The sequence below is a fragment of the Celeribacter baekdonensis genome (genome assembly GCF_003047105.1).
GTDB classification, from domain to species: Bacteria; Pseudomonadota; Alphaproteobacteria; order Rhodobacterales; family Rhodobacteraceae; genus Celeribacter; species Celeribacter baekdonensis_B.
The window spans coordinates 55,742-111,015 of record NZ_CP028474.1; the positions used below are offsets into that span (position 1 = coordinate 55,742).

A 55,274-nucleotide genomic window follows, 5' to 3' on the forward strand; every position below is an offset into this window, starting at 1 on the left:
AGGGTCGATTGTTATGAAAATCGGCTGGACCTTGGCGGCATCGTCGCCCAGACCGTCCATCACCGCCGCGACCTCGGATAGGGTCGTCGGGCAGACGTCGGGGCAGTTGGTAAAGCCGAAAAAAACCAGCATCCAGCGCCCCGCAAAGTCCTCCTCGGTTCGAACCATACCCTGGTGGTCCGTCAGTTCGAACTCAGCGAAAAAAGGCGGTTCGGCGACGGTTCGGGCGCTATCGGCACGATAATCGGACCATAGCAAAAGCCATACGAAGGCAAGCGCTGCCACGCCTGCCAAAACCCAAAGAAACTTCTGTGCCGATGTAAGGGACAATCCTGTTCGCCTGATTTTGATTCTTATTGCCTGTGCGGATACATCCTCTAGCTGCTAGAGGTTCAAGCACGAAATCATGGTATAGCTTGAACTCACGCGTCTGTGAATCCGACACTTGTTTATTCCGACGGCAAAACCTACACAAACTGTATCTTTTTCATGGAGGCGAAAATGCTCACGATCGGTACTCTGTCAAAGAAGACTGGCACAAAAGTGCAGACCATCCGGTACTACGAACAGATCGGACTCATGCCCGAACCTGGCAGGACCGAAGGCGGACAGAGGCGCTACGACAATGCACAGCTTGATCGACTGTCCTTCATCCGCCACTCGCGGCAACTCGGCTTCTCGCTCGATGCGATCCGCGAGCTGCTCGACCTCAGCGACCATCCCAATCGGCCCTGTGATGAAGCTGATGCCATCGCGCGTCGCCAGCTCAAACAGGTGGAGCAGCGCATGGCCCGCCTGAAGGCGCTGCGCACGGAACTGAAACGCATGGTTCACGAATGCAGCGGCGGGCGGACGGGAGATTGCAAGGTGCTTGAGGTGTTGCGGGACCATTCGGAATGCTTGACCGAACACGAGGAAATCGGGGCCTGAAGGAATTCAGCCAACATTCCGGCTGGAACGCAGATCAGCCGCAGAAGTTAATGTGTCGTACAACACAAGCTGGAACCACAAAATGGCCGCTAGACAAGATTCAATGGAGAGACGGACGCTTTGGATCGTTCTGGCGCTCAATATCGGTTTGGCCGTGGCCTTTTTCGCAACAGGCGCCTTCGGCGACTCAAGTGCCCTGATCGCCAACGGGCTCGATAACCTCTCCGACAGCTTCGTCTACGCGATCAGCCTTTTCGCTTTGTCCCGATCCGCCAAATGGAAACGCGGGGCGGCGAACGTTTCCGGCGGGCTGCTGATCCTGTTCGCTGCAGGCATCCTCTACGATGCGTGGCGCCGCTACATCGGTGGGTCAGATCCGCTCGAGACGATCATGATTGCAATGGCCCTGATCGCGGCGGCTATCAACGCAGTCTGCGTTTGGCTGCTCGCTAAGCTCAAAAATCCAAACGTCAATATCCGCGCGGCCAACACCTTCAGTTACAACGATTTCGCCGCGAACCTCGGGATCGTCGTGGCCGGTGGCCTCGTCGCTTGGCTAGGAACCAACTGGCCGGATCTTGTCGTCGGTGTGATCGTCGCCGGGATCGCGGCCTGGGGCGGTATCGACATCCTGCGCGACGCACACGGCGAACACCACAAAGCGGTTCACACGGACAAATAGTTGCGGGAGATTCATTCTGAAAGAAAGGATTGAAGCTATAGTGACTATAGCAATTAGTCTTGTTCCAAGACGATTCGAGGAGCGACCCGTTGCAGATGACCGACCCCCTACTTGTACCCACCAAACTACTGGATTTTGATGCCGCGCCTCTTGCGCGTCTAATTGAGAACCGCAGCTGGCGCGGCTTATCCGAATACGATCGGATCGGAGCTGCCTATGATTTCGTTCGGAATGAAATCGCGTTCGGATACAATCGAGCTGACGACATCCCCGCATCCGAAGTGCTTTCCGACGGCTATGGGCAGTGCAATACCAAAGGCACGCTCTTGATGGCGCTGCTGCGTGGTGTCGGCATTCGTTGCCGGTTGCATGGGTTTACGATCCACAAAGGCTTGCAGCGCGGTGTTGTCCCTGAGCTGGTGTATCCGCTTGCTCCGCAGGAAATTCTCCACTCATGGGTCGAGATCGAATTTCAAGGTGCCTGGATCAACCTTGAAGGCTTCATCCTGGATGACGCTTTCCTCGATGTCCTGCAAACGTCATTCTCGGACACAGAAAGTCTCTGCGGTTATGGCGCGGGCACGGATTGCCTTGGCGCGCCTCCCGTCGCCTGGAACGGAGAAGATACCTACATTCAGAGAACCGGCATTGTGCAAGATTTTGGCGTGTACGATACGCCGGACGCCTTCTATTTGTCCCATGAGCAATCCTTTGGGTGGCTGCGTGGTACCCTTTACCGTCATATCACCCGCCACTGGATGAATGCGCGCGTACGTGGTTTCCGCAGCGGCCGCCTCAAGACTGACCGACGCGCGACACACGCGCATGAGGAGCCTGCCAATGCCGCATGATCATGGGCACGCGCATATCGAACCGGATTCTGGCGATCGGCGGGTTGCCATCGCGATCTGGGCGAACGGGCTTCTTACCGTTGCGCAGATCGTCGGGGCATATTCTCGGGTAGTTTGGCACTGATCGCCGATGCGCTGCACAACTTTTCCGATATGGCCTCGCTTGTCATTGCCTTTGCCGCACGCAAGATCGCGCGCCGCCCGGCCGATGAGCGCATGACCTTCGGCTATGGCCGGGTCGAAATCGTCGCGGCCCTGATCAACTACACCACCCTCATCGTGATCGGCTTCTATCTGATCTACGAAGGTGGCATGCGCATGATTGATCCACCCGAAGTCATGGGGTGGACCGTCGTCATTCTCGGTGGAATCGCGCTTGTGGTCGACACGCTGACCGCAATGCTGACCTATTCGATGCAGAAGGGGAGCGTGAACATCCGTGCGCTTTTTCTCCACAACCTTTCGGATGCGCTTGCTTCGGTCGCGGTTATCGTCGCTGGGTCGCTGATCATCCTTTACGACATGCTTTGGGTCGATCCTGCCATCACCATCGGCATCGCGATCTACATCCTGTATCTGTCTTTCACTGAAATAGGCGGCCCAATCCGAACCCTGATGCTCGGGAGCCCGCCGGACATCGACAACGAGGCCGTCGTCGAAGCGATGCGGAAAGTCGAAGGCGTCGCCGACGTCCACCACGTCCATCTCTGGCAAATGCAAGAGCACGAGGCTGCGCTCGACTGTCATGTCGTCGTGGCAGCCGAAGGATGGTCGAAGATCGAAGAGATCAAGAGCGCGATCAAGGAGCGGCTGAAGAAAGAATTCGGCATCAGCCATTCCAGCCTCGAATTCGAGCACGAGGATCGCGCTCATCAGAACGCCGATCTCTACGGTCACGGCAACGCAAGTGAAAAGGAGAAGACCAATGTTCAAGGAAACGCTGACCGAGCGTGATGATGTCATCGGGCTCGTCTGCGAAGGCAAGTTGACGGAGACAGAATTCAAGCAAATGCACGCGCTGCTTCATGAGCGTCTTGGAACAACCGATAATCCGGGTCTGGTTCTCGACCTTACAAGTTTCGAGGGCTACGAAGAGCCTTCGGCGATGCTGGAAGATCTGAAGGTCGACACCGCCCACGTGAACGATTTCGGTCGCATAGCGGTTGTCGGAGAACGCAGATGGATGGAATGGGGCGCACGGGTGGTCAACCTACTGACGGGCTCCGAGATGCAGTGGTTCGAATCAAGCGATACCGAGTCCGCAATTGCGTGGGCGCGTGACGGGTAGCCAGCGATTCTGCAAGAAAAGGATTCTGGCCTGGAAATTGACATCACATCAGATGCTTCACGATTAATGGAGGATCGGAACGATCTAAATGTAGTCAGCAACATTTGTCTGCTCGGATGAAACAATCCGATGAAGTTTGATGTCGACTTTAGGCTGCAAAATAAGTCCCTACGCGCTGAATTCTTCGAAATTTAACATAAACTTCATTATCTGCCGATTTTCTGTACGCGGGGCAGAGCCTTCCCGGATCCAAAGCTTGGCAGGTGAATCTACCTGGATATCTCCCCTGCCAGCACCGCTCGTCCGTGCACCGCCAACGTCGCTGAAAACCTCTGGCACCCAAACTCGTGGATCACATCGAGTACACGCGCTTCGTAGGCAGTGTGTCCGATCAAGCGACACAAGTCGGACGCGTGGAACTGGCGGTTCGAAGTTGGTGCGGCTTGCATCTGTCTCAGCAATTCGCGCTCTTTGGGGTCCGTTATTGGTCTCGCGGGCGGCTTGACCGCGGGACGAGTTGGAGTTCCCGACGAATTTCGCCATCGGCGCATGAAGCCAAGCAGGAAGCCGGCCGGCACCCTGCCATTGCCTCTGGACCGGTTGAAGGCGAGGAAGCGATCCCAGATGACCTGGGTGTCGATGTTCCAGCAGGGCAACGTGGCCTTCGCCGCTTTGATGAGCTCTGCCCAACTGGTCTGGAAAACGCTCGAACTCGCGGTGATATCGATCAGCCCTGAGAAGAGAGTTTTGTTATTACTATCTCTAGATAGTGATGTGTCGCCTTCACCTGACACGAGATCATGGGTTTCACTCTCCTCGTCGAAAGCGGAAAACCGAAAGATCCAGGGCGCGAACTTGCCATTCGGCTTCGCCCGCTCGAGCTGCAACTCCGAAGCCTCAAGTTCGTTCAGAAGAACCGCAAGATACTGCCGTGAGACACCCATCTTCTCTGCCAGGGCCGAGAGGGTGAAGGCTGCCGTTCCCCGCGACAAACCGTTGTAGCCATCCTTCCAGGCGATGGCGTCGAGGATGAGGGTGGCAAGCTTGTGCGCTGCAACAGAGAGATTTGTCTGCGTAATCCGCCGCAGGATCAAGCCGGTCGTAGGTTCCATGGTCGAGGTCTCCTTGGAGATCCGACGCCATGTCGTGAGACAACAACATTCTTGCCAGCAAAACAACTTTGCTGGTTGCAGGTGTTTTAGCGGTGCGCTAGGAAACTCTTGTTCACGGAGTTTTCTAGCACGGCGTCAGGCTTCACGGTCTGGCGTCGTCTCCTTTTTGGGGGTTTTGCACAGCCTTCCGTGCAGGGTTGTGAGGACGCGCGCAGCAGAACCGCGCGCAGATTTTGTCAGTAGCGAACCTCTTCAGAGCCATAGTTCCCGGCGTGATCGCGCCAGTCGACGAAGACGGAACGGTAGAAGTAGCTGCCGCATCCGTTCGGGATGCTCAGTCCGGATGCGGTCGGCACTTGGCCCACGTTGGACCTTGTCCATCGGTAATCGCCCTGCACGCCGTAGGACCCCAATCGTGTCGAGTCGCTGCGATTGCAGTCGCCATCTCGGTTTTCATGCTGGCGGTACTGGATGTGATAAACGCGAATGCTACGCACGAAATCAAAGGCGTCGCCTGAGATGTCGATGTCGGCTTGCTCATCTGCTTGGACGCGAACAAGGGGGATCGGAGACGATTCCTGCGGTTCGGGCGGATCGCGGAACGTGATGTCATAAAGGCGTTCCATAGGCGACATCGGACTGGGATCGTTGAACGACACACCCATCGGACACCGCCAGATTTGTAAGGGCGGCTCGATCGGCCATGGCGTGATCCGCCGAATGAAGACCGCTCTGGCATGCGCGCAGGGCGCAGAGTCAGGCCAACCGCCCGCAAGGCAGAGGAGGATCGCACAATCCACCTGATAGGCCTGAGCCGGAGCTGACGAGGCCATTAGTCCGGATATGCTTATTGCCGTGGCTGTTGCCACGCCGTGGATCACGTGCTTCATGATGCCGACTCCATCTATAATGGTGCAGCGATACGAAACAACATTAATGATAGCAAGGAGATTTGATTGATGGTTGCTTGCGACTGTTCGCTTGTGTCGCTTGACCGCTTCCAAGATCTGACGCCGGTTCTGGCTGCTTCTGCGTCTTGAAAGTGGCCAAAATTGCGGACCCCTTTCATGTTAGCTGCTAAACAAACGTCTGTTACAAAGGGGAAATTGGGTGTTCCAATGTGGCCGCGAAAGTGGTCACGGAAGGACAGATCGAATGAGCCCTCCAAACCGCGTGGCGCAGCGCTCCTGGCCTCGGGAAGGGCTGTATCGGGAAACTGCCCGGCCCGGCTCTCCGCATGGAATCCGGGAGCAGAAGGGCGGGAGCAGCCAGCGAGCCGATTTGGGGCCCAAGTTGGGATCGAGCATGAGCTTGAATATCTATGTCAGTATCTGATACGATTGAGCATGGATAGGAGAGTCTGATGCCAAACGTCCACCTGACCGAACCGATGCAGAAATATGTGCAGGCGCAGATCGAGTCCGGCGCCTACGCCAATCTGAGCGAAGTCGTGCGCGCCGGCGTAAGGATGCTGATGGAGAAGGATGGCGCCCGGCAGTTCTATGCCCTCAAGGCCGACCTAGAGGAAGCAGCCTCCCTGGCCGAAAATGGGGATTTCGCCGAGTTCGATGCTCATGCCTTCGAACCGGATGCATTTGATCGCTGACCCATATGATTATTCGACTTTCCGGTCGGGCCAGGGCCGACCTTGAAGAGATCCGTGCCTACACCGTCGAAACTTGGGGTAGGGACCAATGGCTCGTCTATTACCGCCAGTTGGTCAACGCCTTCGAGCAGATCACCGGGGATCCCGACCGGGGTCGGGACAGGAGTCTCTTCGTTCCGGGGTTGCGGTCCGTCAACTGCCAACGTCACGTGATCTTCTACAAGCGGCTAGATGCGGCGGATGGGGCGGCAGTCATCCTGCGCATCGTGCATCAGCGCCGCAACATGCCCGCGCTCGTCTACTACGAGGATCTCGACGGCGGTTAAGCCCTTGCGTTTCCTCATTTCAATGGCTCGACCAGTCTTCCATAGTCTTCACTGACCTCGTGAAACGCGCGTTGGCGCCCGCCATCGAGGCAACGAAAGTAGTCCTACACATCGGCAAAGTGGGTCTCAAAATCGCTCAAACCCGACCAATTTGAATGTTGGAAGCGCTAAGAATTACTGCTTCGATACCTGGTCATCACGCGAGCACTCAATGCCCATTGTGATCATGTTGATGTGGCTCGGTTTTTGTGCGCTGAAGAAACCAATGCTCAAAGATCAATACACAAGCCATGATCGCGAATGCGACCACTACAATCATTGGATCGCTCTGCCACTTTAGTGAAGCGAATACGGCAAGCACGATCGCGTCGAGACCGATTGCAGTCAACATGATCCATCCATGCGCAGAAAGCTCGGCCCTAAGGTTTCGGTACACTCCCCAGTGAATAACCATATCCATTACAAGGTAAAAGAAGGCCCCCATCGACGCTATTCGGCTAACGTCGAAGAGAATGGTCAGCAGGCTCGCAATCACTACTGTGTAGATCAGTGTATGGTCGCGGACTCCGCCTGACATCCCAAAATGACTGTGCGGGATCAATTTCATCTCTGTCAGCATTGCCAACATACGAGATACCGCAAAGATGCTGGCAATCACGCCTGATGCAGTTGCGATCAAAGCGAGCGCGACGGTCAGATAGAAGCCCGTTTCCCCAAGGGACGGTGCTGCCGCTTCCGCGAGCGCATAGTCTTTTGCTTCGACGATCTTGCCAAGCGGCAAGCTGCTTCCCACCGCAAATGCTACCAAGAGATACACCACTACGCAGACCGCCAATGAAATGATGATCGCGCGTCCGATGTTGCGGTGTGGGTCCACTATCTCGGCGCCGCTGTTGGTGATTGTCGTGAACCCTTTGAATGCCAGAATTGCCAACGCTGTGGCACCAACAAATCCGCTGAGACCCTGTGAAGCTGTTCCATCTCCTGTTGTGCCAAAAGTAAACCCGCCGGCCCAAAGCGCAGAGATCCCAAACAGAGTGATACCGCCAACCTTCAGTACCGCGAGCAACTGGGAAATCCAGCCTACAGAGCGGTTGCCCGAGATGTTGACGACATAGGCTGCGATAATGAGAGCAACGCCTATTGCCGGAACCAGTAAGCCATCTGGTGCAATGCCCAGTCCACGGAGCAAATAGTTTGCGAAGGTCCGTGCGACTAGGCTTTCGTTAATGACCATTGACAGAGCCATAAGCAAAGCCGCTGCAGCGGCTACGGCGGTTGGTCCATAGGCCTTTTGCAGGATCATTCCAATTCCGCCAGCTGACGGGTAGGCATTGGACATTCTTATGTAAGTGTAAGCGCTGAAGGCTGTAACGATGGCTCCAACGATGAACACAAGTGGAAAGGTAGGGCCGGCCAGTTCCGCAATTTGGCCTGTGAGTGCCAGAATTCCGGCGCCAATCATGACACCAGTCCCCATGGCGACGGCATCCCAAAGAGAAATGCTGCCCGCTTTATAGTCGCTATTCATCGTCGATCTGCTTTCTATTTTTGAGGGTCAAAAAGACAAAAGGCAGTGCTGTCACAACCCCAAGTCCTATCGTGATCCATTCAGCCGTTCCCCAATCCCCTGACATGGCCACAGCTCCAAAATGGGCAAGAACAAAACTCGCCGGCAAAATCCCGGCAAAAGTTGCCAGCATGAAGCGCCATAGATGAAGTTGGCTCAAGCCCGCAACATAGCTGATTGCATCGAAAGAAACGAATGGAAGCAGGCGGGACGCAAACACTGATAACATCAGAGCCTTTTGCGACCCCAACAGCCCGAACTCTGAATACTTACCCAAAAAACGCCGAACTGTGCTTCGACCGAGTTTTCGCGCGAAGACAAATGCGATTGTAGCACCGAGCTCCGAGCCTATGGCTACGTAGGCGGCTCCGAGATAGTGACCAAATGCAGCCCCGGCGGCAAGTGCGATTGGTGCGCTCGGTATGGGGCTTGCGACAATCGCGAGGGCCATGAGTGCAATAACCGCGAGGGGGCCAACGGCTCCGGCATTTTCAATATGGCGCTGCACTTCAGCCTGTGAAAAGGCGACCCCAAGATTGCTCAGAGAAACCGTGCCCGAAAAAAAACCGAAAGCTGCAAGAGACAGAACTGTTGCTATCGCCAAACAACCAATCAGGCGACCATATCCCCATGCTTGCACGATCATGTGACCGTGAACTGCGCCATCATTCCTCCATCTTCGTGTTCAAGGATGTGACAGTGATACATGAAGGGATTGGCGCGATCTGCCGTCTGCTCAAAGCTGACCAGGATATCGACTCGGCCATTTACGAGCACGGTATCCTTCCAGCCAGAATTTTGTATGCTTGGTTTCTTTCCGTTTTCGGCGAGCACCTGAAACCTCACGCCATGAACATGAAACGGGTGCATCATCATGTTTGAGGAGACTTGCCAAATCTCGGTCGCCCCCTTCGAAAGAGACAAGTCTATCCTCCCCATGTCGAAGGACTGCCCATTGATCGCAAACCGATCATTCGACCTACGCATCATCATGCCCATCCCCATTGGCATATCGAGTGTGATCTGACGTGTATTGACTGATCGGGCCTCACCGTCAGGCAGGACGCCGCCCAAGTCGGCGGGTATTTCCAGAATGCGGGCAGGAAGTCTCGCATCCACACCAAAGGGTACAACTACGAAGCTCCCCCAGCAGTGCTCGCGCCGCCCATCATCCCACCCATCATCTGATTGGGATTTGCAGAGGATACCAGCGTGCCAGCCTCTCCTCCCGAAAAATCGACGAGGACTTCGTATCGTTCGCCGGGAGCGATCACGAGGGACTCAATGGCGACAGGTTGATTGAGATAGCCACTGTCCGTCGCGATGAGGTGCATCTCGCGACGGTCAGAAAACGATAGGGGATAAATCCTCGCGTTCGAGCCGTTGAGCAAGCGCAAACGGACAATACCGCGAGGGACGACAGCCTGGGTGCCTAGCTGACCGTTAACAAGAATGACATTGCCCATGAAACCCATCATCTGATCTGGCATAGACAGGCCATAATCGATGCGGCCCTGCCGGTCGAACCGGCGGTCTTGCAGAACCAAGGTCAAATCATCGACGCCGTATGAGATCGGGAGACCCCGAGCATCGTCCCGACCGTCATCAACGTGGATCACACCGGCCAATCCCCTTTGAACTTGTCGTCCGGTGTCACCATGAACGTGCGAGTGGTACCAAAGAGTAGCGGGTGGTTGTGTCAGATCCAGTTCGGGAAACCAAGTCGTGCCCGGTTCAATGGTCTGGTGTGGGCCGCCGTCAACTTCGCCGGGTATCAGCATACCGTGCCAGTGCACCGAGATTTTCTCTGACAGCGTATTGTCGATCTGTGCTTGCGTCGAAGCTCCTGCGGGAAGACGTAGCGTAGGCCCCAAAAAGGATTGGTTGAACCCCCAGGTCTCACCGCCGCCCAGTCCTGTAAAATCGGTCTTGCCCTTTTGGGCAGTCAGACGGAAATGCCGATCGCGGGTTGCGTCGAGCAATGGTGGCATAGCCAACGCCCTGACACTCCCCTGTGCGATGGCCGCCAGCGGACCTGTGGCGAACGGCAGGCCAGCCAAGCCGGCGATGAAGGCTCTACGATTTGTCATGGTATAGCTTGTGTCTCACGCTAGCTCACTTGGGAGGGCGGCCAGTGCGGCTTCTCTTGTTACTGTCGGCAGACCTTGCTCGATCCAGCCGGATCTCCCCGGGGCGCCAAGCATCCCGCCTACGGCGTCAACAAAGCCGGCAGCTTTCGCTTCACGCAACTTGCTCATTACGAGACCTGAGCGATGGCCGGTCCGACAAATCAGGGCGACCGGGCGTCCCGCAGCAAGATCGCGGGCGTCGAAGAGGCGCTCCCCGAACCGCGGATGGGTCATGTCGATTGGCCACGCCCCCTCCGCGACGCCGGTATCTTGCCATTCCTCGGGTCTGCGGATGTCCACAAGCCTTGCCAAATCGCTTTTCAGCGCATCATGGAGAGTATCGAGCGCCCATACGTCATGGTTGTCAGCCCAAGCTGGCGAATAGGCAAGCAAGGTGCTCGATGCGAACAGGCCAAAAGTTTGACGGCGGCTCAGCATGGTCTGCCTCCTCAGTTTAGTTTATGCATTATCAACCGCAGATCGCAGCATATCGCGCACCTGCGCGGCGACTTCGTGCAGCTTCTCATTCTCGACAGCGGCCATCGAAGCCACTGGATCAACAGCGCTGATTTCAGTGCCGTTTTCGACCGTCCGCAAGATCACATTGCAAGGCAGCATCGATCCTATACGGGGCTCCAGCCCAATGGCCTCCCATGCCATATGAGGGTTGCACGCACCCAGAATGCGGTATCCATCCATGTCGCGGTCAATCTTTTTCTTCATTGTTGCCTGTACGTCGATTTCGGTCAGTACACCAAATCCCTTTTCTTTCAGGGCTTCGCGCAGGCGCATCTCCGCATCATCAATCGCCGTATTGGGCAGATGTCTGTTGTAGGTATAACTCATTTTGAGCCCTCTCGATCTTGTTCAGGCAAACCCAAAGCACCGAACCGTTGACGGGCTTACCTGAATGGGGAATTTCTGAACGACGGGGTTCAGTTGTCTTCGTCCGTCATCATTCCGGGATTTGCGGCCATACCCTGTGCCATGTTGTCGGCAGGGGCGACCATTTCGCCTTGAGAAATCTGGCCGTCGCCATCAGCATCAAGCATCTGGAAACGATCGACCATGGTCTCGCGCATCGCCTTGGCGTGAAGCGACGCGAATTCGTCAATCGAGAGCGTGCCATTACCGTCGGCGTCATAGTCCGACAGCATCGACTGAAGGCCCTCATGCGCCTCTTCGGGAGACACCGCGCCGTTTCCATCCATATCGAACATTGACATCATGTTGCCCCCCATCATCGGGAACATACCTTGACCGGTTGTGCTTGGTCCCATCATGCTGCCGTTTCCGCTCATCATGCCCGAATGCATTTGCATCATCATGCGCATCATGCCGTGCATCATCTGAAGATGCTCGGCCATCTGACTGGGATCCATCATGCCGCCACCCATCATCATTCCGGGCCCGCCCGTCCCTGCCATCGGTTGAGCAAGTACATTGGGAGAGACGCTTTCAGCGCCCGCAGCTTGGTGATGGCTGTCATCGGCGAGCGCAGCACCTGCTGTGAGAACGGCAACCAGAAGACCGGTAGAAACTTTTGTTGAGTAGGACATTTTGAAGCCTTTCCTTCTTTTGACCTCATACAACTTGGCATCAAACATTTGAATGTAAGGACGTACACCCGTGGATTTGTATCCGTCTGTCGCAATGGACAGGGGCTGATACAATTGGCGACAAAAAGGAACCTGACCGTCTGATTTCCAATGCTTTAGAAGGGCCCCATGCAACACGCGCCACATATTCTCGTCGTGGATGACCATGAACAGATCCGGAAAAGTGTAACCCGCTATCTGGAAAAGAATGGCATGCGAGCAACCGCTGCCAAGGATGCGGCGGAGATGGACGCGAAGCTGGCTGTCGGAAGCTTCGACCTACTGGTCCTGGATATCATGATGCCTGGCGAGGATGGCCTTTCCGTTTGCCAACGTCTGTCAAGCGAAGGGCGACTGCCGATCATCATGTTAACCGCGCTCGGTGAAGATGCGGACCGTATTGTCGGTTTGGAGATCGGTGCGGACGATTATCTTCCCAAGCCGTTTAATCCACGCGAACTCCTTGCGAGGATCAAAGCCGTCCTGCGAAGAAGCGAGCACAAAGAGGCCTTCACCGGATCTCTGAGCGGCCGCAAAGTCCGCTTTGCACACCTTACCTTGGATGTAGACCGGCAGGTGCTTCTCGACGACGCGGGACAAGAGACCGCTCTTACGGTCGCAGAATTCAAACTGCTGACGGTCCTTCTGGAGCGCCCTCGGATGGTGTTGAGCCGCGATCAGTTGCTAGATCTTTCTCAGGGCATTTCCGCTGGTCCGTTGGACAGGAAAATTGACAACCAGATTTCGCGCCTTCGGCGAAAGCTCGAGCCCGACATTCTCCGTCCACGTATTATCAAGACGATCAGAAGCGGCGGCTACTGCCTGTCGGTCGACGTCGAGGTGTCCGAATGATCTGGCGGCTCCTACGATCTCTCCGGGTCCAACTCGTTCTTCTCATCATTATCGCGTTGGGGATCGCACAGTTTGTCAGCCTGTGGCTCTTCGCCGATGAACGAAGCCTCGCCATACGGGCTGCTCTTGGGTTTGAGGCAGCTGGACGAGCGGCAAATGTTGCGCGCTTGATTGAAGAGGCACCCGCTGACCTGCGCCCATCAATTATCCGCGCGGCGAACTCGCCCCTTGTTCGCTTTGACCTCGGGACGAAGCCGCTTGTGCAACATAGCGACCATTCGGATGGCGGGTTGGTTGAAACCCGCGTCCGCGCACTCCTGAACGACAGCTACAGTCGCGACATTCGTGTGGAGCTTCACCAGATCCAAGGCGCGATCCTGCCGCTACCGAACCTTTCGCACGAAATGACCGAGATGCACTTGGCCATGATGCGAGGTGAACTGTCCGCAATCGAGATGAACCTTTCAATTTCGATCGCCGGCGGCCAGTGGTTGAACGTAAGTACGCGCTTTGAGCGTCCGCCGATCCAGTGGCCGCTTTATTCCATGCTGACATTTGGTCTGACGGCAATGGCCCTGTTGGTCGCAGTGAGCTGGTTTGTCATGACCGGACTGCTGGGCCCTCTGCGGCGATTGGCCTGGGCGTCGGAACGATTGGGGCGTGGAGAAGACATAGACGCGTTGCCAGAACGGGGACCCCAGGAGGTTCGGGAGCTGACCGCTGGTTTCAACCGTATGCAGGACAGGCTGACACGGTTCGTTGCCGACAGAACGAGGGTTCTGGCGGCCCTTGGACATGATCTTCGATCTCCGCTCACCGCAATGAGAGTACATTCAGAAATGGTAGAGGAAGACGAAACCCGAGAGAGTCTCGTCGCAACCGTCGAAGAAATGCAGTCGATGGTGGAAGCAACCCTTACCTTCGCGAAAGGTCTCTCAGGGAACGAACCAATGCAGGATGTTGACCTGCAATCGTTCCTAGAAGCTCTGCGGGGGGATATGGTCGTACCGTTTGTGCTCTCTGACGGCCCCGAAGTCACGGTTCGATTGCGCCCCAATGCCATTCGACGCGCATTGCGAAACGTGATCGAGAACGCGGTGCGCTACGGCGGGTCCGCAACCCTGGGCTGGATATCAGCCGAGGGGGAAATAGAAATTTCCGTCACTGACAGAGGGCCGGGGATTCCAACCGCAGAATTGGAACGCATATTTGACCCATTCTTCAGGCTTGAAGAAAGCCGATCTCTGGAAACCGGCGGGCATGGGCTGGGCCTGTCGATCGCAAGGTCCATTCTTCGTGCGCAGGGTGGGGAGATCAGTCTGGCGAACCACCCGGACGGGGGGCTTATCGCGACAATTCGATTGCCAGTTGCTGAAACATGAAATGACAGAAAAGGAAACCGACATGCTTAGACTTACCAACACAACCGCAGCATTCACACTGTTCGCGACGACCGCCATGGCGGACCCCGGCGGAGATTATTACGGCCACATGTGGGGCGGTGGATTTGGAATGCTGGGAGGGCTGATGATGATCGTGTTCTGGGGCGTGATTATTGCGCTGATATTCTTCGCCGTTCGCTGGTTCAGCGAAAAGGGCCGTGCCTCCGGGTCGAGCGCGCATGACATTCTCAGGGATCGCTTCGCGCGCGGTGAGATTGATGAAGACGAGTATCGCAAGCGCAAAGCCGCTCTAGACGACTGAGAAAGTGATCACCAGTCGACCCCACTGCTAAAGATCGTGAGGCTCCTATGACCCCGGAACTCGGCCATTTTGTGCTGGCCCTCGCATTGGCGTTGGCCCTCGTCCAATCGACTATTCCTCTTTTCGGCGCGGCCCGGGGCAATCTTCTCTGGATGCGTTCGGCCCGGTCGACTGCTTTTGGGCAGGTCGTCTTCGTCGGACTTGCCTTTGCAGCCTTGATGCGCGCTTTTGTTGTCTCTGATTTCACTGTTTTGAACGTTGCGAACAATTCGCATTCGCTGAAACCAATGATCTTCAAAGTCGCGGCGACTTGGGGAAGTCATGAAGGATCGTTGCTTCTCTGGGTCTTCATTCTGACCATCTTCGGTGCTGCGGTTGCTGCTTTCGGCTCAAACCTACCGGAAACACTTCGAGCGCGAACTTTGGCAATGCAGGCATGGATCAGCGTCGGGTTCCTGTCCTTCCTTCTCTTCACATCCAATCCGTTCGAGCGCGTCTTTCCTCCGCCGCTTGATGGCGCTGACCTCAATCCTCTGCTCCAGGATATCGGCCTCGCGATGCACCCGCCTCTGCTGTATTTTGGATATGTCGGTTTCTCGATCGTCTTTTCGTTTGCAGCCGCAGCCTTGATCGAGGGACGGATCGACACAGCCTGGGCAAGATGGGTTCGACCCTGGACACTGGCCGCGTGGATCAGCCTGACTGCGGGGATAGCTCTGGGATCGTGGTGGGCATATTACGAACTGGGTTGGGGTGGATGGTGGTTCTGGGACCCGGTTGAAAATGTCAGTTTTATGCCCTGGCTTCTCGGGACAGCACTTCTCCATTCGGCGATTGTCACTGAAAAGCGTGACGCGTTCAAAAGCTGGACAATCCTACTCGCGATCTTGACGTTTTCGCTGTCACTCCTCGGCACATTTGTGGTTCGGTCTGGCTTGCTGACCTCTGTGCATGCTTTTGCCGTGGATCCGGAGCGAGGCCTATACATTCTTGGCCTGCTTGCGATTTCAATTGGTGGCTCACTTGCACTCTATGCGTGGCGGGCGCCAATGATGGAAGGTGGCGGGTTGTTTAAGCCGATTAGTCGAGAGGCAGGGTTGTTGCTAAACAACCTGATCCTGGCTACAGCGACTGGCACGGTTCTGTTCGGTACGCTTTATCCGCTGTTTCTCGAAGCCGTTTCTGGTGACAAGATTTCCGTCGGTCCGCCGTTCTTCAATGGCGCGTTCGTACCAATGATGCTCCCCTTGGTTTTTGTCATGGGTCTGGGGCCGTTTTTGTCCTGGAAACGAGCCGATCTCGTCGGAGTGCTTCAACGTGTCCGCTTCGTGGTGGTGCTGGCGGTGCTGGCAACGCTCGCAATTTGGTATTTCGCCAAAGGCGGGCCCGTGTTGGCATATCTTTCGATCCTCATCGCGCTTTGGTTGTTTTTTGCTTCCTTACGTGAATGGGCGCTGCGGGTTCGTTTGTTCGAGGTTCCGCTCCAGGAAAGCATCCGGCGTGCCCGCAATTTGCCCCGCGCGGCGCATGGAATGACGCTCGCTCATGCGGGAGTTGCGGTCTTGATGATCGGCATGATTGGCTCTTCGGTTTGGAAATCTGAAGAGATCGCATTTGTAGAGCCCGGCACGAGTGTCAACATTGCGGGATTTGATGTCACATTTGAAGGTGTGCAGCGCGTTCGTGGCCCGAACTATATTGCGGATCAGGGAACCCTGCGCGTCGAAAGGGGCGGCTCTTTCGTGACGGCTCTCAAACCTGAACGGCGCAGCTATCCGGTCGCACAAAGTACGACAACAGAATCGGCGATACGGTCAACCCTGGCGGGAGACCTATACGCTTCGATCACGGAACCCTCTCTGGACAAAGCCGAAGAGAGCGGTGCCTGGACTCTGCGTATTCTCTATGAGCCATTCGTCGGCTTGCTTTGGTTGGGTGCGGCCATGCTTGTCATAGGCGGCAGTCTGTCCTTGTCCGATCGCCGCTTCCGGGTCGGGGCACCCCAAAGCTCCAAGGCACGATCCACGAAACCGGTCGCAGCGGAGTGAGCAATGAAACGATCTGTAGCGATTATTCCCTTGGTACTGGCAGTGATTGTCGGCGGATTTTTCTTGTGGGGCCTGAATCCCAATCGTGACCCAAGCGAGATTCCTTCGGTTCTCATTTCTCAGCCAGCTCCCTCGTTCATTCTCGGGCCGGTGCCGGGTCTTGATGTACAGGGACTGTCTCGGGAAAACCTGCTCGGAAACCCAACGCCAGTCGTCGTTAATGTGTTCGCTTCCTGGTGCGTTCCCTGTCGTGCCGAACACGCGGTTCTGAGCGCTTTGGTTGAGCGCGATGGCGTGCGTTTGTTCGGGATCAACTACAAGGATCAACCGGTAGACGCGGTCAATTGGCTTCAAAATCTCGGGAACCCGTACGAACGTATTGGCTTGGATCTGTCAGGTCGTGCCGGGATCGAGTGGGGGATTTCGGGTGTGCCCGAGACATTCATTGTCGGAGGCGATGGAACGGTGCTCTACCGATACGTCGGCCCGATCGTCGGTGAAGAGGCTGTATCAACCTTTCGCCAGGCTCTCCGACAAGCGGGTGTGTTAGAGGAGAGGAGCTGACATGCGTCGTTTTTTCCTTGTGTTGGCACTCATCATGCCAATGTCTGCGCAGGCTGTTGAGCCCGACGAAATCCTCTCCGATCCAATCCTCGAGGCTCGGGCACGGGAGGTTTCCAGGCAGCTTCGCTGCGTAGTTTGCCAAAATCAGGATATTGACAGCTCGAACGCCGGCGTTGCGCGCGACCTACGACTTTTGGTCCGGGAACGGTTGGTTGCGGGTGACACGAACGAAGATGCAATTGCTTTCATCCAAGCGAGATACGGCGATTACGTTCTACTGAAGCCTCCGTTTAAACCCGAGACCTACGCTCTCTGGTTTACCCCCCACTCCTTGGGCTCTTGGCTCTGGGGATCGGTGGCGGCATCCTGATGGGCTCTCGAAAAAGAAAAAAAATCGCAGACCTGAGCGATGACGAGGAGGCCGAGGTCGCACGCATTTTCACTTCATCCAGCGAAGGGGACCACCGATGATATGGATTGCAATGGCAGTCCTCGCCTTGACTGCCTCAGGTATTGTTGCGGCTTCGGCGTGGAAGCCTGCCTTGGTGCAAGGTCCGGCCGAAGACAGGACTCTCGCAGTTTTGAAGGACCAGTTGTCTGAAGTCGATCGGGATGCTGAACGCGGCCTGCTTTCTGTCGCAGAGGCGCATGCGGCGCGACAGGAAATCAAGCGGCGGGTTCTCTCCGTGGGGAGAGTAAAAAACACCGGGGAATCCAACGGCGGCGGCAGGGTCATACTCATGGCTGCTGCGGTCTTTGTGCCGCTGTTCGCGGCGGGGTATTACAGTTTTGCTGGAGCGCCAAACCTATCCAGCATCGCTTTCGAGGATCGCCAGGCAGAGGTCGCGCAAAATCGTGAAATCGAAGCGTTGGCGCAGAAGCTATTGCAGCGGTTGCAGGCGGATTCAGAAGGCGGAGCCTTGGAGGGCTGGATGCTCCTTGGACAGACCTTCATGAAATTGGGCCGCGCTTCGGATGCCGCATCGGCCTACGAGCGTGCAACACAATCCATGAATGCCGATTCTGCTGTGTTTTCGATCTATGCGGAAGCTCTCATCGTTTCCGAACAGGGGATCGTGACACCCCAAGCGAAGCGGGCCATTGCAAGAGCACTTGAGCTCGATCCGACCAATCCTGCTGGAACTTTTTACGATGCTGTCGGGCTTGCGCAAGCGGGTGCGAATGAGCAGGCCTACAATCGTCTTCTCACGCGATTGGACGAAGTGGATGGGTTCGCACCCTGGATGGAAACATTTGTCGCGGAAGCAAACCGGATAGGTGCGGCACTGGGCCGAGCGCCTATCAGTTTGTCGGATTATGCTCCAGTAATGTCAGGCAATTCGCCCGGCCCCACTGCTGCAGATGTCGAAGCGGCCAGCCAGATGGATGATGTCGATCGAGATGCATTTATCCGATCCATGGTGGAACGTTTGGCAACACGCCTTGAGGCTGAACCAGACGATATCGATGGATGGATGCGTCTTGGCAGGGCCTACAGGGTGCTCGGCGAAACTGACCTCGCCTTGAACGCGTACAGTCGAGCCAAAGAGCTATTGGTGCCCGTTTCCTCCGAAGACCCGCGCCAAAGTGTCATTTTGCAGTCCTTGGAAGAACTCCAGTCGGGCCAATAGCCCGCGGAAGCTTCACTCGCGATGAACAAACCATGAGAGAGCACGAACGGCGTATGTGCACGATCCGACCTCACCCGAATGACTAGAAAGAATGTCCATGCCTTTGTCCGCACTTCCGTTCCCAAATATCGGGCCGGATATATTTTCGGTTGAGATCGGCACGTTTACGTTGACTCTCCGCTGGTATGCGTTGGCCTATATCATCGGCCTTCTCGTCGGCTGGAGAATTTGTGTTGCCACGGTCAAACGCGCCGCTCTGTGGCCTGCATCGGGCGCCCCGCTAACACCGCGCCAAATTGAGGATCTTTTGACCTGGATTATCATCGGGGTGATCGTTGGCGGGCGGTTAGGGTTCGTGATGTTCTATCAGCGCGGGTTCTATCTTGCCAATCCGTTAGAAATTCTGAAGGTCTGGCAAGGGGGAATGTCATTTCATGGTGGGTTTGCTGGCGTAACCATTGCCGCGCTTGTTTATGGCATCCGTCAGCGTATGCCGCTCCTGAGCATGGCTGACCTTCTCGCTCTGGCAACGCCTCCGGGCTTGTTCTTGGGCCGGATCGCAAATTTCATAAACAATGAACTATGGGGCCGCCCATCGGACATGCCCTGGGCCGTCATATTTCCCGGTGACGCAGCGCAATCATGCCCGGGAATAACCGACATTTGCGCACGGCATCCTTCGCAACTGTACGAAGCCCTTTTGGAAGGCCTGTTGCTTGGCTTCGCTCTCCTATTCCTTGCGTGGCGGCGCGGATGGCTTAGGACACCAGGGGCAATTTGCGGGCTCTTCCTGGCCGGATATGGTTTTGCGAGAAGTTTTGTAGAGTTGTTTCGCCAGCCCGACGCTCAATTCGCAGACGTGAACAATCCGATTGGGTATGTTGTGCAGTTTGGTGACTGGGGGCTTACGATGGGGCAATTCCTTTCCTTGCCGATGTTAGCCGCGGGATTTGGATTACTTTGGCTGGCGCAGAAGCGGTCCGCCATAGGATCGGCATCTTAGGGCGCAAATGAAACTTTCGACGCATTGCCTTATTCTACTGCGATATCCCCTGACGCTTCAGTCGTGATCCTCCTCACCCATTTGGTGCATCATTTCTTCAATCTTTTCGGGGATGTCGCCGGCAGAGAATGCCTTCTGTTCTTCGGAATCGTGAACGAACGCGATGATATCGGCAAGCTCCTGACCTGTGAATTCAATTTGCCCGCCGAGCTCATCCTCTTGGGCAGCGACCATCGCCGGCGCGCCGCGCCACATTCGGGCGGCAAATTCAAACGGGTTCATTGGCAGGTCCATATACGCTGCATCAAGGGCGGGGGCATCCTCGCCTCCGACCCCGTTGATAGAATGACAAACGACACAGCCTTTCGAGGCGAACAGCGCACGCCCCTTGGCTGCATCCATGTTTGGCAGGAACAGTCCGGAGCTCATCATCTGACTCATCGCCCCATTATCTGTCATATGCCCGCTGTCTTGGGCGCCGACTGGCAGCGCCCACACCACAGCAATGGCTAAGATCATCTGTCTGGAAATGTAGGTCATTTTGGTCTCCTTGGTTTGCAGGTGATTGTCTGAACGCTGTTGCCCCTTCTCCGGCGATGGATTGTACCCAATACTGTTTATTGAACGGTCTGATGGACCTCGCGATCGTTCTTGTTTCCCCTCAAATCTGCGCGCGCCGTAGCCGAAGGGAGTTTAGGACGACCGAGATTGAGGAAGCGCTCATGGCAAAGGCCGCAAACATCGGACTGATCAAGATCCCGAGGAATGGGAACAAGATCCCCGCAGCGACGGGCACGCCCGCAGTGTTGTAGATCAGAGCAAAGAACAGGTTCTGGCGTATGTTCCGCATGGTCGCGCGGGCGAGTTTGCGCGCACGCACGATACCGTCGAGGTTCCCTTTGACGAGCGTGAACCCTGCGCTCTCAATGGCCACATCGGCGCCGGTGCCCATGGCAATCCCGACATCGGCCTGAGCCAGGGCAGGTGCATCGTTGACACCGTCGCCGGCCATGGCAACCTTGTGCCCCTTGGCCTGAAGTTCCTTGATGATCTTCGCTTTGTCTTCCGGCATCACATCGGCGCGGATCTCGTCGATGCCTAGACTGGACGCGACGGCCCTAGCGGTACGCTCATTGTCTCCCGTCGCCATGATAATACGGAACCCAAGTGCGTGCAGTTCCTTCAGGGCGGCCGGTGTGGTCGCCTTTACCGGGTCTGCGACGCTGACAAGACCGGCAACGTCATTCTCGACGACGACAAACATAACCGTTTCGCCATTATCCCGACGGGCATCCGCCTTGTCCCGAAGCTCTGCTGCATCAAGTCCGAGGTCAGTCAGGAGTTTCACGTTGCCGAGCGCCACTACCCGCCCGTCCACCGTGCCTTTGACGCCCTTGCCGGTGACCGCCTCGAAGGCGTCGGCTTTTGCCAGGTCGACGCCACGCTCTTCAGCACCGCGTACGATGGCTTCCGCGAGAGGATGCTCGGAGCCGCGTTCCAGCGATGCGGCAAGCCGAAGCACTTCTACCTCATCGTGACCCGGTTCAGGGTAGACGCCGACAAGTTTCGGCTTGCCTTCCGTCAGCGTGCCGGTCTTGTCGACGATCAGGGTATCGACCTTCTCGAACCGTTCCAGTGCCTCTGCATTCCTGATCAGGACACCCGCCTGCGCGCCGCGCCCCGTCGCCGTCATGATAGACATCGGTGTCGCAAGGCCGAGGGCACAGGGACAAGCGATGATGAGAACGGCAACGGCCGCAATAAGAGCATAGGAAAGGGCCGGGACCGGGCCCCAAATGGCCCAGCCAATGAAGGCCAGCACGGCGATGCCAATAACTGCAGGCACGAAATATCCGGAGACCTTGTCGGCGTATTTCTGGATCGGCGCGCGAGACCGCTGCGCATTGGCCACCATCTCGACGATTTGGCTCAGCATCGTGTCGGCGCCGACGCGCGTCGCCTCCATGATCAGGCTGCCGGTTCCGTTGATCGTGGCACCCGTTACAGGGTCTCCTCCGACCTTTTCTACAGGTACCGGCTCGCCCGTGATCATGCTTTCGTCAACTGAGGACCTGCCTTCGACGACCATACCATCGACCGGCACCTTGTCACCGGGTCGCACACGTAGTCGGTCGCCGACCTGGACCTGTTCCAATGGAACCTCTTCCTCGCTTCCGTCGTCGCGGATAATACGTGCCGTCTTGGCGGCCATATCCAGAAGAGCACGGATCGCCTTGCCAGTGCCTTCGCGAGCGCGCAGCTCCATCACCTGTCCCACAAGGACCAGCGTGACGATCACAGCCGCCGCCTCGAAATAGACGCCGACATGCCCTTCGGCATCCCGGAACCCATCGGGGAATATGCCCGGTGCCAGGACGGCGATGATGCTGAACAGCCATGCGGCGCTTACACCCATGGCAATGAGACTGAACATATTGAGGTTCCTTGTCCGGAACGAGTTCCAGCCACGAACAAGGAAAGGCCAGCCGGACCAAAAGACAACGGGTGTCCCGAGCGCGAGTTCGACCCAGAGGGTGACGCGTTCTCCGAATATCTCGCGCACCCCGCTCAGGCCAAGATAGGGGCCCATGGTCAGCACAAGGAGCGGTACGGTCAAAATGGCCCCCACCCAGAAACGACGGCTGAAATCCACAAGCTCCGGGTTCGGGCCTTCCGCTTCCATGGCGGCCGATTCCAGTTCCAGCCCCATACCGCAGATCGGACAAGACCCGGGATGCGTCTGGCGCACCTGAGGGTGCATCGGACAGGTATAAACCGGGCCAGTGTAGTCGTTGGGAACCGAGTCCAAGTGGTTTGGCTCCACCGCGTCGCCCGTGTGCTGATGATGGGCGTGGTGTTGCGAGGGCTCGCCCTCCGGCACCAGATGCATCTGGCATTTCGGGCAATCTCCCGGTTCGGCGCGGCGTACCTCGGGGTGCATCGGGCAAGTGAAGACCGTGCCCGCGTAGCCAGAAGGAACTTGATCGTCAGATCCGTTGGCATGTTCGTGATGGTTGTTCATTCGGGGATCCTTTCCCGTATTTCTAGCTCATTGCCTCAAACCTAATTCTTCCAGTAACTGGAAGGTCAAGTGGCGCATTGAGCAACTTTCATTTCTGTCGCTAACAGCTCGCCGACGCAGACTGCGTTCGTTGAGTGTGGAATCGTATCGGTACTGACGATCCGCGCGGCACCGGCATGGCGGATTGCTTCCTCTGCGCCGTGTGCGAAAACCGCGTGGATAATTACGCAAGTCGCAGGTCGGGCACCGGCCTGCTCGAGTTGTTCGAGCGTTCGGATCAGCGTGTGTCCGGACGAGGCGATATCATCGAGGATCACGGGTGTCCCCTGTCGGAAAACGGCGCTGCCCGGCAGGCTGATCTCGACCTGCCGATCCCCGGAGCGATGTTTTGTCAGCACTTCGTAGGGGCGTCCGGCGAGCCTGGCGACTTCAGCCACCCATTGCTGGCTTTCGCTGTCAGGCCCAAGGAGCACGGCCTCTGGAACGTTCGCCGCAATCCAGTCGGCCAGCAGAGGGGCTGTGGCGACACGATATGCGGGAATGCGGAACAGCGCTGAAAGGCTCGGGTTGCGATGCAGATGGGGGTCAGCGGTCATCACCCAGTCGAAACATTCATCAAGAAATCCCGCGAAGATCGGGGCGCTCACAGCTTCGCGTGGATGAAACCGCTTGTCCTGGCGCATGTAGCCAAGATAGGGCGCGACCAGCCCCACACGCGCGGCCCCAAGTTCGCGCGCCGTCAGAGCTGCGAAACGCAGAGGCAACGCCAGCCGATCAGGATCGCGCAACGTGGCGAGGAAGGCGATTTCGCGTCCTGCAGGATCGCCGCCGAGCTTCACGAGGGTTTCACCATCGGGAAAATGGTGCAAGTCCACCGGCTGGATTTCGGCACCGGATGTCGCCGCCATTCTGCGCGCCAATGGCTCCATGCCGGGAAAGGGGGCGATAATGGTCATCAGTTTGCCTCCTCAATTGTGCAAAGTCCCAATTGCGCCTCGGCATAGGAGCGGGCGTATTCCAGTTCTCCCAGCGTTTCGGCGTGGATCTCGAACAGCGGCTTGCCAAATTCGATATGGTCACCGATCTGGACCAGAAGGCGCAGCCCTGCGAGCTGCTGCCGCGGTGCGCCGGCGAGTTTCGCTGTGCGCGCGATGCGACGATTGTCAATCGCAATGAGGCGCCCCGCCGTGCGGGAGGTGATCACCGCATGATAACGCGCCTCACCGGGCTCAGTGAAACCGCCTTGTGCATCGCAAATCGCCATGAACTTCGCCTCGGCAGCGCCGCTGTCGAGCAGCTGTGCGGCCACCTTTCGCCCTCCCGCGCTGCCCGTCTCGGGGACAAGGTCCAGCAGCGCTCCAGCGATGTCGAGTGCACGGTCGCGCAGGTCGACAGGGAAGTTCTCGTTGCGGCGTAGCACGGCAAGGACATCTTGGGCTTCAAGTGCGGGTCCAATTCCGCGGCCGACAGGTGCAGTCCCGTCGCTTTGATGGATCGAGAGCGTCAGGCCGATGGCCTTGCCAACGGCGCGGAGCCGCTCTGCCAGCGCAGCGGCGGTTTCCGCCGAGCGGACCTTGGCCGTTGGTCCGACGGGCACATCGATCAGCACGCGCTTCGCACCGACCGCAGCCTTCTTCGACAAGACGCTCGCCACCAGCTGTCCGTCGCTGTCGAAATCGAGTGGCCGTTCAATCCGGATCAGAACATCGTCCGCAGGGCTGAGAGCGAGGTTGCCCCCCCAAACGATGCACCCGCCCTCAGCCTCGACGACGCGTCTCAACGCGGGGATGTCGAGCGAGACGGGAGCCATGACCTCCATCGTGTCGGCCGTGCCTGCGGGGGAAGTGATCGCGCGAGAAGAGGTCTTGGGGATCATCAGCCCCGCCGCCGCGATGATCGAAACGATGATCGGCGTGGTGCGGTTTCCTGGAAGCCCCCCGACGCAATGCTTGTCGTAGATCTCGGCGCCGCCCCAATCCAGCGTTTCGCCCGCCGCCTGCATGGATCGGGTCAGTGCGATGGTTTCCGCAATCGAAAGCCGGTCGCCCGCGCAGGCGGTGATGAAGGCTGCCAGATCGAGATCGGAGAGACGATGATCGAGGACGTCACGAATGATTGCGTCGAACCTTTGCTGCTCAAGGGTTTCTCCATAGACCTTGGCGCGGATCGCTGAGACGGAGTCCGGTGGCTCCGGGTGCGTAAAACTTGCCCGGTCCCCCGGTTGGGGCTTCAGGGCGGCCCAGGCTTCTTCCGACAAGGCGGCAGTGTCGTCGGGCAGCCAGTCGCCATTGGTCAACACGTTCAGCGTGGCAATCACCGACCTGTCGCCGAGCGTGACCTCGATCCGGGTCAGGGCTGCGAAGCCTTCGGCGCGGCAGACGTGGCAGTCTTCGCGCATGAAGACAACGGGTTGCCGGTAAGTGTCGATCCCCGCGCGGGACAGGGCGAGCGTATTGTCGATTTCTGTCATTTTGGATTGTCCAGCCGGATCGTTTCGAGGTGTTCGGGGGCGCGGGCAGGCCAGCCGAGTTCATGTTCGATCCGCCAGCGCAGCCGGTCCGAGGCAGAAGGTTCGCCGTGAGTCACATAGGTCATGCGCGGCGCGCGATCCGACGCGCGCATCCAGGCCAGCAACTCTTCGGCATCGGCATGTCCGGAAAAGGCTTCGAGCTGGATCACCTCTGCCCTGATCGGGAAATCTCGACCGAACATGCGCAGACTGTCCGCGCCAGCGGCCAGTGCCGCCCCGCGGGTACCGCCAGCCTGAAAGCCCGACAGCAGGATTGCGTTGCGCGGGTCGCCGCCGAAGCTGGCGAGGTGATGCAGGATCCGCCCGCCGGTCAACATGCCGCTCGCCGAAATGATGATCATCGGGCCATGCTGCGTGTTCAGCTTCTTCGACTCCTCGACCGAAGTGACCCGCTTGGCGATCTGGAACATCGCAAGGCAATCCTCCCAGGCAACGTGATGTTCTTCGTGATGGCCGTGGTAGATTTCGGTCGCGTCGATCGCCATTGGCGAGTTGAGATAAACCGGCACATATGGGATCTCGCCGCGGTTTTGCAGGCGTGCAATGTGATACATAAGCCCCTGCGCGCGCCCAACCGCGAATGAGGGGATGAGAACCGTACCGCCCCGCCCGAAAACACGTTTCAGGATTGGCAGAAGCTCTTCCTCCGCGTCGATGGCTGCGTGATGGCGATTGCCATAGGTGGATTCACAAACCAACACGTCCGCACCTGAGAACGGTTGTGGTGGTCGCATCAGTGCGTCGTTCTGTCGGCCGAGGTCGCCACTGAAGTGGATTGTCCTTCCCGGCAGTCTGATACGGATCTGCGCCGCACCGAGCAAATGGCCCGCCGGGATGAACTCTGCGGATATTCCGTCACCAACATCGATTGTGCTGTTGAAGGGAACTCTGTGCAAATGCTCAAGCGCCGCCTGAGCATCTTTCAACGTGTAGAGCGGCTTGGGGTTCTTGTGCTTGGAGTATCGGTGCCTTTTGGCAAAACGTGCCTCCTCTTCCTGGATATGGCCGCTGTCCGGCAGGATCAGGCCGCAGAGTTCCTCCGTCGCTTCGGTACACATCACCTTCCCTCGATACCCGCCGCGGATCAGCGCAGGCAGATAGCCTGAGTGATCGAGATGCGCGTGCGTCAGAAGTACGGTGTCAATGGTGGAGGGGCGTACCGGAAACGCCTTGCGGTTGCGGTCCCGCAGCGATTTGAAGCCTTGAAACAAGCCACAATCAACTAGAATGCGGCGATCCCCGGTTTCAATCAGATAGCGCGATCCGGTTACTGTTCCGGCGGCTCCCAGAAAACGAAGTGTTGGGCGAGTGTCCTGTGCCATGATCCTGTGCCTTTCATTCCCATCGGCAGCCCTTCAGGGAAGCGCCACCATCTGATGTCCTTCTCCTTCGACAGAAACTGTTTCACGCGTTTGCAGTGAGCTGGTATCGATGAGCCAAACCACGGGCTCTGCACGGCTTGAGACATAAAGGATGTCGGAGCCTGGAATTACCGTCAGGTGGTAGGGTTCTGGTGCAAGCGTGGCTGTGCGCACTTCCCCGGTAGCGAGTGCAACTGAGGCGAGTTTGTCCTCTCCCCTACCCGCGACGAACAAAGTTGCCCCATCATTTGACAGCCCCAGTCCATGAATCTCGCCGCCAATTTCGAAGGTCCGCAGCTTTTCACCGGTACTCAAAGACAGTTCCAGAACCTGACCTGCGTCCGCGTCTGCCACAAAGAGTCGATCAGTTTCGGGCGAAACCGCCGTATGTTCCGGGGTGTCACCTGCAATGAAGTTGCGACGAACGATACCCCGCGACAGGTCTACTTCGCTGATCGTTCCGTTACCGGTGTTGGAGACGTAGACGAGATTGGGATCAGTTCCGAACGCTGCATAGTTCGGCATCGATCCAGTCGGGACAAATGCCGTCATGCCGAAAGTCGCCAGGTCAATCACCGATATTCCGTCACCTGCCGGATGGGTCGCAACGGCAAAGCGTCCATCAGGGGAAACTGCCGTATGATGTACGGCACCCGGCACCTCTATCCGACGCAGGATATCGCCACTTTTTGCGTCCAGAATCGAGAGAAGACTGATCCCGGCATCGGGTGGCCCCATTGGCGCGGCCTTTGGTGCGTGGTGCGCGGCGTGATCGTCTGCAGACACGGTGGAGGGCTTTTCTAGCGCCGCGACATCCTCGCGCGGGATCTCCGAATAGCTGCCGGCGACCAGATACGGCACGCCGGGTGCGCCTGCGAGACCGTGGACCGCCTCGACATCATTGATCCGACGCAGGACTTTTCCAGTCTCCGCCTGAACCATCAGGACTGAATTGGCGCTGCCCTCTGGAATGAAGACCGTAGGCGGAGCGGCCAAAGCTGGTGCTGACACGAACAAAGTGGCGAGCGTATAGGCGATGCGGGGCGACATGTTCATTTTTGGAACCTTTATCTGGTCGAGATCATGCGGTGGCCGTGGCGAGGGCAGAAAACCGGCGGATCCACGGTTAATAGGAGCGAATGAAGTGAGGAGCGCGGTCAGGCAGAATCCGGACATCCAGACTACGAGCCTGTCGAAAAACCTAAGCGTCACGATTGGCGTAAAAGCCGAAAGGGAGGCGCTTCGCTACCTCGCTGACTGGAATGCTCAGAAGAGAATGGGGACGTGTATGAATTCGTCATCGGCGAAAGACGCCGATTGCCGCCACGACATTACCATTCGCGTGCTACGGTTCGAAACTACTGCGCTGACAAGCCCGTTAGGGATCAGAGCAGCGGCGCAACCGGGATGAATTCCGCAATCCGCGTCCAGAATAACGTGGACGGAGGAATTTGCGTCGGTGACCTGAACAATCTGCGTCTCTAACCCGGCAGGCTCGCCCTCATGCGCATGCAAACCATCGGCAATGAGACCGAAAAACAAGGCTCCGATCAATATCAGGACGAAGCTGACGCGAATACGCGACACTCTTCTGACATCGATATGTGGCCTTGATCGCATGATTTGAGTCCTTCCTAGGTGATTATAACACGCTATCCAGATGGTGTGGTTGATCTAAATCAGGGCGTTAAATGCTGCCTGACTCGGCGTCCTTGATGCGCAGCTTAGGCGAAATTACTCAGTCGGCACTTTGCTCCAAAGTGTTTCCAAATCTGGAAACCTTCACATCGTCCTCGATGAGCGTTGCTTGAGCGGCCCCCGGACGCGCCGCGTGCAGAGCAGCAAGAACATCCTGAGTCGACAATATTTCAGACAGGATAATTCCTTCGGGAGCAGACGGCCCATAAACCGCGTTGAATGGAATGCCGTAACGGTTGTTGGTCTCCAAAAAACGGGTGATCGCGTCATCTGGGCGGGTCCAGTCGGCCAGCATCGGCGTGACACCAGAGCTGTTCAATGCCGAAAGAACCGGGTCGCGTTCAAGAACGAGCGCCTTGTTGGCTTTGCAGGTCAAACACCAATCGGCGGTTACATCGACAAAAACGACCTCTCCGCGTGAAACCCGACGGGCAATATCGCCGCGGTCAAATGTGACCCAGGCAATTTTTCCTGCTTGGGCATCGGGTGCGGCGGGTGTTGCCAAGAATGGCGCGGCCGCGACCGCGAGTGCCGCCAGCGCCAGCCCAAAGGGCCAGCGAAGAGATCTTGGCACCCAGGGCGATGCCGCTATGAAGAGCATAACCGCACCGAGAGATGCAACTGTTAGGGCCGCGCGCGATCCAGCAACGCCGAGCAGGACATAGAACAGCCATGCCGCGGTACCCATCAGGAGGATGCCAAGGCCGGCTTTCAAGGCGATCATCCAGCGGCCGGGCTTGGGCACGAACCGAACAACGTTCGGCACGATGGCCACCAACAGATATGGGCTGGCCAGACCTAACCCGAGAAAGGTGAAAACGACAGCGATGTCTATCACCCGCCCCGCAAGTGCGAATGCGATAGCTGTTCCAAGAAACGGCGCGGAGCAGGGAGTAGCCATGACCGCCCCGAAAAATCCGGTGGCAAAATCCGCTCCATAACCGGCCGTACCTCCTGCTTTCATCAACCGCGTTGTCAGGGCGGCTGGCAAAGAGAATTCGAACAGTCCAAACAGGTTTGCGGTGAACAGACCAAGGATCAGGAGCATCAGAACCAGGAACGTTGGGCTCTGGAACTGGAGCCCCCAACCGACGGCAACGCCAATCTTTTGCAATGCGAAGAGAACAGCCGCGAGTGCCCACATAAAGACCATGACTCCGGCGGCGGCGGCCAAGAAGCCTGCCCTGACTTGGGCATTGCCGCGTCCTTCGGATTTCAGGGCAGAAGATAACTTGATCGACAGAACAGGAAGCACGCAAGGCATGGCGTTCAGGATCAAGCCCCCAAGAAAAGCGATGATGGCGATCCAGATCACTTGATCAATGCCGGGGACCACCCGATCAATACTGAAAGGGGGAGTTGGGGCGGTTGTTGCCCGATCTGGCGTGACGGTGAGGGCGTGATCCGGCCCGTCCGTCACGGTTACCCGTGGCGGCGCGTCTGTATCTGCCATGTAGGCAAGAATTGGGAATTCAGCCCAAAGCGTTCGCCCGCTTGCCCCAAGGCGAATGTCGGGCTTCCCCAACGTGTTGCCATCACCAATTTCAGGAAAGACGTCCGGGGTTTTGAAGGCAGTCGTGGCAGCTATTTCTATCGTTAGGCGGGTGAAATCATCGTTTATATGGGATGTGGCGGCGGTCACGCCTGCCGCTCCTCCTTCCGCCGGAACGCGTGCGAGAAATGCCCCGATACGATTAGCCGAGACTTGATCGATTGAGTTCCCCTGAGGCAACGAAAGTGCCAAGTCAAAATCCTGGGGGACACAAACTGCTGAGCAGGTCAAGAGCTTGACGTTTGCTCTGAGTTCGACAGGTTCCCTAGGATCCTTCAGGGTGATCTGAAGTGGAAAGACAACCTCATCATGATAGCCGAAGTTTTCGATGCCAAAGGCAGTGAACCGCTCGGGCGCAGGCCATAGGAAATCAACGCCCGCGACATTCGTCGACCCGCTCCAGTCGATCTGTGGCGGAATGCCAACCTCGCCAGGCGAACGCCAATAGGTTTTCCATCCGTCAGCAAGGTTCAGATCCAGACCGGCGGAGAGCGTTTGAGCTTCGGCGGAAACGGCATCCTCGGCGGAGATCAGCCGCGCTTCCACCGCAGTGACCTTGTGGGCGACTGATACCTCGGCCGTTGCAGCAAAGGGGATCAAGAGCCAGAACATTGCGGCAGCGAGGGTACCGCAGAAAACAAGACGGATTGGCGAGCGCCAGATGGTCATCGCACTATCTCCAGGCTTTGAACTTGAGTGGCAACAAAGCCTGATCGGCCGTTTACACAATCCAACTGGCCCACACCGTTGGAGATAGGCCCTGCCAGACGACATCCATTGGGCAGCTCCAGCTCTGGTGACTTTGTCGACAAAGTTGGCGGCGGGTTTGTCGGGCACAGGACTGGTCCGCCGGAACAAGCGCTCACGAAAATCGCTCCCAAGAAGACAGTCGCCAGCCGCGCTCTTGTTCTCATTTCGACTTACCGCCGGACGGCGCTGTCGGTCATATCTTCAATCGGCACTGGCTGGGGGCGGTCTGCTTGTGCTCTTTGCTTCCATGGCATGAACGCCCCATCATCTTGTGCATCACAAAATGGGCGCCAACGCAGAGCACCAGAGGCGCAAAGACGGTAGCGTTTGCCCAAAGGCCTGCGACGGTGCCTCCGCCAATCAGGAAAGCTGCGATGGGTAGAAGCATGACAGCACAGCAAGCCATCATGCCCCAGTGCATCAACTTTCCGTGGCGATTGCCACCTGACTCGCTATCCTCTTGCATGGAATCCACCTCTGATTTTGGTCAACGCATCCTGTTTAGCTTGATCTCCCGCTGGAAGGTCAAGGATACACTTCGATACAAATCTTGCGGCCTGTTGCGGTTGAGATTCAGCCCCATCTGAGCAATGCCTGTCTCGTCCAATTGAGTAACCAAGGACGAACAAATGGCAGAGAGACCGAGTTTGAACAGGCGGAGCCTGATTGCAATTTCAGGCGCATTCTTGATGACCCCCCACACTCTTCGGGCGGAAGAGGCTGGTGTGGTAAGACGCAATATCTCGTCGTTCGTTCTCCACAATTGGCGTGATCACTTTGACCGTCTCGGGAAGGGCATCATCATTTCGGATACTGTCACAAAGGTGCTCCAACACTGGACAGAGGATGAAGAGATGCGGATTTACCCGACCTCTGTTCCCTTGACTGATGAATTGACGAAGCGCGGGTATACAGAAGTTGTCGAGAAACGGGAAAATCCAAGTTGGGCGCCGACCCCTTCAATGCGGGAACGCAATCCGGAATGGCCAGCCTATGTGCCTGGAGGAGATCCCTCCAATCCTCTGGGAACGCGTGCGCTCTATCTGTCGTGGCAATACTACCGGATCCACGGAACCCAAGACACGCGGAAAATCGGGCGTCGATCATCAAACGGCTGCATCGGCCTTTACAACGAACATATAGAAGAGGTCTTCGATCGCACGCCGGTCGGGACGCAGGTTAAGTTGATCTGAACGGATCACATGCAGGAGAGTAAAACACTATGAATTTCTGGGGATGGTTCGTTAGCGGGTTCTTCGTGCTCGGCCTTGGAGCGGTCGGTTGGCAAGCGTTGCAGCCGGCCCCGGCGCAGACCGCTCAAGGACACTCAATGGTTCCGCCGGACACGAGCGGCATTCCTCAGGGCGCGCCCATTGCCAATGTAATAATTCCCGCTGAGTTTTCGCCGCAAGCCCAAATGGGGCAACGCGCGTTCGAGGCAAAATGCGCCAGCTGTCATGGTGAAAATGCCGCAGGCCAGAATGGGGTCGCTCCTCCGCTTGTTCACAAAATCTACGAGCCGAACCACCATTCCGATGCCGCGTTCCTGAATGCGGCGCAAAACGGCGTCCAATCTCATCATTGGAATTTTGGCAATATGCCTCCCGTTGAAGGCCTCACCCAAGGTGATGTGAAGATGATTGCTGGATACGTGCGCGAACTGCAGCGCGCGAACGGGATCAACTGACTTTGGTCGTCAGGCTGAACATCTTCCGTAGCGCGATCCAGATTCTCCTGCTGGTCTCGATTGCGTTATTTGTCGTTCTCCCGGCGGGATCTCTCGATGCAATTGGCCATGAAACGGTCGCTGCCAAAGTTTCCGAACGAAGTGCGCAAAAACATCAGACCTCTCATGAGGAAGATGCAGATAATCTTCTCCCCGGGCATTGCGATCCGGGGCCGGACTGCTCGAAAAATATGGTAATTGTCATTTTATCAGCTCCGAGAGCTTCGACCAACTTGTCGCAATTGCCTCGCGAACATCCAGATCAGAGCTTTTCTAACCGGAATGTCCTAAGGGACACCCCGCCTCCCAAACACCTATCCTGACCTAGGGGCAACCACGCCTCATCAAATTAAATCTATCAAGCATGGAAATACAGGATACGGAACGATGAAAAGCAAACTGATGATCGGCCTCTTGGCAGGAACGACAATGGCCGCAGCTGCATTTGCACATGGTGGCGCGGAAGGCGTCGTCAAGGAACGCATGGACGGCATGATGGCCATGGGGCAATCGGTCAAAGAACTGGCTCCGATGATGCGTGGTGAAATCACCTATGATGCTGAAGCTGTTCGTGCGGGAGCACGCGTCTTTGTCGAACATAGCGAAGGCATGACCGAATTGTTTCCCGAAGGGTCTGCTGGGAAACCGTCGGAAGCAAAGCCCGAGATCTGGTCGGATTGGGAAGAATTCAGTGCGCTCGCAGAGCAGCTCAAGGTGGTTAGCGAAGGTCTTGCCAAAGCCGCCGACAACGGGCTTATGGCGTCAGCGGCGGGAATGGATGCAGGCTCTATGATGGGCACGCAATCCCCGGTGGCATGATGGGAGCTTCGTCCATGATGGGAACTTCGTCAGGAAGCCCGATGATGGACTATGCCTCGATGCCCGCAGATGGGGCATTCAACATGGTGACCCAGACATGTTCGGCATGTCACGCGAAATTCCGCTACGAGGCGAAGTAAAGATGGGCCGGATGAAAAAACTGGTCTTTGCTGCAGGGGCGCTTGGCGCCCTTGTGGTCGGCGGCCTTGTGATCTGGCCGATTGGCAAGGTGCCCGCGTCGATCACGCAAACGGGTGATGTCCAGCGCGGCGCCTATTTGGCTCGCGTATCCGGGTGCATTTCATGCCACACCAATTCAGAGGCTGGCGGCGCCGCACTCGCAGGCGGCGCGGGGCTGGCGACAGATTTTGGCACGTTTTTTCCGCCCAATCTGACGACAGACAAAGAGAGCGGCATCGGGGGGTGGACGGTTGAGCAGTTCGCCAAGGCGGTTCGCCAGGGCATTAGTCCTAGCGGAGAGCCGTATTATCCCGCTTTTTCCTATCCGTTCTATGCGGATTTCACGGATCAGGACATTGCCGACCTTTGGGCAGCTTTCCAGACCGTGCCACCGGTCGCCGAGGCAGCGCTTGAGCATGATGTCAAGTTTCCTTTCGATCAGAGATGGGGCCTGAAGCTATGGCGGGCGGCCTATCTCTACGATCCACCCACGGAACCCATTGACGAGAAAAACGCACAATGGAACCGCGGTCGCGAGCTGGTTCGAGGTGCAGCACATTGCGGTGCTTGCCACACGCCACGCAATATCGGAGGCGGGCGCCTGCTTGACGCGGTTTTTGCTGGAAATGAGGCATTGCCAGGGGGAGCAAGGCGCCTTCGATCACGCCGAACTCACTGGCGGAACGCGGCTGGACCGTTTCCAACCTCGCCTATGCGTTGCGTACTGGCGTGACGCCGTCAGGCGACGCTTTCGGCGGCAGCATGGTGGAGGTCGTGCAGGGCAATACGCGCTTTTTGTCCCCCGATGATCTGGAAGCGATGGCCGTGTACTTGCTTGATGGTGACGAACCTCGAGCCGACCGGGTCGCTCAGGGCGAGGGCGCCGCTGCTAATAAAGACATGTGACTGCAATAGAGACAATGTGTGAGCCAAAACTGGCTCGCACAACAAACGAGAACGAAATGACACACACCAGAAGAGCATTCATTCAATCGGGGTTGGCAATGAGTGCGTTGAGCGTCTTCCCTAAGGCTGGATCAGCAGCCACCCCTGAATTTCAGGTGATGACAGCGCAAAGTGGCGCCGTACAACTCGCCCCTCCGGACTACCCCAAGACGGAGATTTGGGGCTATGACGGAAAGTTTCCTGGCCCCGTGATCCGTGTTCGGCAGGGCGCGCGTCTTCAACGTCGGCTCGTCAACAAGTTGCCGCAGGCGACGTCCCTGCACTGGCATGGCGTGCGGATATCAAATGCGATGGACGGCGTGGCCGGGCTCACCCAAGATGCCATCCCCACAGGCGAAACCTTCGACTACGATTTTGCCGTTCCAGATGCAGGAACTTTTTGGTTTCACGCGCATAATCGCTCCGTCGAACAGGTCGCTCGTGGGCTCTACGGAGCGTTGATCGTCGAAGAACCGATAGCCCCGGATGTTGATCGCGATGAAGTCCTTATTCTTGACGATTGGCTCCTCAACCCGGAGACCGCACAACTCGACCCAGATTTTGAAGCCGTTCATGATCGTAGCCATGCAGGCCGACGTGGCAACTTTGTCGCCACCAACGGAAGCTTCAATTCTACGCTCAACGTGAGCCAGGGTGAGCGGATGCGGCTTCGGTTGATCAACGCGGCAAATGCCAGGATCTTTGTTTTGGGCCTGTCAGGTCTAAAGGGGTGGGTGATGGCGTTCGACGGAATGCCACTGGTGACGCCGAGTGAGATCAGCGAACCGATCATCCTTGGGCCGGGCCAACGAGCGGATTTGTTTGTCGACGTCATTGCGGATGAAGGGGAAAGTGCTCATCTGGTGCGGCTTGAAGACGGCCAGGGATTTGCCCAAACCGAGTTTCGCGTGACCGGCACTTTGGCCTCCGCTGTGCGGGATGTCCCCCAAGTTCTGCCACCGAACCCTAATATGGATGTGCCGGGACTGGAGCAGGCGAGACGCATCAGGCTCAACATGGAAGGCGGGGCAATGGGCAACCTTGACGCAGCCATACTTGAGGGTGAGCGAAAAACGTTCCGCCAACTGGTCGACGCGAACCAGTTCTGGGCTTTCAATGGTACCGTGGGCATGACCGAGAAGCCACTGGCTAGCCTGTCACGCGGTGAAACAGCGCGAGTGGAGATCTACAACGATACATCCTTCCCCCACGCCATGCATTTGCACGGGATGCATTTCCGGGAGGTGCTGGAGGGCGGTGAAGTTGGTCCCCTGCGGGATACCTTGCTGATGTTCGGTGGCGAGACTCGCGAGATCGCCTTCGTTGCCGACAATCCGGGAAAGTGGCTGTTTCACTGTCACATGCTCTCGCACGCGGCATCCGGCATGATGACGTGGCTGGAGGTCGCATGAGATCAGCTTACCTGGCGGTAATTTCATCCATTGGCCTGATTGGGCTAGGTGCAACCTGGTGGTTCAGCGGCAATGCCTCCCAGGGTTCTTCCCCGTTTGACGACGTCAATATCGAACTGGGGCAAGCTCTCTATTCTGAAAACTGTGCGTCCTGCCATGGCGCCAATCTCGAAGGGCAACCAGACTGGCGAAGCCCTGGTTCAGATGGCCGCCTGCCCGCGCCGCCGCATGATCGCAACGGTCATACCTGGCACCATAGTGACCAGATTTTGTTCTCCTACACCAAGCTCGGGGGGCGGAACTGATGCGACAACAGGGCTCAGATTTCGATAGTGGCATGCCGGGCTTCGCCGGCAAACTCACAGATCAGGAAATTTGGAACATTCTCGGCTTCATTAAGTCGACCTGGCCAGAGCGAGAGCGCAATGCTCAGGCCGCACGCACAGCAGCAGAACAAGAGGGATAATGGACATGATTTTCAGAAATTTGATGCTCGTATCGTCATTTGCCTTACTTCCAATGGCAGTGCAGGCCGCAGACCTGGACGAAGCGCGGGTCAAGGAACTTGTATATGAGGCTATCCGCGAGAATCCGCAAATCATCATGGAAGCAGTCGAAATACTTCAACGTCAGGACGCCGAAGCCCAGGCACAAGCGCAGGCAACCGTCTTGCGCGATCAGCGACAATTGCTCGAGCAAGACCCGAATGCACCGGTTCTCGGCAATCCCGATGGGGATGTGACCGTTATCGAATTTTTCGATTACAACTGCCCATATTGTCGACGCGCTATGCCGGAAGTTCAGGCTCTGTTGGAGGCCGATCCTGATGTGCGTCTGGTCTATCGCGAATGGCCAATTCTCGGGGACGGGTCAGTGTTTGCAACCAAAGCTGCACTCGCATCGCGGCTGCAAGGCAAGTATGAGGCATTCCACTGGGCCCTAATGGGTATGAACGGCCGGGCGGAAGAGGCAAGCGTTCTCAGGATAGCACAAGAAGTTGGTCTCGACATCGAACGCCTTCAAACCGACATGGAGCGCCCCGAAATTGAAGAGCACATCGCGACCTCGATGCGGTTGACGCAGTCGCTCGGCTTCAGTGGCACGCCTTCATTTGTGATCGGCGACAATCTGGTTCCAGGCTTCGTGGAGAGCGATAAGCTCACGGAACTGGTCGACAACGTGCGGGCGTCGGCAAACTAGCACTCTGCGGTGGGTTCTGACATCACGCCCGATGAGCAATGATGCAGGCGAATGAGCCGGAGCCCCTACATACCAAAAGACCTAGGCACGGCCTACCACTGAAAGAGGCGGCGAGAAGATGACTTACCTTTGGTATCTTATTGCTGCCTTTGCCGAGATCGCCGGATGTTTTGCTTTCTGGGCATGGTTGCGGCTCGATCGTTCGCCACTTTTGGTCGGGCCAGGTCTGGTAAGTTTGGCACTCTTCGCATGGCTTTTGACGCGCGCAGAAAGCGAAATGGCCGGTCGGGCATATGCAGCTTACGGGGGCGTCTACATAGCGGCGTCCATGATCTGGATGTGGCTAGTGGAGGGGAGCCGACCGGACCGCTGGGACATTGCAGGCATTCTTCTTTGCCTCTTAGGCAGTGCTCTCATCCTGTTGCCTTCGCGCTCATGATCTGCGGAACCTCAGAAAACCAGGCAAATCCGTCGCTAGAAATCGCTAGGTCATCGCACCCGTCACGACGGGTGCGATGACCCATAGATTAGGCAGTCACGGTATTTTCGTACCCAGCTTCACGAAGCAGGGCCGTCAGCCGTTCTGTTGACAGTGCACCTTCAACAGAAACCGTGCGGGCCGGAATGTCGCAAGATACGCTCGCATTTGCGTCAGCTGCCTTGATCGCCTTTTCGATCGTACTGGTGCAATGACCACAACTCATGTCGGGAACGTTGAATTTCATGTCGATGTCTCCTCTGTGACAGCTTGTTCAGTGCAGATGGGGCTTCCAGTGGGGGGAAGGTCAAGGGTCTCCGTAGATTTTTAAAGCGAAGCCAGGAAAGTTCAAATTGGGTATTGACCTTCCAGTCACTGGAACTCCTATTTGGGGTGTCAAATGGGATTCCAGGAGACTGAAATGACAGATCAATCCAAAGTGACGCTCTCGATTGAAGGAATGTCTTGCGCCTCATGCGTAGGGCGCGTGGATCGGGGCCTAGCCGCGTTGAGGGGAATATCCGATGTCTCGGTGAACCTCGCGAACGAGACGGCGCGTTTCAGCGTGGATGGTTCGCCCCACCTGCAAGATGCGGTCCAAGCCCTGAAAGATCTCGGGTATCCAGCGCGAACGGCATCCGTGACGCTGAACATCGCGTCCATGTCATGTGCTTCTTGTGTCGGGCGCGTCGACAAGGCACTTGCCTTGGTTCCCGGCGTGTTGGAGGTCAACGTTAATCTTGCGGCGGAAAATGCGCGCATCACATATCTTGAGGGCATGACCGACCCTGTGGCCCTCATCCGTGCATCCGAGCAAGCCGGATATCCAGCCAGCGTGGCCGAGGCCACGGCAACACAGGATCGCACTTCGCGAAAAGAAGAGGAAGCGCGCGGGTTGGCACGCCGGGTGGCACTGGCCGCAGCACTCGCTTTGCCGGTTTTCCTGATGGAAATGGGCGGGCACCTGATCCCGGCCGTGCATATGGCGATCAACAATACCATAGGACAGCAGGCCAGCTGGTTGATCCAGTTCATCCTCACAACGGCTGTGCTCATTGGGCCCGGCCGACAGTTCTATCTGAAAGGGTTTCCGGCCTTGCTGAAAGGTGCTCCAGACATGAACAGTCTGGTCGCCGTCGGCACAGGCGCAGCTTATCTTTATTCAGTTGTCGCAACGTTCTTCCCGTCGCTGATGCCCGAGGCCGTCCGCGCTGTCTACTTCGAGGCCGCCGCGGTCATCGTGGTCCTGATCCTGATCGGGCGCTGGCTCGAAGCGCGAGCGAAAGGGCGAACAGGGGCTGCAATCGAGAAGCTGCTCGGCCTACAGGCTCGTACGGCGCGTATTTTGCGTGACGGCGATGCGGTCGAGGTCGAGATCGATGCCTTGCGCACCGGAGATCTGATTGTTGTGCGCCCCGGAGAACGACTCGCCGTGGACGGTGAGGTTGTGGACGGCGAAAGCCATGTCGATGAAAGCATGATCACCGGGGAACCCGTGCCGGTCGGCAAGTCGGCTGGTGATCCTGTCACGGGCGGTACGGTCAATGGCGCGGGCAGTCTGACCTATAAAGCAACGCGTGTTGGTGCGGATACCACGTTGTCCCAAATCATCCGCATGGTCGAAGATGCGCAGGGCGCCAAGCTCCCCATTCAAGGGTTGGTGGATCGGATCACGCTTTGGTTCGTCCCCGCTGTGATGACCCTCGCCGCCTTGACGATCCTTGTCTGGCTAATATTCGGCCCTGATCCCGCCCTCACCTATGCGCTGGTCGCGGGTGTCTCAGTTCTCATCATTGCTTGTCCCTGCGCGATGGGACTGGCGACGCCGACGTCGATCATGGTCGGGACCGGTCGCGCTGCTGAAATGGGCGTGTTGTTCCGCAAGGGGGATGCTCTGCAAGCATTGGGGGACGTCAAGGTTGTCGCTCTGGACAAGACCGGCACCGTCACCGCCGGACGTCCCGCGCTGACCGACCTTGTGCTGGCGGAAGGAGCCGAGCGCTGCACCGTTCTTGCGGCAGTCGCATCGGTCGAAGCCAGATCAGAACACCCGATCGCCGAAGCTATCGTGCGCGGCGCGCAGGCGGAAAACATCAGACTGTCGGAACCGAGCGCGTTTACTTCGATTACAGGGTATGGCGTGCGCGCCATCGTTGACGGGGCCGAGGTTGTTGTCGGAGCTGACCGAATGATGCAGCGCGAAGGGATCGATCTTGGTGAACTCGCAGAGGCTGAAACTATGCTCGCACGGCAAGGTCGCACCGCACTCTTCGCCGCAATCAATGGCAAGGCGGTGGCTGCGATTGGCGTCGCCGATCCGGTCAAACCCTCGAGCCGAGCCGCGATTGCCGCACTGCACAGTCTGGGTTTGAAGGTGGCAATGATTACCGGCGACAAACGCGAAACGGCAGAAGCAATTGCCGAAGAGACTGGTATCGACCACGTGATCGCGGGGGTCTTGCCCGACGGCAAGGTGGCGGCACTGGAAAATCTGCGCCAGCAGGGCACATTGGCCTTTGTTGGCGATGGCATCAACGATGCACCCGCGCTCGCCCACGCGGATGTTGGCATCGCCATCGGCACTGGCACGGATGTGGCGATCGAAAGCGCAGATGTCGTATTGATGTCCGGTGATCTTCGCGGCGTTGTGAACGCTTTCGAGATCTCGCGACACACCATGCGAAACATCAAACAGAACCTTGGTTGGGCCTTTGGTTACAATGTGGCTTTGATACCCTTGGCCGCCGGAGCGCTTTATCCGAGTTTCGCCGTGCTGCTGTCACCGGTCGTCGCTGCCGGTGCGATGGCACTTAGCTCGGTCTTTGTCTTGACGAACGCCTTGCGGCTGCGGCGCGTAAGACCGGCGATGGACGAGCGCCAAGAGTCTGGGCGGGTGGAGGACTTCGCCCCCGTCCCGGCCGAGTGAGAGGAGGCAGAAATGAACATTGGTGATGTTGCCGAGCGGTCAGGAGTGCCGGCCAAGACCATTCGCTACTATGAGGATATCGGTCTAGTAACACCTTTGCGCGCTGCAAACGGGTATCGAAGCTTCAGAGAGATCGATTTTCATAAGCTGGCATTCATCGGACGAGCGCGAGCCTTGGGATTTACAATCGAAGACTGCCGTACGCTTTTGGCGCTCTATAACGATGACAATCGAGAAAGTGCGCAGGTAAAGGCCGTCGCAGAGGTGCACCTGCGCCAGATTGATGAAAAGATCTCTAAACTCATGTCGATGAAAGAAACTCTTTCGTCTCTCGTGCACCAGTGTGCTGGCGATCACCGACCGGATTGTCCAATTCTTGCGGATCTTTCTGTCGTAGACGACGCAACTTTCTCATGATCTCCGACGACGAATGAAATCGCGCGCCCTGCGAGACAGGGCGCGCGACCTGTAGTTACTGCACCAGCTCTGTAATAGTCAGCTTGCCATTCACACGGTCGGCAACGAAGTTGATCTGTGCGCCTTCACTCAGCCCTTCCAGCATCGCGGGATCGGCGAGAACGAAGACCATTTTCATTGCTGGCATGTCGAGGTTTTCCAGCGGGCCATGGTCGACAGTAATCTTGTTCCACTTGGCATCGATCTTGGTCACCGTGCCCGAGGACATGGCACTATCGCTAGCAGCAATTGCAGTTCCAGCGGTCATCAGAAGGGCAGCGGCGAGCGTCAAAAATTTGGTCATGATTGGTTTCCTTTGATTTGAGATCAGTTGACAGTAAGGGCGCCGTGCATGCCGCCTTCATAGTGGCCGGGCAGCAGGCAGGCGAATTCGAAGTTGCCGGCCTTGTTGAAAGTCCAAAGGATCTCCGCCTCTTCACCTGGTTCAAGGCGCACAGCGTTAGGGTCGTCATGTTCCATCTCAGGGAACTTGGCCATCAGCTCTTTGTGTTCAGCGTTTTGTGCCATCGAATCCATCACGAACTCGTGGGTTTCCTCACCCATGTTCGTGATGCGCAGGCGCACGGTTTCACCCTCAGAAAAAGTCATTTCCGAGGAGGGTTCGAAGACGAACGGTGCGTCCTTGTCGTAGTCCTCACGCATTATCACATCGATGGTTCGCGTGGGTTCATGGCCATGCATCGCAGGCATGCCGATGGCCATTTGACCGTTGCCGTGCCCGGCGTCCGCAATTGCGAGGGCGGGAATCAGGGCCAGCCCCAATGTCAAAAGTGCAGTTTTCATGAGCGTGTTTCTCCTGTGCTCTGGCATCAGCCCTGCCGCACGCCGCCGCGCGGCGTGATCACGGTTTTCGGACTGGTGTTGTATGCATGTTCGGGCAGCTCGCCCGTCCATTCGTAGGCCTGTGTTCCGGGCGGGTTGTCGTACCAGCCAGGATCGCTGTAATCGTCGCGGTCGATGCCCTCGCGAACCTTCACCACGCTAAACATGCCACCCATTTCCAATGGGCCATGCGGCCCCCATCCGGTCATCATCGGCACGGTGTTCTCGGGGATCTCCATCGACATCTCGCCCATATCCGCCATACCCGCCGTGCCCATCGGCATGTAGCCAGGCTGCTGGCGGCGGATCATTTGGGTCAGGCGGGACTTGTCGGCGCCAATAAATGTAGGGATGTCGTGGCCCATAGCATTCATGGTGTGGTGCGACTTGTGGCAGTGGATCGCCCAGTCACCTTCGTGAATCGCGTCGAACTCGTAGGCGCGCATGGCGCCTACAGGAATGTCGATCGAGACCTCGGGCCAACGGGCACTTTCCGGCACCCAGCCTCCGTCAGTACAGGTGACCTGAAAGTCATAGCCATGCATGTGAATTGGGTGGTTGGTCATCGTCAGGTTGCCACAACGCACACGGACGCGGTCCCCCTTGTTGACCACCAGAGGATCGATGTCCGGGAAGATCCGGCTGTTCCAGGTCCACATGTTGAAATTGGTCATCTCGGCCACGCGCGGGATGTAGGTCCCCGGGTCGATGTCATAGGCCGCAAGGAGGAACGCGAAATCCCGGTCCACCGGCATGAACGCCGTGTCGCGCGGATGCACGATGAAGAGCCCCATCATGCCCATGGCCATCTGTACCATCTCGTCCGCATGCGGGTGGTACATGAAGGTGCCGGACTTGATGAGGTCGAACTCGTAGACGAAGGTCTTACCCGGCGGGATGCCGGGATGCGACAAACCACCAACTCCATCCATTCCCGATGGCAGGATCAGTCCGTGCCAATGCACGCTGGTATGTTCCGGAAGACGGTTGGTTACGTAAATACGCACCCGCTCGCCTTCGACCGCTTCGATTGTGGGTCCGGTGGATTGGCCATTGTAGCCCCAGAGCCGCGCAATCATCCCGTCCGCCATAATCCTTTCAACAGGCTCTGCAACGAGGTGGAACTCCTTTACATCTCCGTTCATGCGATACGGCAAAGACCATCCGTTCAGTGTTACAACGGGGTTGTAGTCGAACCGATCCGAAGGCCTTGGGGGAACTTGTGTATAGGGGCTGTCGGTAAAGGCGGCCTCGGGCAGATCGCGAAAGCGTGTTTGCGCGGCCCCGGCGTTCGCCAGCACAGCTCCAGCGCTCGCGGTCAATCCCGCGCCCAGTAATTGACGACGGTTCATCATTCTTCGCTACCTCCGGTCAGAGTAATTGCCCCGCCCCAAATCGCCGCGGTCGCGTCTGTTTCGGCAAGCCAGTAGTCACGTTTCGCTTCTGCGGCAGAGAGGCGCGAAGCGAGCCCCTCCTGGGCATCAGCGATCAATTCAAAGGTCGAGGTCAGCATGCCGTTGTAGGACAGCAGCGCTTCGTCATCGATCTGGCGTCGCAGAGGCAAAACAGAGTCGCGCCAATGCCGCGCGATGCTATGGCGACCGGTGATGGCCCTATAGGCCATGCGTGCGTCCGAACGCGCATCGACGGCCTGCTGGGCCAGCCTGTTCGCTGCCTGCAGATAGGCCATGCGGCCACGCTTCGACACCAGCGGACCGGTGTCGTAGAGCGGGATCTCGAAATCTAGAGCAAGCGCTGGATTGGCCTCGGTTTCTCCGGCTGCACGTTCCAGGTCGAAACCAGCCACCAACTGGACGTCCGAGACCATACGGGTTTGCCCGGTCAGACGGTAGTCCAGCGCGAGCGCCTCGAGTTCCAGCTTTCCAGATGCCAGGTCTACGCGGTTTGCCAGTGCCAGCTGTTCGATATTTCCTGCAACGCGCGGGCCACCAGGCAAGGCGGGCAGCGAGTCCGGCACGAATACAGTGGTGTCGCTACCCCAAAGCCCCATCAGCCGAAGCAGTTTTTCTTTGGCCAATTGCGCCTCCAATTGGGCGGCTGCACGTTCGGCGGCAAGCTCAGCAGTAAAGGCATGCTCTCTTGCTTGATCGGCCTTGCTCATCGCGCCGGTACGGCCCAGTTGCACAGCAAGTTCGGACGCTGCCTCGGCAGTGCCCTGAGTTTGAGCGATCAGTGCAGCGGCTTCGAAAGCGCCAACCGCCTCAATCCAGGCCCGGCGGGTTTCAACGGCCAAGTCTATCGTGTCGGCGAGCGCAGCAAGTTCGGATTGTCTGAAGCGAATCTCCGCAAGTTGGGTCCGCGGTGCGGATGTTGCCACGTCGAGCAGGGAGTTGATTAATGTTGCCTCAAGTGTGCGAGTGACATCGCCAGCCAACCCGGAGATTGACACACCGATCGAGGGCACCGGCCCCATAGCCACTTCCCATAAGTCAGTTGAGGACAGACCTAGCTCAGCGAAGCTGGCTTGAAGTGCGGGACTGTTTATCAGGGCAACCTGCACTGCGGTGTCGGCGCTGACGGTCTTACCATGCACCATGGCGTGAACCCTCTTGCGCGTTTCCTCAAGGTCCGCGGCAGACAGGTTCCAGATCGGTGTGGCCCCTAGAGCCTGGCGTGCACCCGTCTCGACACTGCCAAAGCCCGCGCGATCTGGTTTTGCGCGCTCAAGAACGGCAGGACTGGCGCAGGCGGACACCAGCAACATGGACCCCATGAGAAGAGGCAGTTTCATTCGCCACCCTCCCGTTGTTCATCATTCAGCGTCCGCCATTCGGCCGGTTCTCCGACCGAGTAGCCCGCGTAAGCAACAACAGGCCCGGGTTGCGCAGACGCGACCACAGGCGATGTAACCGCCGCCGTAAGCGCTGGCACGGTTTCAAGTTCAGGAAGCGCCGAGCAGGCGGCCCCGAACAGCGGCAAGGATGCCGCAAGCAGAATTTTCACTTAGATTTCCTCGAAATGTCAGATGCAGATGGTCGCAGTCAAACTGCGGCTACAGGTGCATCAGGCGCGAGGAGGGCGCCGCAAACCTTCGGGTGTGGCCGAACGGACTAGGGACGCAATATCCCAGGACCGGAGGGAAACATTAGCGGACTGCTTTGTGCAACTTTCGGCACCTACGAAGTCTCCGACCACGCAGATATGTGACGCACAGTGGTCTGCTCCATGGTCGATATCTGCAGCCGGAATGTCCGTTTCATGATGGTGGCGCTCGTTTGAAGACTCCTGGGCGAGTTGTTCAACAGAGCACGAAACCATGGCTGATGCATTGGACGGCATCAGGGTCACTGCCACCAATATGGAGGCAATCTGGAGTATCCCAAAAAAGGCCCGAATCCTGTACATCATTTTTGAAGCTGTATTGCTGAAACAAAATGTCGGCAAGTCACCAAAACGTGTGGGCCAATTTTTCATACATTCTTCGTAGAAGTCTGAACAAACTGCTGAAATCCTAATCGATCAATGAATGTGCGAGCGCGGATGTCGCAAGCGGTGACGACATGATCGCCCGCTTGAAAAACATCATTGCGTTAGAGACTGACGGAGCGTTGGTCTAACGGTTGATTTCTACTGGCGGCACAAACCCGTAGTCGCTTACTCGAGAGCATTCAGGAACCTGGCGTAGTCATCACTGACCTCCCTCGCCTCAACAAAGGCGCGAGCGCGCTCGGCGTCGAGACAACGAAAGTAGTCCTGCACATCGGCAATGTAGGTCTCGAAATCGCTTCTGATCAGATCGGCGTAGGCACGCATGTCGTCTTGCGACTGAGGCAAGAACGGTCGTTCGGGAGGTACGCAATCTGCTGCCGCGGCTATCGGCATGCTTCCAAGCAGGAACGCGAACAGCAACGGTGCGTTGCGCGCAATAAACAGCCGCAGGGCAAAACTCCTTTGCCGCCTTTAAGATTATCATTCTGTCGGCTATCACCGTTATCGGAGCAAGGCGAACTTCGTCAACACGTTATTATTGTCTTGCTATCATTAATGTTGTTTTGTATCGCTCACGGTGTTGCGACCCCGTGGGCCTGATACTGCACCCAGGCAGAACAAGGACCCAAGGGAAGGCCATGATTGAAGAAGCCCCGAATGTGGTTACAGAAGACGGACTGCGCGGCTTGCTCGCCGAGGGCTACCTCATTGAGGTGGTCTGCAAGGAGAGAGCAGAGAAGCGCCATAACAGCTGGTACGGCTCGTGGGTCATCCGCGCCGTCGCCACTGATGAGCGTGACGATAAGATGCTCGTCACCAGCCGAAGCGTCCTCAAGCTCCGCGACTTCAAAACCATCGTTGGCCTTGTCAGTTTCCTGGCCGACATGGGCTGTACGACCGCTAGCATCCCACTTGAAGAAGGTGGCCGCGAGCGCCACGCCGCGCCTCCGGTCAAAGGCAGCTGACCGCGCGACTGCGCTCGTCGTTGCTTTGGGTACAGGCGTTTGTTCCGCGCCCCCGGCCCTGGCCGACGGTTTCATCTTTTCGGTTGGCCCAGACGGCCAATTGATTTCCTCTTCTCAAGAGGCAAACGGGCGCCTTTTTCTCTTCGCAGAACCTCGCGTTCCTGACGCAACGAGCGAGACAGCGATCCCGGCTCGATCCGCCGCCCGCGCCACCCCAGAAATCCTCCATGCGATCGAGACCACGGCTCTGCGGTATGCCGGGCATGGTGCGCTGCGTCGCGCAGGGCTTTCAGTCACTGATTGGGCGCTCCTTTACCGGGCCAATATCGAAGTCGAGAGCGCATACAATCCGGCTGCACGTAGCCCTGTCGGTGCCATAGGCCTTGGCCAGCTTATGCCGGATACCGCCCGCGACCTCGGCGTGGACCCACATGACATTGCGCAGAACCTCGACGGATCAGCCCGCTACTTGCTGATGATGCTCGACCAGTTCGGTGAGGGTTCTCTGGCCCTTGCCGCGTACAACGCTGGCCCTGAGGCGGTCACACGCCACGGCGGCATCCCCCCTTTTCGAGAAACCCAAGGGCATGTGGCCCGTGTGACTGCCGTGTTTGAGCGGCTCAGAGGAGATCTTTCATGACATCGAGGAAACGTCAAAGCGTGCTCCGCACGCGGGCGATCGTCGCGCTCGGCGCGACGGCCCTTATCGTGCTGGCGGGTCCAGCGCTTGCGCAAAGCATCGACCTCTCGCCGGTACAGACCCTGCTTCAAGGCATTGTCGATGCGATCACCGGTCCCTTGGGCATCGTGATTGGCACGCTCGCACTGATCGGTGTGTTTCTTTCCTGGCTCTTTGGCATCCTCGACTTTCGTCAGGCGCTTTGGGTCGTGGTTGCAATCGCGGGCATCGCCGCAGCACCCACCATCGTCGCCGCCATCTGGACCACCTGAGCAATCCCGGAGTTCTTGGCCATGGCTGACCAGTCCCGCGTGTTCATCGGCCTTCTCAGGCCACCCAAGCTGATGGGCTTGCCGATCATGTACGCCATGGTCTGGCTCTTCGGCTCGACGCTTCTGTTCCTCTGGGTGCAGAGCTGGGTGGTGGCTGTTTTCGCGGGGCTGGCCTGGCCGGCGCTCTGGAAGGCCGCGGACTGGGATCCGAACTTCCTCGATGTCCTGGTGATCACCCTGCAGGAAACCCCGCCCACGACGAACCGCAAGCTGCATGGAGGCGACAGCTATGCCCCGTGATGGAATTGCCGATGAGATTGAGAACGCCATCGATCCGCTGACCGCGCTACCCGCATGGGTCAAGGGCGAGAAGCGGCTCTCAATGATGCTGCCTTATGTGAGCCTCGTGAACGACCGAACGATCCGGACACGCGGCAACGAGCTGATGCAATGCATCCGGCTCGAGGGGGTGAACAGCACCACGAGCGAGGACGGGCATCTCGACCGGATCGGAGGGTTGCTGGCTGGCATCGTGGCGCAGGTCGGGACCGAGTTCTCATTCTACTTGCACAAGGTCTCGAAAGCGGTCGACGTGACCCTGCCGCCCGTTCCGGGCGAAGGGTTTGCGGCCGCCGTCGACAAACGATGGCACGCGCATCTCGGCCGCGCGAGTTTGCGCGACAAGACGCTGACTCTGACCGTGCTGAAGCGCCCCGAGGCGAGCAGCCGTCTGCCCTTCGGTCTGGGGGCGTCTCGCTCGCGACATGCGGCCGACACCACCCGCCGCTTGCGCAAGCTCGACGAGGTTGTGGGGTTTCTGCTGTCCTCCTTCGATGAGCTGAAGCCCCGCCCGCTGGCCGCCAGCAGCGGCGAGCTTCTGGGCTTCCTCGGTTCACTCAACACAGGCGAGGAGCACCCGCTCTTCCCCCGGTCGCGCCTCGGTGTGATCGCCGAGGACGTCGCAAATACCCGCGTCACCTTCCGCGGCACGACCATCGCACTCTCGGACGGTGCCGTCGGCGACAAGCTCGGGGCGATCTTTGCGGTGAAGAACTACCCCGCCAAGACCGATAGCCTGATGCTCGACGAGTTGAATCTGCCCGTCGACATGGTGGTCACGCACTCTTTTGTGCCGATCAACGCCAACATCATGGCGGGCCGGATCAAGCGGCAGCTGCGGCTCATGCAGGCGGCCAATGACGGGGCCGTCAGCCTCGCGCAGGAGTTGGAACTCGCCCAGGACGATCTGGAATCCAAACGCCTGATCTTCGGCGAGCACCACATGACCGTGGCCGTCTATGCCCGCACCCAGACGGCGCTTGACGATATCGCGGCCGAAATCCGCAACATCTCCGCCACTTCCGGGATCAACCTGATCTCGGAGGCCTTCGGGGCGCGGGCGCATTTCATGGCGCAGCATCCCGGGAACACAGGGGCGCGCAGCCGCAAGGCCGCAATCACGAACCACAACTTCACCGATCTCGCCACCTTTCACCGCACCCCGCTCGGAAAGACAGGTCGGGAAGTCCCCTGGGGCGTGCCGATCACGCTCTTTCCGACACCCGAGCGCAGTGGTTTTCGCTTCAACTTCCACGAACAGGGCGCGCCGGATCGCGAGCCCACGGGAGGCCACACGCTGATCCTCGGCCGTCCCGGCTCCGGCAAATCCGTCCTGGCGGCTTTCCTGATGACCATGGCACGGCGGGCAGGTGCGCGGGTCTTCGTATTCGACTATCGCGCGGGCATGGAGATGGCCGTCCGCGCGCTCGGCGGCAGCTATTCGACCGTGCGGGCGGGGCGCCCCACGGGCCTCAATCCGCTCCAGACCGAGATCGACATGCGGGGCCAGGCATGGCTTGCTGATTGGCTCGCGAGCCTCTTGGAGCGGCGCGATCGACCGCTAACCCCGGTTCAGACCAACCGATTGCAGGAAGTCGTGCGCCAGAACGCGAGCGCAGGACATGCGGGCCTACGAAACTGGTCGGATTTCGCCTCGCTGCTGGTCTCGACCGATGACGAGGGCGATCTCTTCGAGCGTATGCAGGAATGGACGGCCGAGGGTCGCTACGGCTGGATCTTCGGGGCCAATGCCGAGGACAGTTTCAGCATCGATGGAGACGTCGCGGGCTTTGACCTCACCGGCATCCTCGATTCCGAGAGCGAGCGGGAACGCATGGCGGTCCTGTCCTACCTCTTCCGCCGGGTCGAGCGGGTGATCGAGGACCGCAAGCCCACCATCATCGTCATCGACGAGGCATGGAAAGCCCTCGACAACGCCTACTTTGCGGAGCGCCTCAGCAACTGGCTGGTGACCGCCCGCAAGCAGAACGCCGTCGTCGTGATGATGACGCAATATGCCAGCCAGCTCGAGCGCACGCGCACCGGCAAGACCATCGTGGAAGCGGTGCCGACGCAGGTGCTCTTGCCCAACATTCGTGCTTCCGCCGCTGACTACGCGATGCTCGGCCTGACCGAGAAAGAGCTCGACGTGCTTCTGGGCGTCGGCTCGGCCTCGCGGCTCGCGCTTGTACGCGACGACCGTGGTTCCGTCGTGATCGATGCCGATCTCAGCGCGCTCGGCCCGCTCGTGACCATCCTTGGCGGAATGGAGAAGGGCGAAGCGCTTGTCGGCGCCGATTATCGCGAACGTCCTGATTTCTGGAGAGTGACATGACCCGTACCATCATTCGCAGCGTAGTGCTGCTCGGGCTCGGCCTGACCCTGACAGCCTGTGCGCAGCATAACCCCCCGCAAGCCAACTGCTTCAATTTTCGCGAGGCTCCTGCGCAGGCAGGAACCGCCACCGCCACGATCTCGACCATGGGGGCGGAGGTCACGCGCCGCGACAGTCCTTGCGATTTCGTCCTCTTGGGGGCGGGCGGCTGAGCCAATGCGGACCTGGCTACCTCTCTCGATGATCGGCTTTGCACTGGCAGGTCCCACGGCAGGGCCAGCGGTCGCCCAAGGCGTGCCGACCTTCGATCTGCGCCTCTTCGCAGAGCGGCAGGCCATCCTTGAGCAGACCGATCGGGACCTGGCACTGCAGCAGGTCCGGCTAAGCCGCGAGGAGGAACTGGCCGAAATCGAGCGCCAGCAACTCGCCTCCCTCGAAGGGCTGATGGATGCCATGTCGCTTGGCGCTGGAGACGTGGCCGGAACCGTGGCGGGGCTCGAGGCGGGGCAGGGGGCGGTAGACGACGTCGAAAGCGCGGCCGCCAGTCTTTATGCGCCCGAGGACACCAATCCAGCGGCAGCGCGGATGTTCGGCGATGCCAGGGAGGGGATCGAGGAGCTGATCATCCGCGCAGCACGCGACACCCATAGTCTGTCCGGGGTCGGCCGCGCAGGTCTTTCGCTCGTGCAATGGCGCTGTCTCTTGCAGGCGCTGATTTGGCAGGAGAGCCGCTTCCAGATCGGGGCACGCTCACCCGTAGGGGCCTTCGGACTTACCCAGATCATGCCCGGTACCGCGGGCGATCTCGGGATCTACCCGGCCTATTACGACGATCCCTATCTGCAGGTCACCGGCGGTGCGCGATACCTCGCACAAATGCTGAACATGTTCGATGGCAACATTATCCATGCGCTCGCCGCCTATAACGCCGGTCCTGGCAATGTGCAGGATTATGGCGGTGTGCCGCCTTTCGCGGAAACCCAGCACTATGTCGTGGTGATCCCGCAGCAGTACAACAGCTACCTCGCGGCCGTGGGCGGCATCGATGCGCTCGGCACCATCGATCCTGTGCTCCTCGCCAACGCGAGTTTCAGCCTCTCGGCCCACGGCGCAGGGGTCTATGGCGACTATTCGCTGGTCTCGGTCCGTGCCGCCGCCCTGCGGGTTCAGGACATCATCACCCGCATTGGTGAGACCGAGGATCTCCACGAGGCCATCGCGCTCAACACCTATGCCCGGGCCGAACTGGCCCGGCTGGTCGCAATCCGGACCCGGATCAAGGCCGCCCGAACCGAGCCACTCAGCGCCGAGCAGATCGCCTTGGCGGCAGCGCAAGCTGCCGAGCGGCAATACATGGATTTTAGTCAGGAGGATTTGCGTTGAACCTGCGCCTGCCCCGTTCCCTTTTCGCCGGTAGCATCGCTCTCGCGCTTGCCCTCAATGTTACCGGACCTGTCGCGGCACAGGGTGTGCCCACGGTGGACACTCAGAACATTGCCCAGGAAATCCGCCAGCTTCAGCAGATGCTGCAGGATTTCGGGATCCAGACCGATCTTCTGGACAATGCGTTGGAGCAACTGGACATGCTGCAAAGCCAACTCGATCAGCTGAACGAGATGTATGCCTCGCTCACCGGGCCGCGCAGCATCCTCGGACTTGCCATGGGCGGGGACCTCGATACCTTGCTTGAGGCCAACTTCGAAGACATCCCCGGCCTGATCCGAGGCATCCAGGCGGGCGATTGGAGCGCGCTCATCGGGCCCAATGCCGGGCCCATGCGCACGCAGATGGAACAGGCGCTGGCAAGCGCCGGGTTCGACGAGGATTCACTCCGCGAGATCGCCACCAGCGGCAATCCGGGCGCCGAAGGCGTGGCCACGCGGGCCACCACAGGTGCTGTGATGTCGGCGGCGGCGCAGAACAGCCACGCAGAGGCGGAACAGTCTCTCGAACGGGTGGAACGTCTGGTCGAGATGATCCCCGACATGGAGGATCTCAAAGCCTCGATGGATCATAACACACGCGTCACGGCGGAACTCGCCATCGCCATGACCCGGATGTGGGAGCTGGAAGCGATCCAAACCCTAGGCGCAGGCAATGCAGGCGTGGTCGACGCCGCCACGGTTGCCGAAGAACGCCGCTACATGGACTTCACCTTGCCGGATCTTGAGCCATGAGTGGGGCAGGGGTGATGACTGCGCGCGAGCTCGTGGAAGAGGAACTTGTCTACGGTGCCCTGCGCCGGGAACAGCTTTGGCGGATGATCGGCATTTCCGGGGCAGGCTTTGGCGTATTCGGCTGTTTGACGGCTGCGGCTGTCGCGCTGATGGTCGAGACGCCGCCTCCCGTGGTTGTGCCCTACGATCCCGCGACCGGGATGGCGCTCCCCAATGCCACGGTTGAAACCGTGTCGCTCGCCGAACGGCCTGCCGTGATCGAAGCGCAAATCTACCGCTACATTTTCGACCGCGAAACCTACAACCAGCTCGACAACGATCTTCGTGTCCGCCGTGTCCTGGCACAGTCTTCCGGATCGGCCGAGGCCAGCATGCGCGCGATGTGGACATCGGGGCAGGACAGCTATCCGCCGACGCGTTACGGGGCTGCGGCCGAGATGGCCGTTGAGATCGCATCGATCACCCTTATTGGCGATAACCGCGCCCAGGTGCGGCTCAGAAAGCGCCTGACCAGCCCTCAGGGGGTACAGGATGGATCGTTCACTGCCACGTTGATGTTCGAATTCCGGCCCGAGCGGACCCGAGCGATCGACGATGTTTGGCAAAACCCTTTCGGTTTCACCGTTACCCAATATGCCATCCGATCGGACCGTTCCGAATGACTCGCACTCCAATCTCTGCGCTGCTGGCCGCCAGTATTCTCGCGTTCGCGGGAACGACTGCTTTGGCCGAAACTACGCCCCGTCCAGGTTCTCATGACAATCGCGTGCGCGTCGCGACCTGGACTGAAGGCCAGGTTTACCGTGTCGTCACGACTCTGACCCGCGTCACCACAGTCGAATTCGGTGAGGGTGAAACCATCCGCTCGATCATCGCCGGCGATACGGTCGGGTTTCAATTCGACGGTGTCCCGGGTGGCCGTGCCTTCGCCATCAAGCCGACAGCATCTGGCGTCGCCACCAACATCACCGTCTACACCAACCGCCGCTCCTACTACTTCCATGTCGTCGAAGCCCGGGAGACGCCGCATTATGTCGTGCAGTTCCGCTATCCTGAAAACCGCGTGCAACCCACCAGGGCGGTTGCGGCCGATGCGCCGAACGCGAACTATGCGGTCAGCGCCCGAGAAGAGTTCACGCCGACGGCCATCTGGGATGATGGTACCTTCACGTATTTCCGGTTTGCACGGAACGCGCCGGTGCCCGCCATCTTCCGATATTCGAACGGCAGGGAACGCGCGGTAAACAGCCAGGCCTTGAGTGACGGCGTCATCCGCGTGTCCGGCGTCAACCGGCAATGGGTCCTTCGCCTTGGCGAAGAGGTGATTTGCGTCCAGGACGCAGGACAGGCCACATCATGACCGAAGGTACGGAAGACCTCGCCGCGCGCCTCGCGGCTCTCGAAGGTTCGACAGGCAAAGCGAAGGCAAACAAGCGGCCTGCACCGCTTGCCGCGATCCTTGGAGTCGTCGGCATCGCCGCAGCAGGTGGTCTGGCGTGGGCTGCCCTACAGCCGTCGGCAGAAGCACCAATGGCGACCGCCGCGCCGGAGGAGTTCCAGAGCAGCGGCCCCGGATTCGGAGATCTGGCGCCGATTTCTACCCCGGAGCCCAGCCAAGCCCCGCCTGCGGACACAGGTCCGAGCGAGTCTGAACTCGCGCTGATGGAAAGTCTTGCGACATTGAGAGCGGAACTCGAGGACCTGCGCGCAAGACCGGCCGAGGCCGCGGATAGCGGGGCGGAGCAGGCTATTGCGGACCTGACGGCGCAAATTGCCACCTTACAGGAAGCATCCGCCGAGGCTCAGCGTGCCCTCGAGCGGCAGCTGACCGAGCGGGACCGCGAATTGGATCAGCTCCGCATGGACTTGGAACTTGCACGGCTTGCACCACCAGAGCCGACCTCATTGGGACCAAGTGAAGAAGAATTGCGGCTGGCCGAACTCGAAAGGCGGCGCGCTGCTGAAGCTGAGGCCCGCGCAGAGCGTATCGCGTCTCCTATGATCGCATTCTCCGGGATGGGCGCGGGTGCGGATAGGGAGAACACGCTGGAAGCCGCACGTTTGAATGCAGATGAAGCCTTTGTTCGTTCGGGCGCACAACCTGCGCAGGTGACACGTGCCGAAGTGATCGCGAACCCATCGAACACGGTTGTTCAGGGCACCATGATTCAGGCTGTCACAGAGACGGCTCTCGACAGCACACTGCCCGGCGCGATCCGCGCCATCGTCTCGGAAGACGTCCATTCGTTCGATGGAACCCGTATCCTGATCCCGCGCGGCGCGCGGCTGATCGGGCGCTACCGCTCCGATGTCGCACTCGCCCAATCGCGCGTCATGGTGGCATGGGACCGGATCATCTTGCCCGACAATCAGACTGTGCAGATCAGCGCCTTCGGTGGAGACGAACTCGGCCGTACTGGCACCACCGGGTTTGTCGACACCCGTTTCGCGCAACGCTTCGGCTCCGCCGCGCTGATCTCCTTGATCGGCGCTCTGCCTGCGGCTGCAGCGGGTCAAATCGACAGCGAGGCGGCGGCCGATGTTGCGAGTGATGTCGGCACCGACCTGCGCGATAGCACGCAAAGCGTGATGCAGGACTATCTGGCGATCCGGCCAGTGCTACATGTCGACCAGGGTACACGGATCACGGTCATGGTTGATCGTGACCTCGAGATTTTCTGACATGGCTGCAAGTTATCTGGAAGCGTCGCTCGACCGTTTCGGCCCCGAGGTCCTGCGCGACGACACGATCGAGATCTGTATCAATCCCGACGGACAAGTCTGGGGCGAATTCCAGGGCGACCACTTCATGCGAGGTCTCGGCAGCCCGCTGAGCCAGACCGAGATCAAGGACCTCGGCAACCAGATCGCCTCCGCCGCCTCGACCACGCTCAGCACCAAGAAGCCTATCGTCTCGGTCTCGATCCTATATCGTGATCGCCCGATCCGCGCGCAGGTGATCCAGCCGCCGGCAGTCGAGGGCGGTTTCTCGATTTCTCTTAGGTTCTTCTCCTCCCTGCCGCTTGAGAAGGTCAAACTCGGATTCCTTTTCGGCAAGGAACGCAGCCTTGAGGGTCTGCGCCGGGAACGGAACGCCGCGCTTCGTGATGTGGTGAGGTCCGGCGACATCGACGCTGCGCTGCGGTTTTGCGTCGAGAACAAGCTCAACATGATCGTCTCGGGCGGTACATCTACCGGCAAGACGGTGGCGGCGCGCAAGATCCTTTCGCTGATCCCGCCCGAAGAGCGGATCATCACCATCGAG

The 55,274-nt window shown here is 58.3% G+C and carries 58 protein-coding genes and 4 pseudogenes (2 of these 62 running past the window's edge); 38 read left to right on the top strand and 24 right to left on the bottom strand.

The features are described 5' to 3' along the window. Positions 1-294, bottom strand: the 5' portion of a protein-coding gene (locus DA792_RS02850; RefSeq protein ID WP_107718042.1) for an SCO family protein. It extends 273 nt beyond the left edge of the window; only the first 294 of its 567 coding nucleotides appear in the window; it begins with the start codon at positions 292-294; its stop codon lies beyond the left edge, outside the window. A 207-nt stretch (positions 295-501) separates the two neighbouring features. Here DA792_RS02850 and DA792_RS02855 point away from each other — a divergent pair, with 207 nt between their 5' ends. The 5 genes and pseudogenes from DA792_RS02855 to DA792_RS02875 all read left to right on the top strand — a co-directional run bounded on the left by DA792_RS02855 (position 502) and on the right by DA792_RS02875 (position 3,751). Continuing rightward, positions 502-930, top strand: coding sequence for a MerR family transcriptional regulator (locus tag DA792_RS02855; protein ID WP_013959865.1), 429 nt, complete (start codon positions 502-504; stop codon positions 928-930). A 103-nt stretch (positions 931-1,033) separates the two neighbouring features. After that, positions 1,034-1,612 carry a cation transporter gene (locus tag DA792_RS02860; RefSeq protein ID WP_107718023.1) on the top strand — a complete coding sequence of 193 codons (579 nt, stop codon included), beginning with the start codon at positions 1,034-1,036 and terminating at the stop codon, positions 1,610-1,612. Positions 1,613-1,707: 95 nt separating this feature from the next. Then, a complete protein-coding gene (locus tag DA792_RS02865; RefSeq protein WP_107718025.1) occupies positions 1,708-2,463 on the top strand; it encodes a transglutaminase-like domain-containing protein in 756 nt (251 codons plus the stop codon). Continuing rightward, a pseudogene (locus DA792_RS02870) lies at positions 2,453-3,417 on the top strand (cation diffusion facilitator family transporter). Before DA792_RS02865 ends, DA792_RS02870 begins: the two are co-directional and overlap by 11 nt. Then, positions 3,389-3,751, top strand: coding sequence for an STAS/SEC14 domain-containing protein (locus tag DA792_RS02875; RefSeq protein ID WP_009573604.1), 363 nt, complete (start codon positions 3,389-3,391; stop codon positions 3,749-3,751). Before DA792_RS02870 ends, DA792_RS02875 begins: the two are co-directional and overlap by 29 nt. A gap of 269 nt (positions 3,752-4,020) precedes the next feature. Here the strand turns inward: DA792_RS02875 and DA792_RS02880 are convergent, their stop codons facing one another. Continuing rightward, complete coding sequence (locus tag DA792_RS02880; protein ID WP_107718027.1) at positions 4,021-4,863, bottom strand: hypothetical protein; 843 nt, start codon at positions 4,861-4,863, stop codon at positions 4,021-4,023. Between the two features lie 236 nt (positions 4,864-5,099). After that, positions 5,100-5,696 carry a hypothetical protein gene (locus tag DA792_RS02885; RefSeq protein ID WP_439099360.1) on the bottom strand — a complete coding sequence of 199 codons (597 nt, stop codon included), beginning with the start codon at positions 5,694-5,696 and terminating at the stop codon, positions 5,100-5,102. Positions 5,697-6,226: 530 nt separating this feature from the next. Here DA792_RS02885 and DA792_RS02890 point away from each other — a divergent pair. Further along, entirely contained in the window at positions 6,227-6,469 is a 243-nt protein-coding gene (locus DA792_RS02890; protein WP_009573607.1) for a type II toxin-antitoxin system ParD family antitoxin, read from the top strand. Positions 6,470-6,474: 5 nt separating this feature from the next. Then, positions 6,475-6,795: a type II toxin-antitoxin system RelE/ParE family toxin gene (locus DA792_RS02895; RefSeq protein WP_009573608.1), complete on the top strand. Its 321-nt coding sequence runs from the start codon at positions 6,475-6,477 to the stop codon at positions 6,793-6,795. 208 nt (positions 6,796-7,003) lie between these two features. On the opposite strand, the gene DA792_RS02900 is transcribed toward DA792_RS02895, so the two are convergent. The 7 genes from DA792_RS02900 to DA792_RS02925 all read right to left on the bottom strand — a co-directional run bounded on the left by DA792_RS02900 (position 7,004) and on the right by DA792_RS02925 (position 12,260). Continuing rightward, a complete protein-coding gene (locus tag DA792_RS02900) occupies positions 7,004-8,326 on the bottom strand; it encodes an APC family permease (protein WP_009573609.1) in 1,323 nt (440 codons plus the stop codon). Next, positions 8,319-9,011: a TVP38/TMEM64 family protein gene (locus DA792_RS02905; RefSeq protein ID WP_009573610.1), complete on the bottom strand. Its 693-nt coding sequence runs from the start codon at positions 9,009-9,011 to the stop codon at positions 8,319-8,321. The genes DA792_RS02900 and DA792_RS02905 overlap by 8 nt, the downstream gene beginning before the upstream one ends. Next, the gene (locus tag DA792_RS22675) at positions 9,008-9,358 is read right to left on the bottom strand and encodes a multicopper oxidase domain-containing protein (protein WP_254679236.1); all 351 of its coding nucleotides are present in this window, start codon (positions 9,356-9,358) and stop codon (positions 9,008-9,010) included. Before DA792_RS22675 ends, DA792_RS02905 begins: the two co-directional genes overlap by 4 nt. 140 nt (positions 9,359-9,498) lie before the next feature. Further along, positions 9,499-10,455, bottom strand: coding sequence for a multicopper oxidase domain-containing protein (locus tag DA792_RS02910; protein ID WP_254679237.1), 957 nt, complete (start codon positions 10,453-10,455; stop codon positions 9,499-9,501). A gap of 15 nt (positions 10,456-10,470) precedes the next feature. Then, positions 10,471-10,932, bottom strand: a complete 462-nt coding sequence (locus DA792_RS02915) for a rhodanese-like domain-containing protein (RefSeq protein WP_009573612.1) — start codon at positions 10,930-10,932, stop codon at positions 10,471-10,473. 21 nt (positions 10,933-10,953) lie between these two features. Further along, positions 10,954-11,340 carry a DUF302 domain-containing protein gene (locus DA792_RS02920; protein WP_009573613.1) on the bottom strand — a complete coding sequence of 129 codons (387 nt, stop codon included), beginning with the start codon at positions 11,338-11,340 and terminating at the stop codon, positions 10,954-10,956. Positions 11,341-11,429: 89 nt separating this feature from the next. Beyond that, positions 11,430-12,260 (bottom strand): EF-hand domain-containing protein, encoded by an 831-nt coding sequence (locus tag DA792_RS02925; protein WP_107718029.1) that lies wholly within the window; start codon positions 12,258-12,260, stop codon positions 11,430-11,432. Between DA792_RS02925 and DA792_RS02930 the strand changes: the two genes are divergently transcribed. The 8 genes and pseudogenes from DA792_RS02930 (at position 12,222) to lgt (ending at position 19,894) form a co-directional block, all read left to right on the top strand. Continuing rightward, positions 12,222-12,944 (top strand): response regulator, encoded by a 723-nt coding sequence (locus DA792_RS02930; protein WP_009573615.1) that lies wholly within the window; start codon positions 12,222-12,224, stop codon positions 12,942-12,944. The two genes, DA792_RS02925 and DA792_RS02930, sit on opposite strands and share 39 nt — an antisense overlap. Beyond that, positions 12,941-14,326 (top strand): ATP-binding protein, encoded by a 1,386-nt coding sequence (locus DA792_RS02935; RefSeq protein ID WP_009573616.1) that lies wholly within the window; start codon positions 12,941-12,943, stop codon positions 14,324-14,326. Before DA792_RS02930 ends, DA792_RS02935 begins: the two co-directional genes overlap by 4 nt. A gap of 22 nt (positions 14,327-14,348) precedes the next feature. Continuing rightward, positions 14,349-14,648, top strand: coding sequence for an SHOCT domain-containing protein (locus DA792_RS22395; protein ID WP_193217634.1), 300 nt, complete (start codon positions 14,349-14,351; stop codon positions 14,646-14,648). 47 nt (positions 14,649-14,695) lie between these two features. Then, on the top strand, positions 14,696-16,696 hold the full coding sequence (locus DA792_RS02945) for a heme lyase CcmF/NrfE family subunit (RefSeq protein ID WP_009573618.1): 2,001 nt from the start codon (positions 14,696-14,698) through the stop codon (positions 16,694-16,696). A 3-nt stretch (positions 16,697-16,699) separates the two neighbouring features. Beyond that, complete coding sequence (locus tag DA792_RS02950; RefSeq protein WP_107718031.1) at positions 16,700-17,260, top strand: DsbE family thiol:disulfide interchange protein; 561 nt, start codon at positions 16,700-16,702, stop codon at positions 17,258-17,260. A 1-nt stretch (position 17,261) separates the two neighbouring features. Then, positions 17,262-17,731, top strand: a pseudogene (locus tag DA792_RS02955) (cytochrome c-type biogenesis protein). Then, a complete protein-coding gene (ccmI, locus tag DA792_RS02960) occupies positions 17,728-18,891 on the top strand; it encodes a c-type cytochrome biogenesis protein CcmI (RefSeq protein WP_009573621.1) in 1,164 nt (387 codons plus the stop codon). Before DA792_RS02955 ends, ccmI begins: the two are co-directional and overlap by 4 nt. Positions 18,892-18,988: 97 nt before the next feature. Beyond that, a complete protein-coding gene (gene lgt, locus DA792_RS02965) occupies positions 18,989-19,894 on the top strand; it encodes a prolipoprotein diacylglyceryl transferase (protein ID WP_009573622.1) in 906 nt (301 codons plus the stop codon). A gap of 57 nt (positions 19,895-19,951) precedes the next feature. On the opposite strand, the gene DA792_RS02970 is transcribed toward lgt, so the two are convergent. From DA792_RS02970 to DA792_RS03010, 8 genes are all read right to left on the bottom strand, one after another. Then, complete coding sequence (locus tag DA792_RS02970; protein ID WP_009573623.1) at positions 19,952-20,434, bottom strand: c-type cytochrome; 483 nt, start codon at positions 20,432-20,434, stop codon at positions 19,952-19,954. A 121-nt stretch (positions 20,435-20,555) separates the two neighbouring features. Beyond that, on the bottom strand, positions 20,556-22,916 hold the full coding sequence (locus tag DA792_RS02975) for a copper-transporting P-type ATPase (RefSeq protein WP_009573624.1): 2,361 nt from the start codon (positions 22,914-22,916) through the stop codon (positions 20,556-20,558). Positions 22,917-22,981: 65 nt separating this feature from the next. Continuing rightward, on the bottom strand, positions 22,982-23,872 hold the full coding sequence (locus DA792_RS02980) for a ribose-phosphate diphosphokinase (RefSeq protein WP_009573625.1): 891 nt from the start codon (positions 23,870-23,872) through the stop codon (positions 22,982-22,984). After that, positions 23,872-25,386 (bottom strand): thymidine phosphorylase family protein, encoded by a 1,515-nt coding sequence (locus tag DA792_RS02985; RefSeq protein ID WP_066707498.1) that lies wholly within the window; start codon positions 25,384-25,386, stop codon positions 23,872-23,874. The genes DA792_RS02980 and DA792_RS02985 overlap by 1 nt, the downstream gene beginning before the upstream one ends. Then, positions 25,383-26,768 carry an MBL fold metallo-hydrolase gene (locus DA792_RS02990; RefSeq protein WP_066707496.1) on the bottom strand — a complete coding sequence of 462 codons (1,386 nt, stop codon included), beginning with the start codon at positions 26,766-26,768 and terminating at the stop codon, positions 25,383-25,385. Before DA792_RS02990 ends, DA792_RS02985 begins: the two co-directional genes overlap by 4 nt. 33 nt (positions 26,769-26,801) lie before the next feature. Next, a complete protein-coding gene (locus tag DA792_RS02995; RefSeq protein WP_066707494.1) occupies positions 26,802-27,863 on the bottom strand; it encodes a YncE family protein in 1,062 nt (353 codons plus the stop codon). A 682-nt stretch (positions 27,864-28,545) separates the two neighbouring features. Next, a complete protein-coding gene (locus DA792_RS03005) occupies positions 28,546-30,726 on the bottom strand; it encodes a protein-disulfide reductase DsbD family protein (protein WP_107718033.1) in 2,181 nt (726 codons plus the stop codon). A 274-nt stretch (positions 30,727-31,000) separates the two neighbouring features. After that, entirely contained in the window at positions 31,001-31,273 is a 273-nt protein-coding gene (locus DA792_RS03010) for a DUF2933 domain-containing protein (RefSeq protein ID WP_107718035.1), read from the bottom strand. Positions 31,274-31,436: 163 nt separating this feature from the next. Here DA792_RS03010 and DA792_RS03015 point away from each other — a divergent pair, with 163 nt between their 5' ends. The 9 genes and pseudogenes from DA792_RS03015 to DA792_RS03050 all read left to right on the top strand — a co-directional run bounded on the left by DA792_RS03015 (position 31,437) and on the right by DA792_RS03050 (position 37,528). Beyond that, complete coding sequence (locus DA792_RS03015; RefSeq protein ID WP_066707488.1) at positions 31,437-32,000, top strand: L,D-transpeptidase; 564 nt, start codon at positions 31,437-31,439, stop codon at positions 31,998-32,000. Between the two features lie 29 nt (positions 32,001-32,029). Continuing rightward, on the top strand, positions 32,030-32,494 hold the full coding sequence (locus tag DA792_RS03020) for a c-type cytochrome (protein ID WP_066707486.1): 465 nt from the start codon (positions 32,030-32,032) through the stop codon (positions 32,492-32,494). Between the two features lie 426 nt (positions 32,495-32,920). After that, a complete protein-coding gene (locus tag DA792_RS03025; protein WP_368074469.1) occupies positions 32,921-33,352 on the top strand; it encodes a c-type cytochrome in 432 nt (143 codons plus the stop codon). Positions 33,353-33,366: 14 nt separating this feature from the next. After that, entirely contained in the window at positions 33,367-33,492 is a 126-nt protein-coding gene (locus DA792_RS23180) for a hypothetical protein (protein WP_368074470.1), read from the top strand. Between the two features lie 2 nt (positions 33,493-33,494). After that, positions 33,495-34,438, top strand: a pseudogene (locus DA792_RS03030) (c-type cytochrome). Positions 34,439-34,494: 56 nt separating this feature from the next. Continuing rightward, positions 34,495-35,889 (top strand): multicopper oxidase family protein, encoded by a 1,395-nt coding sequence (locus tag DA792_RS03035; RefSeq protein ID WP_009573640.1) that lies wholly within the window; start codon positions 34,495-34,497, stop codon positions 35,887-35,889. Beyond that, positions 35,886-36,355, top strand: a pseudogene (locus DA792_RS03040) (c-type cytochrome). Before DA792_RS03035 ends, DA792_RS03040 begins: the two are co-directional and overlap by 4 nt. After that, positions 36,355-37,089 (top strand): DsbA family protein, encoded by a 735-nt coding sequence (locus tag DA792_RS03045; protein ID WP_009573642.1) that lies wholly within the window; start codon positions 36,355-36,357, stop codon positions 37,087-37,089. Before DA792_RS03040 ends, DA792_RS03045 begins: the two are co-directional and overlap by 1 nt. Positions 37,090-37,207: 118 nt before the next feature. Beyond that, positions 37,208-37,528 (top strand): YnfA family protein, encoded by a 321-nt coding sequence (locus DA792_RS03050; protein WP_009573643.1) that lies wholly within the window; start codon positions 37,208-37,210, stop codon positions 37,526-37,528. Positions 37,529-37,616: 88 nt separating this feature from the next. Here the strand turns inward: DA792_RS03050 and DA792_RS03055 are convergent, their stop codons facing one another. Next, entirely contained in the window at positions 37,617-37,814 is a 198-nt protein-coding gene (locus DA792_RS03055) for a heavy-metal-associated domain-containing protein (protein WP_009573644.1), read from the bottom strand. Between the two features lie 174 nt (positions 37,815-37,988). Here DA792_RS03055 and DA792_RS03060 point away from each other — a divergent pair, with 174 nt between their 5' ends. Both DA792_RS03060 and cueR read left to right on the top strand, forming a co-directional pair. Then, a complete protein-coding gene (locus tag DA792_RS03060; RefSeq protein ID WP_040402909.1) occupies positions 37,989-40,493 on the top strand; it encodes a heavy metal translocating P-type ATPase in 2,505 nt (834 codons plus the stop codon). A 12-nt stretch (positions 40,494-40,505) separates the two neighbouring features. After that, positions 40,506-40,910: a Cu(I)-responsive transcriptional regulator gene (cueR, locus tag DA792_RS03065; protein ID WP_009573646.1), complete on the top strand. Its 405-nt coding sequence runs from the start codon at positions 40,506-40,508 to the stop codon at positions 40,908-40,910. Positions 40,911-40,965: 55 nt separating this feature from the next. Here the strand turns inward: cueR and DA792_RS03070 are convergent, their stop codons facing one another. The 5 genes from DA792_RS03070 to DA792_RS22400 all read right to left on the bottom strand — a co-directional run bounded on the left by DA792_RS03070 (position 40,966) and on the right by DA792_RS22400 (position 45,566). Further along, a complete protein-coding gene (locus DA792_RS03070; protein WP_009574142.1) occupies positions 40,966-41,253 on the bottom strand; it encodes a copper-binding protein in 288 nt (95 codons plus the stop codon). A 23-nt stretch (positions 41,254-41,276) separates the two neighbouring features. Further along, positions 41,277-41,753: a cupredoxin domain-containing protein gene (locus DA792_RS03075; RefSeq protein WP_009574143.1), complete on the bottom strand. Its 477-nt coding sequence runs from the start codon at positions 41,751-41,753 to the stop codon at positions 41,277-41,279. A 26-nt stretch (positions 41,754-41,779) separates the two neighbouring features. Then, positions 41,780-43,147, bottom strand: a complete 1,368-nt coding sequence (locus tag DA792_RS03080) for a multicopper oxidase family protein (RefSeq protein WP_074646437.1) — start codon at positions 43,145-43,147, stop codon at positions 41,780-41,782. After that, positions 43,144-44,544 carry a TolC family protein gene (locus DA792_RS03085; RefSeq protein WP_043872337.1) on the bottom strand — a complete coding sequence of 467 codons (1,401 nt, stop codon included), beginning with the start codon at positions 44,542-44,544 and terminating at the stop codon, positions 43,144-43,146. Before DA792_RS03085 ends, DA792_RS03080 begins: the two co-directional genes overlap by 4 nt. A gap of 863 nt (positions 44,545-45,407) precedes the next feature. Next, positions 45,408-45,566, bottom strand: coding sequence for a hypothetical protein (locus DA792_RS22400; RefSeq protein WP_169747690.1), 159 nt, complete (start codon positions 45,564-45,566; stop codon positions 45,408-45,410). A gap of 314 nt (positions 45,567-45,880) precedes the next feature. Here DA792_RS22400 and DA792_RS03095 point away from each other — a divergent pair, with 314 nt between their 5' ends. The 12 genes in view from DA792_RS03095 to DA792_RS03150 are tightly spaced (at most 21 nt apart) and all read left to right on the top strand, a layout consistent with a single transcriptional unit that may run on beyond the window. Next, positions 45,881-46,207 (top strand): hypothetical protein, encoded by a 327-nt coding sequence (locus tag DA792_RS03095; protein WP_009574148.1) that lies wholly within the window; start codon positions 45,881-45,883, stop codon positions 46,205-46,207. Beyond that, entirely contained in the window at positions 46,164-46,847 is a 684-nt protein-coding gene (locus tag DA792_RS03100; protein ID WP_043872336.1) for a lytic transglycosylase domain-containing protein, read from the top strand. The genes DA792_RS03095 and DA792_RS03100 overlap by 44 nt, the downstream gene beginning before the upstream one ends. Continuing rightward, positions 46,844-47,158: a TrbC/VirB2 family protein gene (locus DA792_RS03105; RefSeq protein ID WP_043872335.1), complete on the top strand. Its 315-nt coding sequence runs from the start codon at positions 46,844-46,846 to the stop codon at positions 47,156-47,158. Before DA792_RS03100 ends, DA792_RS03105 begins: the two co-directional genes overlap by 4 nt. Positions 47,159-47,179: 21 nt before the next feature. Then, positions 47,180-47,458: a type IV secretion system protein VirB3 gene (locus DA792_RS03110; protein ID WP_009574151.1), complete on the top strand. Its 279-nt coding sequence runs from the start codon at positions 47,180-47,182 to the stop codon at positions 47,456-47,458. Next, positions 47,448-49,832 (top strand): type IV secretion system protein B4, encoded by a 2,385-nt coding sequence (locus tag DA792_RS03115; protein WP_107718037.1) that lies wholly within the window; start codon positions 47,448-47,450, stop codon positions 49,830-49,832. The genes DA792_RS03110 and DA792_RS03115 overlap by 11 nt, the downstream gene beginning before the upstream one ends. After that, complete coding sequence (locus tag DA792_RS03120; protein ID WP_043872333.1) at positions 49,829-50,044, top strand: hypothetical protein; 216 nt, start codon at positions 49,829-49,831, stop codon at positions 50,042-50,044. The genes DA792_RS03115 and DA792_RS03120 overlap by 4 nt, the downstream gene beginning before the upstream one ends. A gap of 4 nt (positions 50,045-50,048) precedes the next feature. Beyond that, positions 50,049-51,215, top strand: a complete 1,167-nt coding sequence (locus DA792_RS03125; RefSeq protein ID WP_043872332.1) for a lytic transglycosylase domain-containing protein — start codon at positions 50,049-50,051, stop codon at positions 51,213-51,215. Next, entirely contained in the window at positions 51,212-52,009 is a 798-nt protein-coding gene (locus DA792_RS03130; RefSeq protein WP_028095516.1) for a type IV secretion system protein, read from the top strand. Before DA792_RS03125 ends, DA792_RS03130 begins: the two co-directional genes overlap by 4 nt. Positions 52,010-52,023: 14 nt before the next feature. After that, positions 52,024-52,671: a virB8 family protein gene (locus DA792_RS03135; RefSeq protein ID WP_043872331.1), complete on the top strand. Its 648-nt coding sequence runs from the start codon at positions 52,024-52,026 to the stop codon at positions 52,669-52,671. Beyond that, positions 52,668-53,369: a TrbG/VirB9 family P-type conjugative transfer protein gene (locus DA792_RS03140; RefSeq protein ID WP_009574160.1), complete on the top strand. Its 702-nt coding sequence runs from the start codon at positions 52,668-52,670 to the stop codon at positions 53,367-53,369. The genes DA792_RS03135 and DA792_RS03140 overlap by 4 nt, the downstream gene beginning before the upstream one ends. Beyond that, positions 53,366-54,691, top strand: a complete 1,326-nt coding sequence (locus tag DA792_RS03145) for a TrbI/VirB10 family protein (RefSeq protein WP_107718039.1) — start codon at positions 53,366-53,368, stop codon at positions 54,689-54,691. Before DA792_RS03140 ends, DA792_RS03145 begins: the two co-directional genes overlap by 4 nt. 1 nt (position 54,692) lies before the next feature. Further along, on the top strand, positions 54,693-55,274 hold the 5' portion of the coding sequence (locus tag DA792_RS03150; protein WP_043872329.1) for an ATPase, T2SS/T4P/T4SS family. Its footprint extends 453 nt past the window's final position; the window shows 582 of its 1,035 coding nt (coding positions 1-582); its start codon is at positions 54,693-54,695; its stop codon lies off the right edge, out of view.

What these genes read in the sequence shown, in the direction of transcription:
- DA792_RS02855 (WP_013959865.1), top strand. Translation starts at nt 502, where the DNA reads ATGCTCACGATCGGTACTCTGTCAAAGAAGACTGGCACAAAAGTGCAG.
- DA792_RS02860 (WP_107718023.1), top strand. Translation starts at nt 1,034, where the DNA reads ATGGAGAGACGGACGCTTTGGATCGTTCTGGCGCTCAATATCGGTTTG.
- DA792_RS02865 (WP_107718025.1), top strand. Translation starts at nt 1,708, where the DNA reads ATGACCGACCCCCTACTTGTACCCACCAAACTACTGGATTTTGATGCC.
- DA792_RS02875 (WP_009573604.1), top strand. Translation starts at nt 3,389, where the DNA reads ATGTTCAAGGAAACGCTGACCGAGCGTGATGATGTCATCGGGCTCGTC.
- DA792_RS02880 (WP_107718027.1), bottom strand. Translation starts at nt 4,863, where the DNA reads ATGGAACCTACGACCGGCTTGATCCTGCGGCGGATTACGCAGACAAAT.
- DA792_RS02885 (WP_439099360.1), bottom strand. Translation starts at nt 5,696, where the DNA reads ATGGCCTCGTCAGCTCCGGCTCAGGCCTATCAGGTGGATTGTGCGATC.
- DA792_RS02890 (WP_009573607.1), top strand. Translation starts at nt 6,227, where the DNA reads ATGCCAAACGTCCACCTGACCGAACCGATGCAGAAATATGTGCAGGCG.
- DA792_RS02895 (WP_009573608.1), top strand. Translation starts at nt 6,475, where the DNA reads ATGATTATTCGACTTTCCGGTCGGGCCAGGGCCGACCTTGAAGAGATC.
- DA792_RS02900 (WP_009573609.1), bottom strand. Translation starts at nt 8,326, where the DNA reads ATGAATAGCGACTATAAAGCGGGCAGCATTTCTCTTTGGGATGCCGTC.
- DA792_RS02905 (WP_009573610.1), bottom strand. Translation starts at nt 9,011, where the DNA reads ATGATCGTGCAAGCATGGGGATATGGTCGCCTGATTGGTTGTTTGGCG.
- DA792_RS22675 (WP_254679236.1), bottom strand. Translation starts at nt 9,358, where the DNA reads ATGATGATGCGTAGGTCGAATGATCGGTTTGCGATCAATGGGCAGTCC.
- DA792_RS02910 (WP_254679237.1), bottom strand. Translation starts at nt 10,455, where the DNA reads ATGACAAATCGTAGAGCCTTCATCGCCGGCTTGGCTGGCCTGCCGTTC.
- DA792_RS02915 (WP_009573612.1), bottom strand. Translation starts at nt 10,932, where the DNA reads ATGCTGAGCCGCCGTCAAACTTTTGGCCTGTTCGCATCGAGCACCTTG.
- DA792_RS02920 (WP_009573613.1), bottom strand. Translation starts at nt 11,340, where the DNA reads ATGAGTTATACCTACAACAGACATCTGCCCAATACGGCGATTGATGAT.
- DA792_RS02930 (WP_009573615.1), top strand. Translation starts at nt 12,222, where the DNA reads ATGCAACACGCGCCACATATTCTCGTCGTGGATGACCATGAACAGATC.
- DA792_RS02925 (WP_107718029.1), bottom strand. Translation starts at nt 12,260, where the DNA reads ATGGTCATCCACGACGAGAATATGTGGCGCGTGTTGCATGGGGCCCTT.
- DA792_RS02935 (WP_009573616.1), top strand. Translation starts at nt 12,941, where the DNA reads ATGATCTGGCGGCTCCTACGATCTCTCCGGGTCCAACTCGTTCTTCTC.
- DA792_RS22395 (WP_193217634.1), top strand. Translation starts at nt 14,349, where the DNA reads ATGCTTAGACTTACCAACACAACCGCAGCATTCACACTGTTCGCGACG.
- DA792_RS02945 (WP_009573618.1), top strand. Translation starts at nt 14,696, where the DNA reads ATGACCCCGGAACTCGGCCATTTTGTGCTGGCCCTCGCATTGGCGTTG.
- DA792_RS02950 (WP_107718031.1), top strand. Translation starts at nt 16,700, where the DNA reads ATGAAACGATCTGTAGCGATTATTCCCTTGGTACTGGCAGTGATTGTC.
- ccmI (WP_009573621.1), top strand. Translation starts at nt 17,728, where the DNA reads ATGATATGGATTGCAATGGCAGTCCTCGCCTTGACTGCCTCAGGTATT.
- lgt (WP_009573622.1), top strand. Translation starts at nt 18,989, where the DNA reads ATGCCTTTGTCCGCACTTCCGTTCCCAAATATCGGGCCGGATATATTT.
- DA792_RS02970 (WP_009573623.1), bottom strand. Translation starts at nt 20,434, where the DNA reads ATGACCTACATTTCCAGACAGATGATCTTAGCCATTGCTGTGGTGTGG.
- DA792_RS02975 (WP_009573624.1), bottom strand. Translation starts at nt 22,916, where the DNA reads ATGAACAACCATCACGAACATGCCAACGGATCTGACGATCAAGTTCCT.
- DA792_RS02980 (WP_009573625.1), bottom strand. Translation starts at nt 23,872, where the DNA reads ATGACCATTATCGCCCCCTTTCCCGGCATGGAGCCATTGGCGCGCAGA.
- DA792_RS02985 (WP_066707498.1), bottom strand. Translation starts at nt 25,386, where the DNA reads ATGACAGAAATCGACAATACGCTCGCCCTGTCCCGCGCGGGGATCGAC.
- DA792_RS02990 (WP_066707496.1), bottom strand. Translation starts at nt 26,768, where the DNA reads ATGGCACAGGACACTCGCCCAACACTTCGTTTTCTGGGAGCCGCCGGA.
- DA792_RS02995 (WP_066707494.1), bottom strand. Translation starts at nt 27,863, where the DNA reads ATGAACATGTCGCCCCGCATCGCCTATACGCTCGCCACTTTGTTCGTG.
- DA792_RS03005 (WP_107718033.1), bottom strand. Translation starts at nt 30,726, where the DNA reads ATGACCATCTGGCGCTCGCCAATCCGTCTTGTTTTCTGCGGTACCCTC.
- DA792_RS03010 (WP_107718035.1), bottom strand. Translation starts at nt 31,273, where the DNA reads ATGCAAGAGGATAGCGAGTCAGGTGGCAATCGCCACGGAAAGTTGATG.
- DA792_RS03015 (WP_066707488.1), top strand. Translation starts at nt 31,437, where the DNA reads ATGGCAGAGAGACCGAGTTTGAACAGGCGGAGCCTGATTGCAATTTCA.
- DA792_RS03020 (WP_066707486.1), top strand. Translation starts at nt 32,030, where the DNA reads ATGAATTTCTGGGGATGGTTCGTTAGCGGGTTCTTCGTGCTCGGCCTT.
- DA792_RS03025 (WP_368074469.1), top strand. Translation starts at nt 32,921, where the DNA reads ATGAAAAGCAAACTGATGATCGGCCTCTTGGCAGGAACGACAATGGCC.
- DA792_RS23180 (WP_368074470.1), top strand. Translation starts at nt 33,367, where the DNA reads ATGATGGGAACTTCGTCAGGAAGCCCGATGATGGACTATGCCTCGATG.
- DA792_RS03035 (WP_009573640.1), top strand. Translation starts at nt 34,495, where the DNA reads ATGACACACACCAGAAGAGCATTCATTCAATCGGGGTTGGCAATGAGT.
- DA792_RS03045 (WP_009573642.1), top strand. Translation starts at nt 36,355, where the DNA reads ATGGACATGATTTTCAGAAATTTGATGCTCGTATCGTCATTTGCCTTA.
- DA792_RS03050 (WP_009573643.1), top strand. Translation starts at nt 37,208, where the DNA reads ATGACTTACCTTTGGTATCTTATTGCTGCCTTTGCCGAGATCGCCGGA.
- DA792_RS03055 (WP_009573644.1), bottom strand. Translation starts at nt 37,814, where the DNA reads ATGAAATTCAACGTTCCCGACATGAGTTGTGGTCATTGCACCAGTACG.
- DA792_RS03060 (WP_040402909.1), top strand. Translation starts at nt 37,989, where the DNA reads ATGACAGATCAATCCAAAGTGACGCTCTCGATTGAAGGAATGTCTTGC.
- cueR (WP_009573646.1), top strand. Translation starts at nt 40,506, where the DNA reads ATGAACATTGGTGATGTTGCCGAGCGGTCAGGAGTGCCGGCCAAGACC.
- DA792_RS03070 (WP_009574142.1), bottom strand. Translation starts at nt 41,253, where the DNA reads ATGACCAAATTTTTGACGCTCGCCGCTGCCCTTCTGATGACCGCTGGA.
- DA792_RS03075 (WP_009574143.1), bottom strand. Translation starts at nt 41,753, where the DNA reads ATGAAAACTGCACTTTTGACATTGGGGCTGGCCCTGATTCCCGCCCTC.
- DA792_RS03080 (WP_074646437.1), bottom strand. Translation starts at nt 43,147, where the DNA reads ATGATGAACCGTCGTCAATTACTGGGCGCGGGATTGACCGCGAGCGCT.
- DA792_RS03085 (WP_043872337.1), bottom strand. Translation starts at nt 44,544, where the DNA reads ATGAAACTGCCTCTTCTCATGGGGTCCATGTTGCTGGTGTCCGCCTGC.
- DA792_RS22400 (WP_169747690.1), bottom strand. Translation starts at nt 45,566, where the DNA reads ATGCGTGCCTACGCCGATCTGATCAGAAGCGATTTCGAGACCTACATT.
- DA792_RS03095 (WP_009574148.1), top strand. Translation starts at nt 45,881, where the DNA reads ATGATTGAAGAAGCCCCGAATGTGGTTACAGAAGACGGACTGCGCGGC.
- DA792_RS03105 (WP_043872335.1), top strand. Translation starts at nt 46,844, where the DNA reads ATGACATCGAGGAAACGTCAAAGCGTGCTCCGCACGCGGGCGATCGTC.
- DA792_RS03110 (WP_009574151.1), top strand. Translation starts at nt 47,180, where the DNA reads ATGGCTGACCAGTCCCGCGTGTTCATCGGCCTTCTCAGGCCACCCAAG.
- DA792_RS03115 (WP_107718037.1), top strand. Translation starts at nt 47,448, where the DNA reads ATGCCCCGTGATGGAATTGCCGATGAGATTGAGAACGCCATCGATCCG.
- DA792_RS03120 (WP_043872333.1), top strand. Translation starts at nt 49,829, where the DNA reads ATGACCCGTACCATCATTCGCAGCGTAGTGCTGCTCGGGCTCGGCCTG.
- DA792_RS03125 (WP_043872332.1), top strand. Translation starts at nt 50,049, where the DNA reads ATGCGGACCTGGCTACCTCTCTCGATGATCGGCTTTGCACTGGCAGGT.
- DA792_RS03135 (WP_043872331.1), top strand. Translation starts at nt 52,024, where the DNA reads ATGACTGCGCGCGAGCTCGTGGAAGAGGAACTTGTCTACGGTGCCCTG.
- DA792_RS03140 (WP_009574160.1), top strand. Translation starts at nt 52,668, where the DNA reads ATGACTCGCACTCCAATCTCTGCGCTGCTGGCCGCCAGTATTCTCGCG.
- DA792_RS03145 (WP_107718039.1), top strand. Translation starts at nt 53,366, where the DNA reads ATGACCGAAGGTACGGAAGACCTCGCCGCGCGCCTCGCGGCTCTCGAA.